The organism is Pseudoduganella violaceinigra DSM 15887 (genome assembly GCF_000425385.1).
GTDB lineage: Bacteria > Pseudomonadota > Gammaproteobacteria > Burkholderiales > Burkholderiaceae_D > Rugamonas > Rugamonas violaceinigra.
The window spans coordinates 1-55,906 of the sequence record NZ_AUDI01000015.1; the positions used below are offsets into that span (position 1 = coordinate 1).

56 protein-coding genes (1 of these 56 cut by a window edge) are annotated in these 55,906 nt (G+C 64.7%); 24 read left to right on the forward strand and 32 right to left on the reverse strand.

The features are described 5' to 3' along the window. The 6 genes from H597_RS30310 to H597_RS0109360 form a co-directional block, all read left to right on the forward strand. Window positions 1-972: M4 family metallopeptidase (locus H597_RS30310; protein WP_035373696.1), on the forward strand; the 972-nt coding region annotated here is incomplete at its 5' end. Between the two features lie 135 nt (window positions 973-1,107). After that, the gene (locus H597_RS0109340) at window positions 1,108-2,334 is read left to right on the forward strand and encodes a M24 family metallopeptidase (RefSeq protein WP_307579422.1); all 1,227 of its coding nucleotides are present in this window, start codon (window positions 1,108-1,110) and stop codon (window positions 2,332-2,334) included. A 99-nt stretch (window positions 2,335-2,433) separates the two neighbouring features. After that, entirely contained in the window at window positions 2,434-5,250 is a 2,817-nt protein-coding gene (locus H597_RS0109345; protein WP_028101910.1) for a DUF3857 domain-containing protein, read from the forward strand. 19 nt (window positions 5,251-5,269) lie between these two features. Further along, on the forward strand, window positions 5,270-6,610 hold the full coding sequence (locus H597_RS0109350) for a hypothetical protein (protein WP_028101911.1): 1,341 nt from the start codon (window positions 5,270-5,272) through the stop codon (window positions 6,608-6,610). Window positions 6,611-6,671: 61 nt separating this feature from the next. After that, on the forward strand, window positions 6,672-7,082 hold the full coding sequence (locus H597_RS0109355) for a hypothetical protein (protein ID WP_028101912.1): 411 nt from the start codon (window positions 6,672-6,674) through the stop codon (window positions 7,080-7,082). 30 nt (window positions 7,083-7,112) lie between these two features. Further along, window positions 7,113-7,403, forward strand: coding sequence for a hypothetical protein (locus H597_RS0109360; protein ID WP_028101913.1), 291 nt, complete (start codon window positions 7,113-7,115; stop codon window positions 7,401-7,403). On the opposite strand, the gene paaZ is transcribed toward H597_RS0109360, so the two are convergent. From paaZ to paaA, 12 genes are all read right to left on the reverse strand, one after another. Further along, on the reverse strand, window positions 7,378-9,423 hold the full coding sequence (gene paaZ / locus H597_RS0109365; RefSeq protein WP_028101914.1) for a phenylacetic acid degradation bifunctional protein PaaZ: 2,046 nt from the start codon (window positions 9,421-9,423) through the stop codon (window positions 7,378-7,380). The genes H597_RS0109360 and paaZ overlap by 26 nt on opposite strands. Window positions 9,424-9,447: 24 nt before the next feature. After that, window positions 9,448-10,065: a phenylacetic acid degradation protein PaaY gene (gene paaY, locus H597_RS0109370; RefSeq protein WP_028101915.1), complete on the reverse strand. Its 618-nt coding sequence runs from the start codon at window positions 10,063-10,065 to the stop codon at window positions 9,448-9,450. A gap of 1 nt (window position 10,066) precedes the next feature. Then, the gene (gene pcaF, locus H597_RS0109375; RefSeq protein ID WP_028101916.1) at window positions 10,067-11,272 is read right to left on the reverse strand and encodes a 3-oxoadipyl-CoA thiolase; all 1,206 of its coding nucleotides are present in this window, start codon (window positions 11,270-11,272) and stop codon (window positions 10,067-10,069) included. Window position 11,273: 1 nt separating this feature from the next. Next, window positions 11,274-12,584 (reverse strand): phenylacetate--CoA ligase PaaK, encoded by a 1,311-nt coding sequence (paaK, locus tag H597_RS0109380; RefSeq protein WP_028101917.1) that lies wholly within the window; start codon window positions 12,582-12,584, stop codon window positions 11,274-11,276. Between the two features lie 18 nt (window positions 12,585-12,602). Continuing rightward, on the reverse strand, window positions 12,603-13,049 hold the full coding sequence (paaI, locus tag H597_RS0109385; RefSeq protein ID WP_028101918.1) for a hydroxyphenylacetyl-CoA thioesterase PaaI: 447 nt from the start codon (window positions 13,047-13,049) through the stop codon (window positions 12,603-12,605). After that, the gene (gene paaH, locus H597_RS0109390; RefSeq protein WP_028101919.1) at window positions 13,042-14,595 is read right to left on the reverse strand and encodes a 3-hydroxyacyl-CoA dehydrogenase PaaH; all 1,554 of its coding nucleotides are present in this window, start codon (window positions 14,593-14,595) and stop codon (window positions 13,042-13,044) included. Before paaH ends, paaI begins: the two co-directional genes overlap by 8 nt. A gap of 2 nt (window positions 14,596-14,597) precedes the next feature. Beyond that, a complete protein-coding gene (gene paaG, locus H597_RS0109395) occupies window positions 14,598-15,389 on the reverse strand; it encodes a 2-(1,2-epoxy-1,2-dihydrophenyl)acetyl-CoA isomerase PaaG (protein WP_028101920.1) in 792 nt (263 codons plus the stop codon). Between the two features lie 117 nt (window positions 15,390-15,506). Further along, window positions 15,507-16,583, reverse strand: a complete 1,077-nt coding sequence (gene paaE, locus H597_RS0109400; protein ID WP_028101921.1) for a 1,2-phenylacetyl-CoA epoxidase subunit PaaE — start codon at window positions 16,581-16,583, stop codon at window positions 15,507-15,509. A gap of 4 nt (window positions 16,584-16,587) precedes the next feature. After that, window positions 16,588-17,133, reverse strand: coding sequence for a 1,2-phenylacetyl-CoA epoxidase subunit PaaD (gene paaD, locus H597_RS0109405; RefSeq protein ID WP_028101922.1), 546 nt, complete (start codon window positions 17,131-17,133; stop codon window positions 16,588-16,590). Next, window positions 17,133-17,885, reverse strand: a complete 753-nt coding sequence (gene paaC / locus H597_RS0109410; RefSeq protein ID WP_028101923.1) for a 1,2-phenylacetyl-CoA epoxidase subunit PaaC — start codon at window positions 17,883-17,885, stop codon at window positions 17,133-17,135. Before paaC ends, paaD begins: the two co-directional genes overlap by 1 nt. 10 nt (window positions 17,886-17,895) lie before the next feature. Next, window positions 17,896-18,180: a 1,2-phenylacetyl-CoA epoxidase subunit PaaB gene (paaB, locus tag H597_RS0109415; protein WP_028101924.1), complete on the reverse strand. Its 285-nt coding sequence runs from the start codon at window positions 18,178-18,180 to the stop codon at window positions 17,896-17,898. 11 nt (window positions 18,181-18,191) lie between these two features. After that, window positions 18,192-19,175 (reverse strand): 1,2-phenylacetyl-CoA epoxidase subunit PaaA, encoded by a 984-nt coding sequence (gene paaA, locus H597_RS0109420; RefSeq protein WP_028101925.1) that lies wholly within the window; start codon window positions 19,173-19,175, stop codon window positions 18,192-18,194. Window positions 19,176-19,297: 122 nt separating this feature from the next. Here paaA and paaX point away from each other — a divergent pair, with 122 nt between their 5' ends. Beyond that, a complete protein-coding gene (paaX, locus tag H597_RS0109425; RefSeq protein ID WP_035373706.1) occupies window positions 19,298-20,224 on the forward strand; it encodes a phenylacetic acid degradation operon negative regulatory protein PaaX in 927 nt (308 codons plus the stop codon). 80 nt (window positions 20,225-20,304) lie between these two features. Continuing rightward, entirely contained in the window at window positions 20,305-21,432 is a 1,128-nt protein-coding gene (locus H597_RS0109430) for a M14 family metallopeptidase (RefSeq protein ID WP_028101927.1), read from the forward strand. Between the two features lie 6 nt (window positions 21,433-21,438). On the opposite strand, the gene H597_RS0109435 is transcribed toward H597_RS0109430, so the two are convergent. Then, window positions 21,439-22,170 carry a helix-turn-helix domain-containing protein gene (locus H597_RS0109435; RefSeq protein WP_028101928.1) on the reverse strand — a complete coding sequence of 244 codons (732 nt, stop codon included), beginning with the start codon at window positions 22,168-22,170 and terminating at the stop codon, window positions 21,439-21,441. A gap of 133 nt (window positions 22,171-22,303) precedes the next feature. Here H597_RS0109435 and H597_RS0109440 point away from each other — a divergent pair, with 133 nt between their 5' ends. Beyond that, window positions 22,304-22,702, forward strand: coding sequence for a hypothetical protein (locus H597_RS0109440; RefSeq protein ID WP_028101929.1), 399 nt, complete (start codon window positions 22,304-22,306; stop codon window positions 22,700-22,702). 3 nt (window positions 22,703-22,705) lie between these two features. Continuing rightward, entirely contained in the window at window positions 22,706-23,485 is a 780-nt protein-coding gene (locus H597_RS0109445) for a DUF2145 domain-containing protein (RefSeq protein WP_028101930.1), read from the forward strand. On the opposite strand, the gene H597_RS34740 is transcribed toward H597_RS0109445, so the two are convergent. From H597_RS34740 to H597_RS0109465, 4 genes are all read right to left on the reverse strand, one after another. Beyond that, the gene (locus tag H597_RS34740; protein WP_154668029.1) at window positions 23,486-23,662 is read right to left on the reverse strand and encodes a hypothetical protein; all 177 of its coding nucleotides are present in this window, start codon (window positions 23,660-23,662) and stop codon (window positions 23,486-23,488) included. It lies immediately after the preceding gene. A gap of 147 nt (window positions 23,663-23,809) precedes the next feature. Continuing rightward, window positions 23,810-24,367, reverse strand: coding sequence for a PH domain-containing protein (locus H597_RS30315; RefSeq protein WP_154668030.1), 558 nt, complete (start codon window positions 24,365-24,367; stop codon window positions 23,810-23,812). Window positions 24,368-24,412: 45 nt separating this feature from the next. Beyond that, window positions 24,413-24,982 (reverse strand): DUF4241 domain-containing protein, encoded by a 570-nt coding sequence (locus H597_RS0109460; protein WP_028101931.1) that lies wholly within the window; start codon window positions 24,980-24,982, stop codon window positions 24,413-24,415. A gap of 12 nt (window positions 24,983-24,994) precedes the next feature. Continuing rightward, window positions 24,995-25,825 (reverse strand): type 1 glutamine amidotransferase domain-containing protein, encoded by an 831-nt coding sequence (locus tag H597_RS0109465; protein WP_035373709.1) that lies wholly within the window; start codon window positions 25,823-25,825, stop codon window positions 24,995-24,997. Between the two features lie 96 nt (window positions 25,826-25,921). Between H597_RS0109465 and H597_RS0109470 the strand changes: the two genes are divergently transcribed. Together H597_RS0109470 and H597_RS0109475 are read left to right on the forward strand one after the other, a co-directional pair. After that, window positions 25,922-26,821 carry a LysR family transcriptional regulator gene (locus H597_RS0109470; RefSeq protein ID WP_028101933.1) on the forward strand — a complete coding sequence of 300 codons (900 nt, stop codon included), beginning with the start codon at window positions 25,922-25,924 and terminating at the stop codon, window positions 26,819-26,821. A 115-nt stretch (window positions 26,822-26,936) separates the two neighbouring features. Beyond that, window positions 26,937-27,569 carry a YidX family protein gene (locus H597_RS0109475; protein ID WP_154668031.1) on the forward strand — a complete coding sequence of 211 codons (633 nt, stop codon included), beginning with the start codon at window positions 26,937-26,939 and terminating at the stop codon, window positions 27,567-27,569. A 66-nt stretch (window positions 27,570-27,635) separates the two neighbouring features. Here H597_RS0109475 and H597_RS0109480 read toward each other — a convergent pair whose 3' ends face one another. Both H597_RS0109480 and pmbA read right to left on the reverse strand, forming a co-directional pair. Next, the gene (locus tag H597_RS0109480) at window positions 27,636-28,733 is read right to left on the reverse strand and encodes a TRAP transporter substrate-binding protein (RefSeq protein WP_028101935.1); all 1,098 of its coding nucleotides are present in this window, start codon (window positions 28,731-28,733) and stop codon (window positions 27,636-27,638) included. A 50-nt stretch (window positions 28,734-28,783) separates the two neighbouring features. Beyond that, a complete protein-coding gene (gene pmbA, locus H597_RS0109485; protein ID WP_028101936.1) occupies window positions 28,784-30,136 on the reverse strand; it encodes a metalloprotease PmbA in 1,353 nt (450 codons plus the stop codon). A gap of 94 nt (window positions 30,137-30,230) precedes the next feature. Here pmbA and yjgA point away from each other — a divergent pair, with 94 nt between their 5' ends. From yjgA to H597_RS0109500, 3 genes are read left to right on the forward strand one after another with little or no spacing between them, the layout of a single operon-like run. Continuing rightward, window positions 30,231-30,839 (forward strand): ribosome biogenesis factor YjgA, encoded by a 609-nt coding sequence (gene yjgA, locus H597_RS0109490; protein WP_028101937.1) that lies wholly within the window; start codon window positions 30,231-30,233, stop codon window positions 30,837-30,839. Beyond that, on the forward strand, window positions 30,832-31,440 hold the full coding sequence (gene mog / locus H597_RS0109495) for a molybdopterin adenylyltransferase (protein WP_028101938.1): 609 nt from the start codon (window positions 30,832-30,834) through the stop codon (window positions 31,438-31,440). Before yjgA ends, mog begins: the two co-directional genes overlap by 8 nt. Then, window positions 31,437-32,105 (forward strand): alpha/beta hydrolase, encoded by a 669-nt coding sequence (locus tag H597_RS0109500; RefSeq protein WP_028101939.1) that lies wholly within the window; start codon window positions 31,437-31,439, stop codon window positions 32,103-32,105. The genes mog and H597_RS0109500 overlap by 4 nt, the downstream gene beginning before the upstream one ends. Before the next feature lie 94 nt (window positions 32,106-32,199). On the opposite strand, the gene H597_RS35660 is transcribed toward H597_RS0109500, so the two are convergent. The 5 genes from H597_RS35660 to H597_RS0109525 form a co-directional block, all read right to left on the reverse strand. Further along, on the reverse strand, window positions 32,200-32,988 hold the full coding sequence (locus H597_RS35660; RefSeq protein ID WP_028101940.1) for an APH(3')-I family aminoglycoside O-phosphotransferase: 789 nt from the start codon (window positions 32,986-32,988) through the stop codon (window positions 32,200-32,202). Beyond that, on the reverse strand, window positions 32,989-33,426 hold the full coding sequence (locus H597_RS35665) for a MarR family winged helix-turn-helix transcriptional regulator (RefSeq protein ID WP_028101941.1): 438 nt from the start codon (window positions 33,424-33,426) through the stop codon (window positions 32,989-32,991). Between the two features lie 33 nt (window positions 33,427-33,459). Next, window positions 33,460-34,215, reverse strand: a complete 756-nt coding sequence (locus tag H597_RS0109515) for an alpha/beta fold hydrolase (protein ID WP_211232027.1) — start codon at window positions 34,213-34,215, stop codon at window positions 33,460-33,462. A 327-nt stretch (window positions 34,216-34,542) separates the two neighbouring features. Continuing rightward, window positions 34,543-35,019 (reverse strand): hypothetical protein, encoded by a 477-nt coding sequence (locus tag H597_RS0109520; RefSeq protein ID WP_028101943.1) that lies wholly within the window; start codon window positions 35,017-35,019, stop codon window positions 34,543-34,545. Between the two features lie 177 nt (window positions 35,020-35,196). After that, the gene (locus H597_RS0109525; protein ID WP_154668032.1) at window positions 35,197-35,667 is read right to left on the reverse strand and encodes a hypothetical protein; all 471 of its coding nucleotides are present in this window, start codon (window positions 35,665-35,667) and stop codon (window positions 35,197-35,199) included. Between the two features lie 259 nt (window positions 35,668-35,926). Between H597_RS0109525 and H597_RS0109530 the strand changes: the two genes are divergently transcribed. Beyond that, a complete protein-coding gene (locus H597_RS0109530) occupies window positions 35,927-38,299 on the forward strand; it encodes a TonB-dependent receptor (protein ID WP_028101945.1) in 2,373 nt (790 codons plus the stop codon). Continuing rightward, the gene (locus H597_RS0109535; RefSeq protein WP_051293651.1) at window positions 38,296-39,417 is read left to right on the forward strand and encodes a glycerophosphodiester phosphodiesterase; all 1,122 of its coding nucleotides are present in this window, start codon (window positions 38,296-38,298) and stop codon (window positions 39,415-39,417) included. Before H597_RS0109530 ends, H597_RS0109535 begins: the two co-directional genes overlap by 4 nt. Here the strand turns inward: H597_RS0109535 and H597_RS0109540 are convergent. The 4 genes from H597_RS0109540 to H597_RS35675 form a co-directional block, all read right to left on the reverse strand. Next, a complete protein-coding gene (locus H597_RS0109540; protein WP_028101947.1) occupies window positions 39,410-41,620 on the reverse strand; it encodes a xanthine dehydrogenase family protein molybdopterin-binding subunit in 2,211 nt (736 codons plus the stop codon). The genes H597_RS0109535 and H597_RS0109540 overlap by 8 nt on opposite strands. Further along, window positions 41,617-42,603 (reverse strand): FAD binding domain-containing protein, encoded by a 987-nt coding sequence (locus tag H597_RS0109545; protein ID WP_028101948.1) that lies wholly within the window; start codon window positions 42,601-42,603, stop codon window positions 41,617-41,619. The genes H597_RS0109540 and H597_RS0109545 overlap by 4 nt, the downstream gene beginning before the upstream one ends. Window positions 42,604-42,612: 9 nt before the next feature. Beyond that, entirely contained in the window at window positions 42,613-43,200 is a 588-nt protein-coding gene (locus tag H597_RS35670; protein WP_083941026.1) for a (2Fe-2S)-binding protein, read from the reverse strand. Window positions 43,201-43,278: 78 nt separating this feature from the next. After that, the gene (locus H597_RS35675; RefSeq protein WP_028101949.1) at window positions 43,279-43,833 is read right to left on the reverse strand and encodes a carboxymuconolactone decarboxylase family protein; all 555 of its coding nucleotides are present in this window, start codon (window positions 43,831-43,833) and stop codon (window positions 43,279-43,281) included. A gap of 96 nt (window positions 43,834-43,929) precedes the next feature. Between H597_RS35675 and H597_RS30325 the strand changes: the two genes are divergently transcribed. Beyond that, entirely contained in the window at window positions 43,930-45,297 is a 1,368-nt protein-coding gene (locus tag H597_RS30325) for an aspartate aminotransferase family protein (RefSeq protein ID WP_051293653.1), read from the forward strand. Between the two features lie 16 nt (window positions 45,298-45,313). On the opposite strand, the gene H597_RS0109565 is transcribed toward H597_RS30325, so the two are convergent. From H597_RS0109565 to H597_RS0109575, 3 genes are read right to left on the reverse strand one after another with little or no spacing between them, the layout of a single operon-like run. Then, a complete protein-coding gene (locus H597_RS0109565; protein WP_028101950.1) occupies window positions 45,314-46,159 on the reverse strand; it encodes a fumarylacetoacetate hydrolase family protein in 846 nt (281 codons plus the stop codon). Window positions 46,160-46,189: 30 nt separating this feature from the next. Then, on the reverse strand, window positions 46,190-47,470 hold the full coding sequence (locus tag H597_RS0109570) for an MFS transporter (RefSeq protein ID WP_229632136.1): 1,281 nt from the start codon (window positions 47,468-47,470) through the stop codon (window positions 46,190-46,192). Between the two features lie 9 nt (window positions 47,471-47,479). After that, entirely contained in the window at window positions 47,480-48,856 is a 1,377-nt protein-coding gene (locus tag H597_RS0109575) for a KamA family radical SAM protein (RefSeq protein WP_028101952.1), read from the reverse strand. Between the two features lie 169 nt (window positions 48,857-49,025). Here H597_RS0109575 and H597_RS0109580 point away from each other — a divergent pair, with 169 nt between their 5' ends. Together H597_RS0109580 and H597_RS0109585 are read left to right on the forward strand one after the other, a co-directional pair. Beyond that, window positions 49,026-49,487, forward strand: coding sequence for a cache domain-containing protein (locus tag H597_RS0109580; protein ID WP_028101953.1), 462 nt, complete (start codon window positions 49,026-49,028; stop codon window positions 49,485-49,487). Between the two features lie 9 nt (window positions 49,488-49,496). Next, window positions 49,497-51,191 carry a methyl-accepting chemotaxis protein gene (locus H597_RS0109585; RefSeq protein ID WP_028101954.1) on the forward strand — a complete coding sequence of 565 codons (1,695 nt, stop codon included), beginning with the start codon at window positions 49,497-49,499 and terminating at the stop codon, window positions 51,189-51,191. On the opposite strand, the gene H597_RS0109590 is transcribed toward H597_RS0109585, so the two are convergent. Further along, window positions 51,120-51,689: a DNA-3-methyladenine glycosylase gene (locus tag H597_RS0109590; protein WP_028101955.1), complete on the reverse strand. Its 570-nt coding sequence runs from the start codon at window positions 51,687-51,689 to the stop codon at window positions 51,120-51,122. The genes H597_RS0109585 and H597_RS0109590 overlap by 72 nt on opposite strands. A gap of 121 nt (window positions 51,690-51,810) precedes the next feature. On the opposite strand from H597_RS0109590, the gene H597_RS0109595 reads away from it, so the two are divergent. The 4 genes in view from H597_RS0109595 to H597_RS0109610 are tightly spaced (at most 42 nt apart) and all read left to right on the forward strand, a layout consistent with a single transcriptional unit that may run on beyond the window. Further along, window positions 51,811-52,677, forward strand: coding sequence for an HDOD domain-containing protein (locus H597_RS0109595; RefSeq protein WP_028101956.1), 867 nt, complete (start codon window positions 51,811-51,813; stop codon window positions 52,675-52,677). Window positions 52,678-52,682: 5 nt separating this feature from the next. After that, on the forward strand, window positions 52,683-53,786 hold the full coding sequence (locus tag H597_RS30330) for a hypothetical protein (RefSeq protein ID WP_035373711.1): 1,104 nt from the start codon (window positions 52,683-52,685) through the stop codon (window positions 53,784-53,786). A 42-nt stretch (window positions 53,787-53,828) separates the two neighbouring features. Beyond that, window positions 53,829-55,007: a tetratricopeptide repeat protein gene (locus H597_RS0109605; protein WP_028101957.1), complete on the forward strand. Its 1,179-nt coding sequence runs from the start codon at window positions 53,829-53,831 to the stop codon at window positions 55,005-55,007. Between the two features lie 13 nt (window positions 55,008-55,020). Next, on the forward strand, window positions 55,021-55,906 hold the beginning of the coding sequence (locus tag H597_RS0109610; RefSeq protein ID WP_028101958.1) for a CocE/NonD family hydrolase. Its footprint extends 1,031 nt past the window's final position; the window shows 886 of its 1,917 coding nt (coding positions 1-886); it begins with the start codon at window positions 55,021-55,023; its stop codon lies beyond the right edge, outside the window.

A 55,906-nucleotide genomic window follows, 5' to 3' on the forward strand; every position in this document is an offset into this window, starting at 1 on the left:
ACCAAGCAGCCGCTGGCGATGACCGGTATCGGCAACGACAAGGCCTTCCGCATCTGGTTCAAGGCCAACACCACCAAGTTCACCGCCTCGACCAATTATGCCGACGCGCGCAACAAGGTGGTGCAGGCCGCGGAAGAACTATACGGCGTGGGCAGCGCGGAATCGATCGCGGTCAAGCGCGCCTATGCGGCGATCAACGTCGGCAGCGACGTCGACGAAGGCACGCCGGGCGGCGTCAGCATCACCACCCAGCCGAACAATGTCACCGTCTCGGCCGGCGGCACCGCCACCTTCACCGTCGGCGCAACGGGGGGCACCTCGCCTTACAGCTACCAGTGGTACCGCAACGGCGCGCAGATCTCGGGTGCTACCTCGGCCACCTACTCGCTGACCGCGCAGAACGCCGACAACGGCGCCGTGTTCAAGGCCGTCGTCTCCGATTCGTCGTCGCCGGTGAAAACCGCGACCTCGAACGACGCCACCCTGACCGTGGGCAGCATCCCGCCACAGTCCGAGCTGATCGTCAACGGCGGCTTCGAGTCCGGCACCGCGCCATGGGCCGGCACCACCGGCGTGATCGGCAACTACAGCGGCCAAAGCCCGTATGAAGGCAGCCGCTTCGCCTGGCTGGGCGGCAATGGCAACACGGCCACTGAAACCCTGTACCAGACCGTGACCATCCCTGCCAACGCCACCTCGGCAACCCTGTCGTTCGCGCTGCATATCGACACCAACGAGTCGGGCAGCACCGCCTACGACAAGCTGGTCGTGTCCGTGAAGAATTCTTCCGGCACCAACCTGGCCAACCTGGCGACCTATACCAACGTCAACGCGGCCAGCGGCTACCAGACCCGCACCTTCAACCTGCTGCCGTACAAGGGCCAGACCGTGCGCATCCACTTCAACATGACGGAAGACTACTCGCTGCAGACGTCCTTCGTGGTTGATAAGGTAAGCGTGCAAGTCCACTAAGCAAGCCGGCAGTCTCGGCATCCCGGCCGGTATGCGGCTATCGTCGTCCCCCACTACGATAGCTGCATAACCGGCTTTTTTGCGCCTGCGCGGTGCTATGATGTTTTCCTTGATTTTTAAGGAGGCGGCATGGGCATCGGTATCGGCGGAAAAACTATGGAACAGGCATTGGCATCCCTGTCGGACATGACGGCGGGCGCCGCCCCGATCGGCAAGGATGAACACCTGGCCCGCATCGAAAAGGCGCAGGCCTTCATGCGCCAGCAGGGCATCGCCGCCATCTATATCAACGCCGGCTCCAGCCTGCTGTATTTCACCGGCACCAAGTGGTACCCGAGCGAGCGCATGGTCGGCGCCATCCTGCCGGCGCGCGGCGCGGTCGAATACATCGCCCCCGCCTTCGAGGAAGACACGCTGAAGGACTTCATGCTGGTGGAAGGCGCCGTCAACTGCTGGCACGAACATGAAAGCCCGTTCGCCCTCTTCATCGCGGTGCTGAAGAAGATGGGTATTGCCCCCGACGCGGCGCAAGCCCCGCGCATCGGCATCGACGAAAGCGCCGCTTTCTTCATCTACGACGGCATCCGTCCGCTGGCCGAAGGCTATGCGCTGGAGAACGCGCGCCCGGTGACGGCGCACTGCCGCACCCGCAAATCGAAGGCCGAAATCGCCCTCATGCAGCGCGCCAAGGACATGACCATGGCCGTGCATATCGCCACCGCCAGCATCCTGCGCGAAGGCATCACCACCACCGAAGTGGCGGAATTCATCGACAAGGCGCACCGCAAGGTGGGCGCGCCGGCCGGCTCCTACTTCGTGATCGTGCTGTTCGGCGTGGCCAGCTCATTCCCGCACGGCGTGTCCTATGTGCAGACGCTGAAACAGGGCGACACGGTGCTGATCGATACCGGCTGCAAGCTGCACAACTACATTTCCGACATCACCCGCACCTATGTGTACGGCGCGCCGAGCGAACGCCAGCGCGCCGTGTGGAACGCCGAGAAGGCGGCGCAGCTGGCGGCCTTTGCAGCGGCCCAGCTGGGCGTGCCCTGCGAGGAAGTGGACCAGGCTGCGCGCCGTTCGCTGCAGGCGGCCGGCTTCGGCCCGGAATACAAGCTGCCCGGCCTGCCGCACCGCACCGGCCACGGCATCGGCCTGGACATCCACGAATGGCCTTACCTGGTGGGCGGCGACAAGACGCCGCTGGAGGTGGGCATGACCTTCTCCAACGAACCGATGATCGTGGTGCCGGGCGAATTCGGCGTGCGCCACGAAGACCACTTCTACATGGCGGAGAACGGCCCGCGCTGGTTCACGCAGCCGTCCCACTCGATCGACAATCCGTTCGGGCTGCAAGCCTGAGCGCTTGGCCCGGGGCGCGGCCCCGAATGCCGTAAGGCAATTGTGTTATTGTAGTGCGTTGCAAGCTTTGCATCCTTCATTGAATACGCGCCAATAACAATGTTCCGACTTTCCCCGGGGCTCCAGGCCGTGCGCCTGGCCCTTGCGGCCGCACTGTGCACCGCTCCTTTCGCCGTCTTTCCCCTTTCCGCCCAGGCCCAGGAACCAGCCGCGCAGCAAAGCGCGCCGCAAGCCGAACGGTCCTTCGAGCGCGGCGCGCCGCTGCCCGGCTGGGTCGAGCGCCTGGCGTCCCTGCCGGCGCCGGTCAAAGGCGAAACCGCCAGCATGCGTTTCTCCGACCTGCAGGTCTATGTGGACGATTCCACCAGCTACTACGTGCGGCGCGCAGCCATCGCGCACCAGCCGTCTGGATTGGAGGGGCTGGCGCAGATCCCGATCGATTTCCAGCCCGACTACCAGCGCCTTTACCTGCACAAGGTAGCGATCCATCGCGGCAAGGAGGTGATCGACAAGACCGCCAGCGCCGATATCCGCTTCCTGCAGCGCGAACGCAACCTGGAACAGGGCATTTACGACGGCAGCGTCACGGCGCAGATCGTGGTGAGCGACCTGCGCGTCGACGACACGCTTGAATACGAATACACCGTGGCCGGCCAGAACCCCGTGTTCGGCCGCCACCTGGTGCAGGACGGCCATTGGGACAACGCCTTCCCCTCCGCCTACCGCCGCATCACGCTGAATATGCCCGCCGATCGTTTCGTCAATTACCGCCTGGTCGGCGCCAGCGCGGCAAAGATGCCGCAGCAGTCGGCCGAGTACAAGGACGGGCGCCGCATCATGCGCTTTGAAGAGAAGGGCCTGGAGCCGGTACTGCCGGAGCAGTTCGTGCCGGACGATGTGGAGCAGGTGCGCTGGATGCAGTTCTCCGATTTCCAGGACTGGGCCGAGGTCAACGAATGGGCGCTCGACCTGTTCGGCGCCAGCACCGCGCCAGGCGTGCTGGATGGGCCGCTGCGCGTGGCGCGGGCCGCGAAAACGAAGGAAGAGCAGGTGGCCAGGGTGCTGGAGTACGTGCAGAACGAGATCCGCTACCTGTCGGTGTCGATGGGCGAGAACTCGCACCGTCCGTTCCCGCCGGCCAAGGTGCTGGAGCGCCGCTACGGCGACTGCAAGGACAAGAGCCTGCTGGCGGTTTCCATGCTGCGGGCGCTGGGCGTCGATGCCTCGCCCGTGCTGGTCGCCACCACCACGCACAAGGGTCTGTCCAAAGTGCTGCCCTCGCCTATCGTCTTCAACCACGCCATCGTTCGCGTTGCGCTGAACGGCAAGGAGTACTACCTGGATCCAACGCGGCGCGGCCAGTACGGCAAGCTCGATAGCATGGGCCAGGCGCACGCCGGCCGCCAGGTACTGGTGGTCAAGCCCGGCACCACGGACTTGAGCGTAATCCCCGAAGCCGGCGCCCCCACGCTGCGCAACCGCCGCAGCGAACAATTCAGCGCGCCCGTGATCGACAAGCCGGCCGAGCTGGTGCAGCGCAGCGAGATGTACGGCGTGGCGGCGGAGGACATGCGCGTCATGCTGGCCGCCATGAGCAAGCAGGAATTGCGCAAGGCGTATGAAGGCATCATGACGCGCCGCTATGCGGAGGCGCAGCTGGCGGGCGATCCAAAGATTGAGGATGACCGCGTCAACAACGCCCTCATGGTGGAAGTGCGCTACACCGTCCCCAACCTGTTTACCGAAATGCGGACCGGCGAAGGCTGGAGCATGTCCTACATCCCGAGCAATATGGCGGAAGTGTTTGCGCCGCCCGGCACGTCGCACCGCAATTACCCGCTGATGGTGCCGGCCCACCCGGGCAGCATGGAATACGATATGGTGGTGCGCCTGCCCGACGCGTTCAATATCACGCCAGGACAGGCGACGCGTGAGATCGACGACAACGCCTTCACATTGCAGCGCAAGATCGATGTGGCGCGCAACAATGTGCACGTCAATTTCCAGCTCAGCACCAAGGCCGACCGCGTGCAGCCGGCGGACATGGCGCAGTACGTGAAGAACGTGCAGAAGTTCAATGAAGCTGCTTCCGGCGCGATCAACGCCTTCAAAGCCGACATGCGTGGAGCCGGCGCCGCACCGGCGGCCGCATCGGCGCAGCCTGCGCTGCCTGCGCCCGCGGCCAAGACGCAAACCGAGGAAGAGCGCCTTGCCGTGATGGTGACCAATACCACCCGCGCCATTTCCAGCGCCGAAGCGAACGGCCGCGATCCCGTGCCGGCGCTGTGCGAGCGCGCCACGGCCCTGGCCTGGCTGGGCCGCAAGGAAGAAGCGCTGAAGGACGCCGCCCGCGCGGTACAGCTGCAGCCAAGTTCCAGCACCGCGCTGCGCTGCCGCGCCGATGTGAACTTCACGCTCGGCCGTTTCAAGGAAAGCGAAGCCGATTACACCAAGGTGATCGCACGCGGCGCGGAAGAGGCGGAAGTATTCCTGGCGCGCGGCCTGGCCAGCCTGTACCAGGACAAGCTGGCCCCGGCCCAGGCGGACTTCCGCTACGCGATGTCCCATTATGAAGACCGCACCGAGCAGGCGCGCGCCGCGCTCTGGCTGCGGATTGCCGGCGGCAAGCCCGCCGCTGCGGGCGAGAAGACTGAAGCCGATGCCGCCTGGCTGGGCGAGGTGGGGGCCATGTTCGACGGCAAAACCGATCCGGAACAGGTGATTACGCGCGCCATGCGCAACGTCACCGTCGGGGTCGACGCCAGACTGGTGGAAACCTACTTCTACGTCGGCCGCCACATGCTGGCCAGCGGGCAGAAGATCAAGGCCAAGACCTACTTCCAGCGCGCGGTGGGCAAGCGCTTGCTGGACAATCCGTATCATGTGGCAGCCCAGCACGAACTGTCGCGCCTGTAATCGAAGAAGGATGCAGTCAATGAAGTTGAAGTCCATTACCCGCGCAATGCTGCTGTCGATTGCCGCAGCGGGTGCCGCTGCACCGCATGCGAACGCGGGGAGCAAAGTGCCGCCGGTGGCTCAACCCGCCGCCTCTAAAGCGCAACGCGAGAATGAGCGCCTGGCGACGGCATATATGGCGGACATCAGGGCCGCACTCGATGCCGCCGCCGCTGCCGCCAAAGAGGACGAGCAAGATTTCCCGGCCACGCCGGAGTATTCCCGCAACCTGTATGACTTCCTTTACGAGGCGCCGCTCTACGAAAAGCTGGTCAAGGCCACTTTCGCGCTCGGGGACGTATCCGGCGGCGCACTGCACGCCTATTACTTGAGCCACGTGCCGAAGCAGGAATTGATAGCAAAGCTGGTCCCGCAGGCGATGAAAATCGTTTCGCCGGAACTTGCCGCAAACATGCTGAAAATTGTGCGCGAGCCGGCCTATGGCAAGCGGGCCAGGATCCAGCTCGCCGCCATGGGCGGCGCCGGCGGGGAAAGCGGGACGCTGAGCGCCGAGGAGCAGAAAACCCTGGTTCGCATCGACGCCGAGCCTGCGGCCCTCAAGTTCAGGAAGCTGGAGCCAAGGCTCGAGCAGCTGGTGCGCAGCGCCGTGATTGCCGCCCGTTCTGAGCTCGAACTCAAGCTGGCATCGGAGGCCCTGGCCGCGCTGGCGAAAATGCAGAGCGAAATTCCGGCGGCCGGCGCCAGCGGCCGCCCTGCCGCAATCCATACCATCGGATTCGAGCCGTGGGACCAGTTTATCCGGGCGTCGGGCAACTGCAACAACAGGATCGCCCTCGCGTTCCATCGCTATAACAAGGATCTGGCGGAGCTGAAATACTTCGAGCTTGTCAAATCGGTGAGCGTGGTCGGCCGCCAGAATTACCAGGAAGCCGCGGGACTGATCGACAAAGCGGAAGATGCGCTGGCCACCGCGCTAACCGCCCTGGATGCCGCGATCAGGGAACGCGAGCGGGAAGTCCGGGCCTCCGCCTTCGCGCGCTTCCCCCTATTCCGCAGCCAACAGGATGGCGTGACCGCAGGCTTGTACACATTTGCCGGCGACCTGGGCGAAAGCTATCGCAATATGTTCTCCGCGCAGCGACGCTTGCTCGCCTATCTCGAGCAGCACAAGGAACAGGCCAGGATCGAAGGCGGAAAACTCGTGTTCGAAGACGACGCGCTCGTCGCCGAGGTGAACGAATTGCTGAAACGCGTCACCGAGACGGCCAGGGAAGTGGACGCCGTGGTCGATCGCCAGGCGGAGCGCGACGAAGCGGCAATGACCAGGGCGCGCGCCAACCTGGAGAAGGCCGCAAAGTAAGCCGCGCCGAGTTCACTTTCGCTTCATACTGGGCGCATACAGGCCCGCTACAGTGCGGGCCATGGATACCTCTACTTCCCTCGAGCGCGTCACGTACGCCTACCTTCTGGCACTCACCTGCTCCGCCACCACCTTCGTCTTCGGCAATGAGCTGTGGGATTATGCCGCCAACGGCGACACGACCTTCCGCTTCCCGCTTGCCACCCTGGTTCTTGCCTGGATCATGGCGTTTGCCGCTTCCGTCCTGCCTTTTGCCGCCGGCATGACGCTGGCGGCGCGGCGCAGCATCCGCAGCCCGCTGTATTTCATCGGCGGCGCGGTTGCGACAGCGCTGGCCCTGCTCCCTTTGCTGGCTTGCGCCTACTCCCAGCGCCACCTGCTGCGCCTGGCGCCCATGCTGACCCTCGCCGGCCTTGCCGCCGGCAGCGTGTGCTGGCTCTGTCTCGGCCGGCCCCGCACGGCGGTGCAATGACTAACAGGCATGTGCTAAAGTCGGCGCACGATGAAGATCCTGTTCCTGATACTCGGCGCCCTGCTGGTCGCCTCACTGGCGGCGCACCGCCTGCGGCAATGGCGCGGCGGGCGACGCAATGAACGCGGCCAGTGCGCGATGTGCGGCGCCGGCATCCGATGGAATAACGCGGAGACGCTGCCGCTCTTCAGCGGCGGCGCGACAATGAAGGTTTGCCAGCGCTGCCATGCACGCCACTACACATTGAAGTGGACTGCCGTGCTGCTGATAGCGCTGGGCTTCGCGGGCGTGGTGTTTATGCTCGCTTGGACACCAAAGTAAGAATGTCGTAGCTGGCCACCAGCTCGTCGTTCTGGTTGGTCACCTGCACGTCCCAGGCCACCACGCCCTGGCCGCGGCCCTTGTCGTCGACGCGGTTGCGGTCGACCTTGCGCTTGCAGGTCAGGCGGGCGCGGATGGTGTCGCCGATCGCCACCGGGGTGATGAAGCGCAGGTTGTCCAGGCCGTAGTTGGCCAGCACCGGTCCCGGCGCAGGCGACACGAACAGGCCCGCCGCCGCCGACAGCACGAAGTAGCCGTGCGCAATGCGCTTGCCGAACTGGGTGTCCTTGGCGGCGATATCGTCGAAGTGCATGTAGAAGTAGTCGCCCGAGATACCGCCGAAGTTGACGATGTCCGCTTCGCTCACGGTGCGGCGATGGGTCAGCAGCGAGTCGCCGATATCCAGGTCTTCGAAGCATTTTCGGAACGGATGCACATCGCTTTCCTTGACGGCGCCGCCGCGCACGTACTCGCCGGTGATGGCGGTCAGCATGGTCGGCGAGCCTTGCACCGCAGCGCGCTGCAGGAAATGGCGCACCGCGCGGATGCCGCCCAATTCCTCGCCGCCGCCGGCGCGGCCAGGGCCGCCGTGCTTGAGCTGCGGCAGCGGCGAGCCATGGCCGGTGGAATCGACCGACGCTTCGCGGTCCAGCACGTGCACGCGGCCGTGCGAGGCGGCGGCGATCGGCACGGCGTAAGCGGCGGTTGCCGGGTCCTTGGTCACCAGCGTCGACACCAGGGAGCCTTTGCCGCGCGCAGCCAGTTCCAGCGCCTCGTCGATGGAATCGTAGGTCATCATGGTGCTGACCGGGCCGAAAGCCTCGACATCGTGCACGGCGGCGTTGTCGAGCGCATTCCGGCACAGCAGCAGGGTCGGCGAGAAGAAGGCGCCGTGCTCCACGCCCGGCCCCACCAGCTTCAGCGCGCCGGCGCCGCCGAACAGGATCTCATTACCTTGCGCCAGCTGGGCCACCCTTTCCGCCACGTCGCGCTGCTGGTCTTTCGACGCCAATGCGCCCATGCGCACGCCTTCCACCGACGGATCGCCGACCACGACTTTCGCCAGGCGCTCGCGCAGCTTTTCAGCCACCGCGTCCGCGTGCTGGCGCGGCACGATGATGCGGCGCACGGCGGTACATTTCTGGCCGGCCTTGGTGGTCATCTCGCGCTGGACTTCCTTCACGAACAGGTCGAACTCAGGATCATCCGGCGTGACGTCCGGCGCCAGGATGGCGCAATTCAAGGAATCGGCTTCCGCCGTGAACGGCACGGAGTTGGCGATCAGGTGGCGATTGGAGCGCAGCTTGGCGGCGGTATCGGCCGAACCGGTGAACGTCACCACGTCGGCGCCGCCCAGGCGGTCCAGCAGGTCGCCGGTGCTGCCGATCACCAGCTGCAGCGCGCCTTCCGGCAGCAGGCCGGAATCGTTGATCATGCGGATCAGGGCTTCGGTCAGGTAGGACGTGGCGCTGGCCGGCTTGCCGATGCAGGGCATGGCGGCCAGGAAGCTCGGCGCGAACTTTTCCAGCAGGCCCCAGATCGGGAAATTGAAGGCGTTGATGTGCACCGCGATGCCGCCGCGCGGCACCAGGATGTGGGTGCCGGAGAAGCCGCCGCGCTTGCCCAGCGCCATGGCCGGGCCTTCATGCAGCACATTGGACGAGGGCAGTTCGCGGCTGGCCATGCTGGCGTAGGCGAACAGGGTGCCGATACCGCCTTCCACGTCGACCCAGCTGTCCGGGCGGGTGGCACCGGTCAGGTGCGAGATCGCATACAGTTCCTCCTTGCGCTCCATCAGGTACATGGCCAGGGATTTCAGGCGCTGGGCGCGGGTCTGGAAGTCCAGCTTCATCAACGCTGGGATGCCGGTCTTGCGGCCGTAGTGCACGGCCTCGGCGAAATCGAGCTGCTCGGCGTGGGTGTGGTAGATGACGCGGTTGTCCAGGGCGCTGTGCAGTGCGGTCGCCGCTTCCTTGCCTTGCCAGCGGCCGCCGATGAAGCTTTGCAGGGTGTGTACCATTGATAGTCTCCGGTTACTGTCTATTCAGGATTTGTCTTCGAATGCTTGCTTGTGCAGGTGCATGGGCAGCGAGCTATCCCACGCCATGCGCTTGCGGTCGGGAGCTGGCTCGGTATCGGGCTGGCACTCAGTCATGGTCTGCATCGAGCGCTGCGCCAGTTCATGATACTGGTGCGTACCCGATCCTTTCCAGTTCAATTCAGTGTCCGTCACTTCGCGCACGATGCGCGCGGGCGCGCCCAGCACCAGGCTGCGCGGGGGAATCTGCATGCCGGCCTTGACGAAGGCGGTGGCGCCGACGATGCTCTGCGCCCCGATCACGGCGTTGTCCATGATGACCGCGTTCATGCCGACCAGAGCGTTGCGGCCGATGCGGCAGCCGTGCAGCACGGCGCCATGGCCGATATGGCCGTCCTGCTCGACGACCGTATCGCCACCCGGGAAGCCGTGCATCACGCAGGTATCCTGCACATTGGCGCCTTCCTCCAGGATCAGGCGGCCGAAGTCGCCGCGCAGCGACGCCAGCGGCGCCACATAGCAGCGCGGGCCGACGATCACGTCGCCGATCAGCACCGCGCTCGGGTGTACGTAGGCGCTGGGGTGAACGACCGGCCGTACGCCGTTGATTTCATAACACGGCATGTCAGACCCGCTCGATCACCAATGCGATGCCCTGGCCCACGCCGATGCACATGGTGCACAGCGCGTAGCGGCCGCCGCTGCGTTCGAGCTGGTTCAAGGCGGTCGTCACCAGGCGCGCACCGGATGCGCCCAGCGGATGGCCGATGGCGATGGCGCCGCCGTTCGGGTTGACGCGGGCGTCGCCGTCGGCCAGTCCCAGTTCGCGGGTCACGGCCAGCCCCTGCGCCGCGAAGGCCTCATTCAGTTCGATCACGTCCATCTGCTCGATGCTCAGGCCCAGCTGCGCCAGCAGCTTCTTGCTGGCTGGGGCCGGGCCGATGCCCATGATGCGCGGCGCGACGCCGGCGGTCGCCATGCCAAGCACCTTGGCGCGCGGCTTGAGACCGAATTTGTCGACGGCGGCGGCGGATGCCAGCAGCAGCGCACAGGCGCCGTCGTTGACGCCGGAAGCGTTGCCGGCGGTGACCGAGCCGTCCGGCTTGACCACGCCTTTCAGCTTGGCCAGCGCTTCCGGCGTGGTGTCCGGACGCGGATGCTCGTCGGTGTCGACGATCTTCGCATCGCCCTTCTTCTGGGCGATGGTGACCGGTACGATTTCGCCCTTGAAGAAGCCGGCGGCGTCGGCGGCCGCCCAGCGCTGCTGGCTGCGGATCGCGAAGGCGTCCTGGTCGGCGCGCGCCACCTTGTATTGCTCGGCCACGTTTTCCGCCGTCTCCGGCATGGAGTCGATGCCGTACTGCGCCTTCATCAGGGGATTGACGAAGCGCCAGCCGATGGTGGTGTCCTCGATCTTTGCGCTGCGTGAAAACGCGCTGTCGGCCTTGCCCATCACGAAAGGCGCGCGGGTCATGCTTTCCACGCCGCCGGCGATCACCAGCTGCGCTTCGCCGGACTTGATGGCGCGCGCCGCGATGCCCACCGCGTCCAGCGAGGAGCCGCACAGGCGGTTAATCGTGTTGCCCGGCACTTCCACCGGCAGGCCGGCCAGCAGGCCCGCCATGCGGCCCACATTGCGGTTGTCCTCGCCGGCCCCGTTGGCGCAGCCGTAGTAGACGTCGTCCACCTGCTTCCAGTCCACGGAGGGATTGCGCGCGATCAGGGCCGCGATCGGAATCGCCGCCAGGTCGTCCGCCCGCACGCCGGCCAGTGCGCCGCCGTAGCGGCCGAATGGGGTGCGAACGGCGTCGCAGATGAATGCTTCGGTCATATTATTCCTTTGGTCGTTTATCGATTACTCGTTTGGCTTTGCCGGTGGCGGTACGCTCGATGCCGCCCGCGCCGAGCAGCGTGACGGTGGTGCTGACCCCGACATTGGTCTTGATGCGCTGCTCCAGTTCGCGCGCCGCATCGCCCGCCTCGGCGCGGGCCAGGCCGGCGCGCAGCTCGACCAGCACTTCCAGCTGGTCCAGGTGGCCGTCGCGGGTCACCACCAGCTGGTATTGCGGCTCCAGCTTGGGCAGCTTGCAAATCTGCTCCTCGATCTGGGTCGGGAACACGTTCACGCCGCGGATGATCAGCATATCGTCGGAGCGCCCGGTGATCTTGCCCATGCGGCGCATGGCGCGCGAAGTCGGCGGCAGCAGGCGTGTCAGGTCGCGCGTGCGGTAGCGGATCACCGGCATGGCTTCCTTGCTCAGGGAAGTGAACACCAGCTCGCCCTCTTCGCCGTCCGGCAGCACCTCGCCCGTTTCGGGATCGATGATCTCGGGGTAGAAATGGTCTTCCCAGATCACCGGGCCGTCCTTCGACTCGATGCACTCGCTGGCCACGCCCGGGCCGATCACTTCCGACAGGCCGTAGATGTCGACGGCGTCGATGCCGGCGCGCCGCTCGATTTCGCCGCGCATGGCATTGGTCCACGGCTCGGCGCCGAAGATGCCGACTTGCAGCGAAGACTTGGCGCAGTCCAGGCCCTGGCGCTGGAACTCCTCGACGATATTCAGCATGTACGACGGCGTGACCATGATGATCGAGGGCTTGAAGTCCTGGATCAGCTGCACCTGCTTTTCGGTCTGGCCGCCCGACATGGGGATCACGGTGCAGCCCAGGCGCTCGGCACCGTAGTGCGCGCCAAGGCCGCCGGTGAACAGGCCGTAGCCGTAGGAGATGTGCACCATGTCGCCCGCGCGGCCGCCGGCGGCGCGAATGGAGCGCGCCACCATGTCGGCCCACATGTCGACGTCATTCTGCGTGTAGCCCACCACGGTAGGCTTGCCGGTGGTGCCGCTGGAGGCGTGCACGCGCACCACCTTCTCGCGCGGCACGGCGAACAGGCCGAATGGGTAGTTCTCGCGCAGGGTCTTCTTGTCCGTGAACGGGAACCTGGCCAGGTCGGACAGCGACTTCAGGTCGCTGGGATGGACACCCTTTTCGTCAAAGGCCTTGCGATAATGCGCAATGTTCTCGTAAGCGTGCATCAGCGACCATTTCAGGCGCTCCAGCTGGAGCGCCTGCAGTTCGTCGCGGCTGGCGCGCTCGATCGGCTCCAGGTCGGAAGGGGCGGGAATGCGTTGGACCATCGGTGCTACCTCCATCAACTAGCTATGGGTTGGAACCACCTCTCCGGCCACGCGATGCGATTTGCCGCGGAAAGTGGCGATCATCTTGCCCTCCTGGTTGGTGACGTTGACATCGTAGATGCCGGTCTTGCCCGCCAGCGTGCGTTCGATCGCCTCCGCCGTCAGCAAGTCGTCCAACCGCCCGGGGGCGAGGTAGTCGATCGTGCAGCCCGCGCCTACCGTCGTGTGGTTATGGCTGTTGCACGCGAATGCGAAAGCACTATCCGCCAACGCAAAGATAAAGCCACCGTGGCAGGTCTGGTGCCCGTTCAGCATATCGCTCCGCACCGGCATGCTCATGCGCGCATAGCCGGGGCGGATTTCCACCAACGTCATGCCCAGCCCCTGGCTGGCGGGATCGCGCGCGAACATCGCCGCGCCGGCCGCCTCGGCCAGGGCCTGTGGATTCGTCTTCGGGTTATGCATGGATCCTGGCCCCGCTCTGTTGGCGCCGGCGCAGCAGGGGCGACACGCGGTAGCGGTCTTCGCCGTAGCTGCCCGCCATGTTTTCCAGCACGCCCACAATGTGCTGGACACCCACCATGTCCGCCCAGGCCAGCGGGCCGCGCGGATAGTTGACACCCTTCTGCATCGCCACGTCGGCCGCCTGCGCGCTGCACACGCCCTGGTTGACGGCATCGGCGGCCTCGTTGGCCAGCATGGCGACCGTGCGCATCACGGCCAGGCCGGGCACGTCGTCCAAGCGGGTCACGGTGAAGCCGGCCGCCTGGAACATGCCGACGGCGGCCGTCATGGCGCGCGGGCTGCACTGGTCCGAACAGGCGATGGCGATGCGCGGCGAAGTACCGTAATCGAATACCAGGTCGTACACCACCATATCGTCATGCTTGTCGTCGCGCGCACGCTGCGTGGCGGTGCGGCCGTCGGTCAGGTAGATGGCGGCGCCGTTGCAATGGAAAGCCGGCGCTTCGGACGAGCGGTGGCCTTCCGCCGAATTGCGTTTGGTGACCGCCACACCGCGCGCCTTCAGGCGCTCGATGATCGCTGTCGCCACGGCAGTGTGGCCGCCCGGCTCGAAGCTATAGCCGATGTATTCAGGCACCGGCTGCGGCGCTTCAGCGAGCGGCTGCGGCGCCGTGGCGCCTTCACCGTATTCGTAGAAGCCGCGGCCGGATTTGCGGCCCAGGAAGCCGGCATTCACCATTTCCTGCTGCAGCACGGAAGGCGTGAAGCGCGGATCGTTGTAGTAGGCGCGGAACACCGATTCGGTGACGGAGTAGTTCACGTCGTGGCCGATCAGGTCCATCAATTCAAATGGCCCCATGCGGAAGCCGCCGCCTTCGCGCAGCACGGCGTCGATGGTGGCGGCATCCGCGGCCTGTTCGTTGAGCAGGCGCCAGCCTTCCGCGTAGTAGGGACGCGCCACGCGGTTGACGATGAAGCCCGGCGTGGATTTGGCGTGCACCGGGTGCTTGCCCCAGGCGATGGCGGTGTCGTACACGGTGTCAGCCACCTCGCGGCCGGTCGCCAGGCCGCTGATCACTTCCACCAGCGCCATCAAGGGAACCGGGTTAAAGAAGTGCATGCCCACCAGGCGCCGCGGCAGGCGCAGCTTGGCGGCGATGGCGGTGACGGAAATCGAGGAGGTGTTGGTGGCGAGGATGGCGTCGTCGGCGACGATGGCTTCCAGATCGGCGAACAGGCTGCGCTTGACGTCCAGGTTTTCGACGATCGCTTCGACCGCCAGCGTCGCGTCGGCCACGTCGGACAGGCTGGCGACGGCGTGCAGGCGGGCGCGCGCGGCATCGGCATCGGCGGCGGACATCTTGCCCTTTTCAACCAGCTTGCCGTACACCTTGCCGATATCGGCGATCGCCTTGTCCACCGCTTCCGCGCGGGTGTCGAACAGCTTCACGGTATAGCCGGAAGCCGCCGCGACCTGCGCGATGCCTGAGCCCATCGCTCCGCTGCCGATGACGGCAACGACACTGCCTAGCGCCAGAGCCGCCATGCTTATTCCCCTTTGAAGTTTGGAGCGCGCTTGTTGATGAAGGCATCCACGCCTTCGCGGTAGTCGTGGCTGTAACCAAGCTCGCGCATCATTTCGCCTTCCAGTTTCAGCTGCTCTGGCAAGGTGTTGTCGTAGCTGGCGCGCAGCGCGTGCTTGGTGAAGGCCAGGCCCTTGGTCGGGGCGGTGGCGAAATGCTTTGCCATGGCCATGGCTTCATTCATCAGTTCTTCGTCCGGAACCGCTTTCCAGATCAGGCCCCATTGTTCGGCGCGTTCGGCCGACAGCTTTTCGCCCAGCATGGCCAGGCCGCTGGCGCGCGCATGGCCGATCAGGCGCGGCAGGTGCCAGGTGCCGCCGGTGTCCGGGATCAGGCCCAGTTTGCAGAAGGCTTCGATGAAGCTGGCGGATTTGGCAGCCAGCACGATGTCGCAGGCCAGGGCCAGGTTGGCACCGGCGCCGGCGGCCACGCCGTTCACGGCGCAGATGACCGGCAGCGGCAGTTCGCGCAGCGCCAGCACCAGCGGGGCGTAGAATTTTTCGACGGATTCGCCGAGGTCGACGGCGTCGCCGCCCGGGGCGACGGCGCGGTCGCCCAGGTCCTGGCCGGCGCAGAAGCCGCGGCCGGCACCGGTCAATACCAGTACGCGCACGGATTTGTCGGCGCGCAGCTGGGACAAGGCTTCGCGTACTTCCAGGTGCATGGCCTGGGTGAAGCTGTTCAACTTGTCGGGACGGTTCAGGGTCAGGGTGGCGACGCCTTCCGCGATTTCAAATTTGATGCTTTCGTAGCTCAATTCTTGTCTCCTTTTAGAACCGGTACAGCGGTGTCAGACCCACAGGGTCGGACACCGATACGCGGCGGTCGCAGGCCAAGTGTCTGACCCTGCGGGTCTGACACTGACGTGCCGGTTTTATTCAGCCTGGTCGAAATCGACGATCACTTTATCCGTGACCGGGAACGCCTGGCAGCTCAATACGAAGCCGCGCGCGATCTCGTAATCTTCCAGCGCATAGTTGACATCCATGTCCACCTTGCCTTCCACCATCTTGCAGCGGCAGGTGGAGCATACGCCGCCTTTGCAGGAGTAGCGCATATCCAGCCCCGCGCGCAAACCCGCATCGAGAATCGACTCCTTGTCCTTCTCCATGGTGAACGAGGCCGCATTGCCGTCCATGATGACCGTCACTTCGGTCAGGTGAGGCGCCGCGTCGGCCTGTACGCGCGGCTTGTGCTGGTGCTTCGGAATGCTGGCCGCGAACAATTCAACCTTGATGTTCGGCTTCGGCATGCCCGCCTCCTGCAGCGCAGCCGAAACGCCCAGCATCATGTCTTCCGGGCCGCAGATGAAGGCCGTATCGTAATCCTCGATATCGATCCAGTGCTGCAGGAACTGCTCGGTCTTTTCCTTGGTGATGCGGCCGTTGAACAGTTCAATGTCCTGCTGCTCGCGCGACATCACGTAGACGATGTTCAGGCGCTCCAGGTAGGCATCCTTCAGCTCCATCAGTTCCGTCTTGAAGATCACCGACGACGAAGCGCGATTGCCGTAGAACAGCGTGAAGCGGCTGGCCGGCTCCGTCAGCAGCGTGGTCTTGATGATCGACAGGATGGGTGTGATGCCGCTGCCGGCCGCGAAAGCCAGGTAGTTCCTGCGCTGCGCAGCGTCCAGCGGCACGTTGAAGTGGCCCATCGGCGGCATCACTTCGATCGTCGCGCCGGGCTTCAGGGAATCATTGGCCCAGGTCGAGAACATGCCGCCTGGCGTGCGCTTGATCGCCACGCGCAACGCGCCGTCCTGCACGGCGGAGCAGATCGAGTAGGAGCGGCGTACGTCTTCATTGTCGATGCTGGTGCGCAGCGTCAGGTGCTGGCCTTGCTGGTATTTGAAGCTGTCCTGCAGTTCGGCAGGCACGCTGAAGGTGACAGCGATGCAGTCGCGGGTCTCCTGCTGCACCTTGGCGACGGACAGTGGAAAGAATTTGCTCATATTGTCAGTGGCACTTGAAGTAGTCAAAGGGCTCGCGGCAATCCCGGCACTTGTACAGGGCCTTGCAGGGCGTGGAGCCGAACTGGCTGGTGATTTCGGTGTGGCTGGAGCCGCAGTGCGGGCAAACAACGTTGGGCGCGGGCACTGCGCCGCGCGCCACGCCAGCGCGCAACGGATCGAGCGGCGCGGCCGCTGCGCGCGGCGTGCGCAAGCCGCTGATGTCGATCACCTTCTGCGCCGGCGGCGCGATGCCGTAGCCTTTCAGCTTGGCCTTGCCGGAATCGCTCATCCAGTCGGTCGTCCAGGCGGGCGACAGGCGGGTGATGATGTCGACCTGGCCGATGCCCGCGTCCTTCAGGGCGCCTTGCACGGCGTCGGAAATCACCTGCATGGCCGGGCAGCCGGAATAGGTCGGCGTAATGGTCACCGCGCACGACGATGGGCCGGTGACCTGCACATCGCGCACGATGCCAAGATCCACCACCGAGATCACCGGGATCTCGGGGTCCGACACCTGCTCCAGCAGGGACCATACGCGCGCCGCGTCCATTACCACTCCGAACCAGGATAAGCGCGCTGCAGGAACTGCATCTCGGCCAGCAGGTAGCCCAGGTGCTCGGAATGGCGCCCTTGCTTGCCGCCCTTCTGCATCCACGCATCGGCCGGAGGCATGGTCAGCGTCGCCTCGCCGAGAATATCCGACACATGCGACAACCACTGCTCGCGCAGCATGGCAGCCGGCGGCGCCACCCCTTCTGCTGCCATGGCCTCGTCCACCGCGTCGTAATTGAACACTTCGCCGGTGTACATCCACAGCTCGTCCACCGCGGTCTGGGTGAACTGGCGGGAGACATCGGTGCCGTCGCCCAGGCGCACGATCAGGTCGCCGCTGCGGCGCAAGTGGTAGGTCACCTCCTTCAAGGACTTCTCGGCAATCTCCGCAATGCGCGGGTCGCTGCATTGGGTCAGCGCGCCGATCAGGAAGTAATGCCAGGTGTCGAAGAAGAACTGGCGCACCAGCGTGTGCGCATAGTTCCCGTTCGGCTGCTCCACCAGCAGCACGTTTTTGTAATCATGCGCATCGCGCAGGAAAGCCAGCTTGTCCTCGTCGCGTCCCGCGCCTTCCAGTTCGGCGGCGTAGGTGTACCACATGCGGGTCTGGCCCAGCAGGTCCAGCGACACATTGGACAGCGCCATATCCTCTTCCAGCGCCGGGCCTTTGCCGCACAATTCGCACAGGCGCTGGCTCAGCACCATGGCGTTATCGCCCAGGCGCAGCAGGTAATTGACCTTGTTATCCATGGCGGCGGCCTTACAGGTTCTTCACTTCTTCCGGCATCGGGAAGAAGGTCGGGTGGCGGTACACCTTGCTGTTGGAAGGCTCGAACAGCGGGCCCTTGTCGGCCGGTGCGCTGGCGACGATGTCCGATGCGCGCACCACCCAGATGCTGACGCCTTCATTGCGGCGCGTGTAGACGTCGCGCGCATTATTGACCGCCATCTCCGCATCCGGCGCATGCAGGCTGCCCACATGCTTGTGCGCCAGCCCGTGCTGGCTGCGGATGAACACTTCCCACAAAGGCCATTCTTTGCTCATCTTGTCTCCTCTCAGGCCGCAGCCTGCTTGTGTTTGTCGGCATAGGCCACCAGCGCATCGCGGAACCAGGCCCCGTCTTCGTAGGCCTTGACGCGGGTGCGCAGGCGCTCGCGGTTGCATGGGCCGTTGCCCTTCAAAACGTTATGGAATTCGTCCCAGTCGATTTCGCCGAAGTCGTAGGAGCCGCGCTCCTCGTTCCACTTCAGGTCCGGGTCGGGAATGGTCAGGCCCAGGAATTCAGCCTGCGGCACGGTCTGGTCGACCATGCGCTGGCGCAGTTCGTCGTTCGAGAACAGCTTGATGCGCCAGGCGCTCGATTGCGCGCTGTTGACGGAAGCGGCGTCGGAAGGGCCGAACATCATCAGCGACGGCCACCACCAGCGGTTCAAGGCATCCTGCGCCATCGCCTTCTGCTCTGGCGTGCCCTTGGCCAGCGACATCATGATGTCGTAGCCCTGGCGCGCGTGGAAGGACTCCTCCTTGCAGACGCGGATCATGGCGCGCGAATACGGGCCGTAGGAGCAGCGGCACAGCGGGATCTGGTTGATGATGGCCGAACCGTCCACCAGCCAGCCGACGGCGCCCATATCGGCCCAGTTCAGGGTCGGGTAATTGAAGATCGACGAATATTTGGCTTTGCCGCTGTGCAGGGCCGCCAGCAATTCGTCGCGCGACACGCCCAGGGTTTCGGCGGCGCTGTACAGATACAGGCCGTGGCCCGCTTCATCCTGGATCTTGGCCAGCAGGATGGATTTGCGCTTCAAGGTCGGCGCCCGGGTCACCCAGTTCCCCTCAGGCAACTGCCCGACGATTTCGGAGTGGGCATGCTGGGAAATCTGGCGGATCAGGGTCTTGCGATAGGCCTCCGGCATCCAGTCCTTCGGCTCGATCTTGATGCCGGCGTCGATGCGCGCCTGGAACTCGCGCTCCTGCGCGTCCATATCTTCTGCGGTCTGGACCTTCTTCAGGCCGGTTTCCACCATTTGTGCGTACATAAAGAGGGCCTCCTTGTTCGGGATAGCTTCATAATACGATACAAAAACGCCTTTGCAAACGAATTTTGTGTGTCATTTAAAAAATCTGTATCCAGATCAATGACAGTGTATAAAATCGGTCTATGCAAAAAAACGAGAAAATCAATGCCTGGATCGAAGAATTCCTGGCCAGCGACCCGCCGCGCTCGAAATCGCTGGTCATGACCATCTTCGGCGACGCCATCGTGCCGCACGGCGGCATGGTCTGGACGGGCAGCCTGATCGAACTGCTGGCGCCCTTCGGCGTCAATGACCGCCTGCTGCGCACCTCCGTCTTCCGGCTGGCGCAGGAAGGCTGGCTGGGCGCCCAGCGCGACGGCCGCCGCAGCAGCTACGCCATCACCCCGGACGCCATGCGCCGCTTCAGCCGCGCCTTCCGCCGCATTTACGCGCCCCTGCACGTGCACTGGAATGGCCAGTGGACCCTGGTGCTGGCCGCCGACGGCCTGGAAGCGCCCGCGCGCAGCCAGCTGCGCAAGGAACTGCTGTGGGAAGGCTATAGCGTGATCGCGCCCGGCATCGCAGGCCATCCGGCCGGGGACATGGAAGCGCTGGAAGACGTGCTGGCGCGCCTCGGGCTGCTGCAAAAGGTCTATGTGGTGCATGCCAGCGAAGTGCCCGGCCTGCGCGCCCGCCCGCTGGGCGAGATGGTGGCCGAAGGCTGGGACCTCAGCGAAGTCGCGGCCGGCTATGAAAAGTTCGTGGCCCGCTTCGGCGCGCTGCCCGCCCTGCTGGACGACGCGGCCGCAATCGAACCCGAACAAGCCTTCGTACTGCGCACCTTGCTGATCCACGCCTACCGCCGGGTGCAGTTGCACGACCCGCAGCTGCCGACCGAGCTGCTGCCGGACTCCTGGCCCGGCGCCCGCGCCTACGCACTGGCCAGCCAGCTTTACCGCATCCTGACCGCCCCCGCCGAGCGGCACATCCTCAGCGCGCTGCAGCGCGAAGACCCCCGCGCCCCGCAGCCCGAACCCAGCTTCCACCACCGCTTCGGCGGCCTGCGCTAGAGGCCACGGACGCGGCTGTAGCGCCTGGTGTATCATGGCGGGCTTCGCGCGCAGGCGCTTCACTTCCGACAGGACCCACCATGTCTATCAAGATCAGCAGCCAGTTTGATGCTGGCGCCATTGATGTGGTCAGCGTTACTTCCGCTGGCGATATCGACGTCAATATCCGCAAGGATTCCCATGCGGACATCGTCCAGTGGTTCTATTTCCGCGTGCAAGGTGCGCAGGCCGTGCCGCTGTCCATCCGTTTCCTGAACGCTGGCAAGGCTGCGTATGCCGAGGGCTGGAAGGGCTATAACGCCGTTGCGTCGTACGACCGCGATACCTGGTTCCGCGTCCCGACCAGCTTCGACGGCGAAGTGATGACCATCGAGCACGCGCCGGAACACGATTCCGTCTACTACGCTTACTTCGAGCCGTATTCGTGGGAGCGCCACCTGTCCCTGCTCGATTCGGCCCAGCTGCACCCGCTGACCGAACTGGTGGACCTGGGCAGTTCCGTGGAAGGCCGCGACATGAACCTGCTGATCGTCGGCGATCAGCAGGCCGAGAAGAAGGTCTGGGTCATCGCGCGCCAGCACCCTGGCGAAACCATGGCGGAATGGTTCGTGGAAGGCATGGTCGAAGCCCTGCTCGACGCCGCCAATCCGTACGCCCGCCAGTGCCTGCAGGACGCCTGCTTCTACATCGTGCCGAACATGAACCCGGACGGCTCCGTGCGCGGCAACCTGCGCACCAACGCCGCCGGCGCCAACCTGAACCGCGAGTGGAACGAGCCGACCATGGCGCGCTCGCCGGAAGTCTTCCTGGTGAAAGAGAAGATGAAGGAAATCGGCTGCGACCTGTTCCTGGACGTGCACGGCGACGAAGGCCTGCCCTACGTCTTCGTGGCCGGCAGCGACGCCCTGCCGAACTTCAGCAAGGAGCAGAAGGCCGCGCAGGACAAGTTCATCGCCGACTTCAAGCTGGCGTCGCCCGACTTCCAGTCCGAGCACGGCTATCCCGACTCCCCATACACCCCGGAAGTGCTGACCATGGGTTCGCCGCACATCACCCATTTGTTCGGCTGCCTGTCGCTGACCCTGGAACTGCCGTTCAAGGACAACGCCAACGATCCGGACGAGCTGGTCGGCTGGAACGGCGCCCGTTCCGCCAAACTGGGCGCGGACGTCCTGCAAGCGGTCCTGCGCACCCTGCGCGGTATTTAATTCCTGCTAGCGCAGCAGCGCCTGGAATGCCTTCGGCATCCACGGGCGCGCTGCCAGCATGATGGTCACGGCGCGGCGCTGCTCCCACGGCAGCCGCGCATCATCCTGGTGCTGCAGCGAGAATTCGTCCGCCACCTGCTTCAAACGATCCAGCAAGGCGCGCGTCGATTGCTGCGACAGCATCACACTCACCAGCCGCTGTACCTCAAACTGGCCGTCGAAGCGGCTGTCGAAATAATCCTCGTAGGCCTCGTTGCGGAAGAACGTCTGGATCGGGCCGTTCGGCAGCCAGTTGAAGGTGCGCGACACCAGCAGCTTGACCTTGTTATTCGGCTTCAGCATCAGGAAACCGATCTTGTCCAGCCGTAGCAGGCAGGCCGTGGCTTCGGCGGCGCTGATCTTGTAGATGGCCAGCCCTTCCGCCACCGGCACCTGGTTCAGCGCCAGCACGGCCACCACCAGCAGCTTGGTGTCGCTGATGATTTCCTTTTCCTGGGCGTAGGTGAGCTGGGAGATCAGCTGCGGCGTGTCGGCGGCCGATTGCGCCAGTTCGGCGAAATCCATGTCCAGCACAGCCAGCACCTGCTCCAGCCGCTCCAGCGTGAAGTTACGCGAGGCGAACATGCGCTTGATACTGGGTTCGGACAGGCCGATTTTCTGCCCCAGCGCGGCGTAAGTGATGCCGCGCGCCTTGAGCTGGCGTTTCAGCGCTTCCACCAGGCGGCTTACGTTGGACATGCATGTCTCTCCGACAAAAGGTATCGGAATATGATACCACGCGCCCACATCGGCGCTACGGTTCCGGCATTGATTGCTCCGCTTGCGCTGGCGGGCAAAGATTGCGACTCCCCTAACTTGTGGAGCAACGAAAATGAAGCGCACCCTGATTGCAACCCTCCTTGCCTTTGCCTGTGCCACCGGCCAGGCGGCGGATGGTTCGCAAGCCTTGAGCAAGGGCGTGAGCGACCTGTCCGCCGTGGTGGTGGTGGGTTCCGTACTGACCGTATCGGCCGCCAGCTGGCTGGTCGTGGAATCGGTGGAAGCGGTCGGCGACGGCGTCGTGGTCGTCGTGAAAGCCGTCGGCGATGGCAGCAAGGCCACCATCCAGCTAAGCGGCAAGGCGCTGGAAGGCGTCTCGGTCGTTGCCGGCACCTCGATCAAGGTGGTGGCCATGTCGGCCGGCCATGCGCTGGTCGCTTCCGGCAAGGTGATCGCCTTCCTGCCGAATGAGTTGGGCAAAGCCCTCCTGCACCATAGCAGCGTGAACTAAGCCATGAAGCATCTTCTCCCTACCCTCCTGCTGGCCGCTGCTACTGCCGGCAGCGCCCACGCGGGCCAGAATTGCGAACACAAACCCATGTCGGTGGAAGACGTCGAGCGTTCGCTGAGCCTGGCCCAGCGCAGCATGCAGGTGCTGGACGACAGCGGCGCGCAAGTGGCGATCATCGCACGCGCCGGACAGGACCTGTCGCAGTACGGTTTGCGCTACTCCCATGTCGGCCTGGCGTGGCGCGACAACCCGGCGGGCCGCTGGGTGGTGGTGCAGCTGCTGAACGACTGCGGCACCGCCAATTCGGCGCTGTATAACGACGGCCTCGGTAACTTCTTCCTGAGCGGCGTGTTCCGCTACCAGGCGCAGTTGATCCTGCCGTCGCCGGAAGTGCAGCAGCGCCTGGTGCAAGTGCTGGCATCGCGCACCCCGGTGCGCATGCACGAGCCGCACTACAGCATGCTGTCCTATGCCTGGTCGACGCGCTACCAGAACTCCAACCAGTGGGCGCTGGAGACGCTGGCCGCCGCCAGCGCGCCGGCCGGCCGGGTGGAAACCCGCGCCGAAGCGCAGAAATGGCTGAACGGTGCCGGCTACCGGCCCGCCGGGATCGACGTCGGCCTGGGTTCGCGCGTCGGTGTCCGCCTGTTCCGCGCCAATGTGGCGTTCGACGACCACCCGACCTCGCTGCGCATCCGCGGCCATTTCGAGACCGTCACGGTGGATGGCATCGAACAATTCGTGCGCAGCTACGATAGCGGCGCGCGCGTGATCGAACTCTGATCACTTGCCGTTGAGCTTGCGCACGCGGGTCACATGCCGGCGTCGCAAGCGCTCCATTTCCCGCGCCTGCGGGTAGCCCGGCTGGCCCGGCTCACGCAGGTGCGGCGGAATGGCGGGTGCGGCCTCCGCTGCGACATACAGGGAGGGCAGGCGCTCGATTTGTCGTTTGCTGGCCATGCTTCATGTTAGGTGCGCTCAAGCGAACTTGCCAATTCCGGGCCGCCGCCAGGACCTTGCCGCCATCTGCATCGATCGTGCAGCCTTCTTTGCGTCAACCCGGCGCTAATTTTTCGCGCCCTGGCTTGCGCCATGCTCGCCGTCGCGTCAGCCCTGGCGCTGTGCCAGCGGCCTTGTTTGGCCCGCGGCACGGTGTGCGCCGCGAATGATCTCGTACACCTTGCGCGCATCGGCAATCGTGTCGAAGCGCGGAACGGTTTCATCGCCCGGCCAGGCGGCCAGGCCGCTGAACATATTGCCGGCCTGCGATACGCCGAACGAGATCGTTCCTTCACCGTTGCCACTCTCTGTCAGCGAAAATTCGCCCAGGTCGAGCAATTCCAGGCTTTTCAACTGGCGTCGGAAAATGCCGGAGCGGATGAGGATGCGTGCATTGGTCACCAGGTAATCGGTCCTGGCGCGCTGCCAGGATTCGAGGAAGAAGCGCCCGACAATCATGTGGATGCCCATCAGCATGAAGGGAATCCCCCACAGGCGGAACATCCATGGCGCATCGGCGTTGATGACGGAATACTCCCAGAATGCGGTGAAGCCGCCCCACAGCAGGCTGAATGGAATCATCAGTACATCGGCCCCGCGCAGCATCAGGCCCTGGCGCGGAGTGCCATGCCACAATACATGCTCATTAACCAATAGATTTTCCATTCCGCCATCATACCCGGTGGAAGCGGTTTTAATTCTGGCAGATTGTCACTTCCACGAGAACAGCAAGGCATGCCACCAGCTGCGGCGCCGGCGCGCCACGGAACGGATCCCCGGCACCGCGGCGAAATCGGTCAGCAGCGCCACCACGCGGCCCACGCTGTCATAGCCGAAATAGGAAGGGCAGCGCTTTGCGCCCGGGCTTGCCGGAAAACAGACGCTGCTGCCTGCGCTGGCAAAGCAGGCGCTTCCCGACACCACCTGGAAACCAAAGATTTCTTCGGTATTCAGCGTGCGCGCATCCTGGTCGGCGGTCAGGGCGGGATACCAGTGCGCGACCGCCGCCTCCTCCAGCAGCACGCGCGCATAGGCAAGGCGCTCCTCGCCATGGTCGAAGCGCGCCATGGCCAGTGTGACGGGGTAGTCGCCGTTCGGCACGTACTGCGTGAATGGCTCCGGGGCGGGATCGGCCTGCGCATCGCCGGCGGCGATGCGGCCCGAGCCGACCACCAGCCGGCCGGCTTCGGCCAGCGAGAATTGCACGGATGTCGCTTCAAACGTAAGGCGCTCCGCGGCGAAGGCGGAGCGCAATCCTTCCGGGTTGGGCGCATAACTCATACGCCCATCATATTACTTTTGCAGGCGCGCCAGCAATTCCTTGCCCACCAGGACCGCCGACGCCGGATTCTGGCCGGTGACCAGTTCGCGGTCGACCACCATATTGCCCTGACAGTTGGCGGCCTTGCTAAATTTCAGGCCGGCCTTGGCCAGTGCCGTCTCCGGATAGAACTTCATTTCACCGCCGCCCAGCTGGCCCTTGGACGCTTCCTCTTCATCGTTGCTGAAGACGGTCACCTTGTAGCCGGAGTAGATCCAGTTCGGCGGCGCCGCTGCGGCGCCCTGCGCCAGCTTCAGGGTGAAGCCCTTGGCGTCGGGCATGGCCGACAGCAGCGCGATCGGGCCATGGCACACCAGCGCCGTCGTTTTGCCGGCCTGGTGGAAGGAGCTCAGCACCTGGCCCAAGGCTGGGCTCAGCAGCAAGTCCTGCATCGGTGCGTGGCCGCCCGGAACGTAGACCGCATCGTAGCGGCCGTAGCCCTGCTGCTCCACGCGCGCCAGGCTGACGACCGGAGAGCTGACGCTGTCGGTCAGGCGCAGCTGCTCCAGCAATGCCTGATGCGCCGCCAGCGCAGCCTGGTCGCCGCCGAAGAACATCGGGTTGACCGAGCCCTGGTCCAGGGTCGGCGCCTTGCCATTCGGGGTGGCGAAAGTGACGCTGTGGCCAGCGTCCAGCAGCATCTTCACCGGCTGCATCAGCTCGTTCAGATAAAAGCCGGTCTGGAAGGTTTTGCCGGCCTTCAGGTCCAGCGTGGCGCTGTCGGACAGCACCACCAGCACATGGCCCGCGTGGGCGTTCATGGCGGCGGTGGTGAGCGCGATTGCGGCGAGTTTCTTGAACATGGTTTGCTCCTTGGATTGGGATAGCGCTACTTTATTCAAACCTTTAACGGCGATAAACTACCTCCCAACCAAACCATCTTTCCCTTAAAGGCAATAATGAGCCGGAAATACGATCACCTCAGCGATGTCGAGACCTTCGTCACCGTGGTCGAGCGCGGCTCGCTGACGGCGGCCGCAGTGGCGCTGTCCACCACGCCGTCGGTCATCAGCCGCGCGCTGGCCCGCCTTGAAGCGCGGCTGGGCACCCAGCTGCTGCGCCGGACCACGCGCAGCCTGGGCTTGACCGACGCCGGTCGGCTCTACCTTGAGCAAACGCGCGCCGCACTGGCGCTGATCGACGATGCCGAACGCGCCGTGCAGGCCGAAGGCGGCGACGTTACAGGCCGCATCCGCATCAGCGCGCCCACCACCTACGGCCATTACCGCCTGCCCGCACTGCTGCAGCGCTTTGCCGAGCGCTATCCCGCCGTGCGGGTCGACCTGAATATCAGCAACCGCAACGTCGACCTGGCGGCAGAGAACTTCGATTTCGCCATTCGCCAGGGTGTGCTGAAGGACAGCGGCATGATCGCCCGCAAGCTGGAGGACGCCAGGCTGGTCCTGGTGTGCGCGCCCGCCTATGCCCGCCGCAAGGGACTGCCGCGCAATCTGGAAGAACTGGCGCGGCACGACTGCCTGACCTTCCTGCTGCCCAGCACAGGGCGCGCCTTCCCATGGCAGCTGATGCAGGATGGCGAAGAACTGGACTGGCCGCCGGAATCGGCGCTGCAGGTGACGGATGACGCCTTGGGCACGGTATCGCTGGCGGAGGCGGGCCTGGGCATTTGCCAGACCTTCCGCTTTATCGTGCAGGACCGCATCGACCGCGGCGTACTGCTGGAAGTGCTGCCCGAACTGCAGGGCCGTGCGCGGCCTTTCTCGCTGATCTATACGCCGCAGCGCCGCATGACGGCCGCTGCGCGCGCCTTGCTGGCCTCCTTTCTCGGGCAGGCATAGCGCGGCAGGTACAATAATATAGAACTCGCTGTGCGATCGGCCGTTGCGAAAGATTTACGCCGCAGGCTTTAGGTTGCGCAAGGACGGGACCAAACTTTTTGTCGGAAGAATGTGAATGAATGCCAGATCTCCACTGCTTCGCTTGTTTATTATCATGCTGGCCTTCCTGCAATCGGGCTGCATGACCAGTGCGCTCTATAACAAGTGGACTTACACGCACGAGCAAGTCAGCGGATTTTACATTTCGGCGGACGACAAGACCCTGGCCATCATCGGTGAAAAGCACCACTACATTTTCCCTCTTTCACCTAGCTTCAAATACATACTTACATCCGGCAAGCGTCCCAGCATCAAGCCTCAGTTCAGTGAGTTCCACTTGCTTGCCGATGGTGGCGTTGCGGGTTCATATACGTTGAGCATCAACAGTACTGATCTCAACGAGGCAGAGCAAACCGCCCTGAAGAACGTTGGATTTGTCGAGGGTAAGAACGATCTGGTATTGAAAGGCAGGCTCGAAGGGCAGTACTACACGGCAAAAGGACTGGATAACGCTAGTGCATTCAGCCATCCCTATTCCATTACGCTTGTCGAAGATTCCTCCATGCCTGCACCGGTGAAAGTGGCGCTGACCCCTATTACGGTCGCTGCGGATGGAGTGCTGTGGATCGGCGGGGCGGTATTGCTTGGGCTATTCTGTGCAGGCCACACTGCAACGACAGGGGGAAAATGCTTCCCAGGTGGTCTCTAAACAGGGACTCAAGGGGCCTCGCGAACGCCGCAGCGCCGGATGACGGCTGCGGCTTGCCCCCCCTGCCTACTTGCCGCCGCGGCCAGCCTTGATCAGGTAGTTCTGGATGGTGGATTCGGCAATCGAAGCCCACTGGTTCTGGTCGCTGCGGAAGCGCTTCCACGGTTCGTAGATCTTGGCGAACTTGGCGTTCTTGGACGCCTCTTCGTTCATCTGCTCCACCGAGGCCTTGTAAGCCGCGTCCATGATGTCCTGCGAATAGTTACGCAGCTTGACGCCGTTCTTCAGCAGGCGCCCCAGCGCGGTCGGGTTCTTGAAGTCGTACTCGGCCTGCATGGTCACATGGGCTTCGAATGAAGCGCATTCCAGGGCAGCCTGATACTCCTTCGGCAGCTTTTCCCATTCCTTGATATTCACATACAGGGAGAACGACGCCCCCGCTTCCCACCAGCCAGGATAGTAGTAATACGGGGCGATCTTGTAGAAGCCCAGCTTCTCGTCGTCATAGGGACCGACCCATTCCGCCGCGTCGATGGTCCCTTTTTCCAGCGCCGGATAGATGTCGCCGCCGGCCAGCTGCTGCGGCACCGCGCCCAGGCGCTCCATCACCTTGCCGGCCAGGCCGGCGATACGCATCTTGGTGCCCTTCAGGTCGGCCACGCTCTTCACTTCCTTGCGGAACCAGCCGCCCATCTGGGTGCCCGAGTTACCGGCGATGAAGTTGATGACGCCGTAATCCTTGAAGAAGGCGCGCAGCAGTTCCTTGCCGCCGCCCTGGTCGTACCAGGCGGTCTGCTGGCGCGACGTCAGGCCGAACGGCACCGCGCAGTCGAAGGAGAACGTCGCGTCCTTGCCGTAGTAGTAGTACGAAGCGCTATGGCCGCATTCCACGGTACCCGACTGCACCGCATCCAGCACGCCCAGTCCCGGTACCACTTCGCCGGCCGCGAAGACGCGGATATTGAATTTGCCGCCGGTCAGCTGCGAGACGCGTTTGGTGAACGTGTCGGCAGCGCCGTAGATGGTGTCGAGGGATTTGGGGAAACTGGATGCCAGGCGCCAGGTAATGGCGGGGGCTTCGGCGGCGATGGCCGGTGCGGCGATAACGCCAGCGCCAGCGCCAGCACCCGCAGCCGCCTTCTTGATAAAGGAACGACGTTCCATACGTACTGTCTCCTTAAGGGGTTTTGTCTGGAAACAGTGTATGGAAATATTTAGTTTCCGGCAACTACCATCTTCTCAATCAGGATCGAGCCGGTTTGCTTGGTGCCGCGCACCAGGGTGTCGGTGCCGATGCCGACGATGTCCTGGAACATTTCCTTCATATTGCCGGCGATTGTGATCTCTTCCACCGGGTACTGGATCACGCCGTTCTCGACCCAGTAGCCGGAAGCGCCGCGGCTGTAGTCGCCGGTGACATAGTTGGTGCCCTGGCCCATCAGTTCGGTGACCAGCAGGCCGGTGCCCATCTTGCGCAGCATGCCGGCGAAGTCGTCGGCCTTTTTCGTCAGCGAGGACGAGATGGTCAGGTTGTGCGAGCCGCCCGCATTGCCGGTGGTTTTCATGCCCAGCTTGCGCGCCGAGTAGGTCGACAGGAAGTAGCCTTGCAGCACGCCGTCTTTCACCACGTCGCGCTTGTGGGTGCGCACGCCTTCCTCATCGAACGGCGCCGAACCGATGCCCCCCACCACATGCGGGTCTTCCTTGACCTGGATGTGGGACGGGAAGACGTCCTTGCCCAGCGAATCGACCAGGAAGGAGGACTTGCGGTACAGCGCGCCGCCGGAAGTGGCCTGGACGAAGGCGCCCAGCAGGCCCGCGGCCAGCGGCGCCTCGAACAGCACCGGGCAGGTGCGGGTGGCCAGCTTGCGCGCGTTCAGGCGGGCCAGCGAACGTTCGGCGGCATAGCGGCCGACCGCTTCGGCGCTGGCCATCTTTTGGGGATCGCGCACCGAGGTGTACCAGTCGTCGCGCTGCATCTTTGCGCCCTTGCCGGCGATCGGGGTCACCGACAGGGTGTGGCGCGAGTACGGGTAGCCGCCGATGAAGCCGCGCGAGTTGGCCGAGACGAAGTGCGACTGCTGCACGTGCACGCCGGCGCCTTCGCTATTGGTCACGCGTGGATCGACCGCGAAGGCGGCCGCCTCGGCGCGCTGCGCCAGGGCCACCGCTTCTTCGGTGGAAATCATCCACGGATAGAACAGTTTCAGGTCCTGCGGATCCTTTTCCAGCAGCTCTTCTTCCGCCAGGCCGGCGCAATCGTCTTCCGCCGTGAAGCGGGCGATATTGTAGGCCGCCTCCACCGTCGCCTTCAGCGAGGCGGGGGAGAAATCGGAGGTACTGGCATTGCCGCGCTTCTGGCCGATAAAGACCGTGACGCCGATGCCCTTGTCGCGGTTTTGCTCGATCGTTTCGATCTTGCTCTTGCGGACCGAGACCGAAAGTCCGCTGCCTTCGCTGATCTCGACGGCGGCATCGCTACCGCCCTGCTCGCGCGCATACTTCAAAACATCGCGTGCCAGCTGTTTCAACTGGTCCTGGGAATAGGAGAAGGCGGATTCGCTCATGGGGTCTTTTGGGGGGCTTGGCATTAAAACAGTTATCATAGCAGCCGTTTACTGTTTTTACAGGTAGGGTGTGACAGCCCCTGCCCCTCATATCATGCCTAATCCAAACCGTGGCTCCTGTGGCTTTCAGTCCAGCGAGTTCGAACAAGAATACGAACGCCCATCCAAAACCGAGATGAAACGCCATTCCGATGCCCTGCAGGCGCTGGGCAAGGAACTGGTCGAAGCGCCGCGCGACCGCGTCAAGCGCGTGCCGATGCCGGAAGATGTGCGCGATGTCATTCTGGAATGCCAAAATATCAACAACCATGAAGGCCGCCGCCGCCAGATGCAATTCATCGGCAAGAAGATGCGCACCCTGTCCGAAGAGGAAGTGGCGATCATCAAGCGCACCATCGAGGGCTGGAAAGGCGCCTCCAAGGCCGATACCGCCGCCCTGCATGCGCTGGAACGCCGCCGCGACAAGCTGCTGGTCGACGACAAGGCCCTGACCGTCCTGCTGGAAGAAGCGCCGCACCTGGATGTGCAGCACCTGCGCACCCTGATCCGCAATGCCCGCAAGGAGCAGGCCGAGAACAAGCCGCCCAAGGCCTACCGCGAAATCTTCCAGATCCTGAAGGACCTGAGCAAGGCAGCGGCCAAGGCGCCGTCGCCGGGCGAAGAAGTGGACGTCGACGCGCCGGAAGGCGAGGACGATGAGTGACGAACTGCTCGTCGTCGGCCTGGTATCGGTCTCCGACCGCGCCAGCGGCGGCGTGTACCAGGACCAGGGCATCCCGGCGCTGGAAGCATGGCTGCGCAGCGCCCTGTCGTCCCCGGTGCGTTTTGAAACGCGCCTGATCCCCGACGAGCGCACGCAGATCGAAGCCACGCTGGTCGACCTGGTCGACCAGGTGCGCTGCCACCTGGTGCTGACCACCGGCGGCACCGGTCCGGCGCGCCGCGACGTGACGCCGGAAGCCACGCTGGCCGTCGCCACCAAGGAAATGCCGGGCTTCGGCGAGCAAATGCGCCAGGTCAGCCTGGCCTTCGTGCCGACCGCCATCCTGTCGCGCCAGGTCGCCGTGATCCGCGAGAGCGCCGACCACGCCGCCCTGATCATCAACCTGCCCGGCCAGCCGAAAGCCATCAAGGAAACCCTGGAAGGCTTGAGGGATGCCGACGGCAAGCAGCTCATCGGTGGCGTGTTCGCCGCCGTCCCCTACTGCATCGACCTGATCGGCGGCCCGTACGCCGAAACCAACGACGCCGTGTGCAAGGCGTTCCGCCCCAAATCCGCCATCCGCAAGAAGGACAACGCATGACCCACCTGCTCGACTCCATCGTCATCGACACTGCTCCCAATCCTGAAGTTTCCGTGATCTGGATGCACGGTCTGGGCGACAGCGGCGAAGGCTGGGCGCCGATCGTCAATGAGCTGGACCTGGCAGGCCTGCCGGGCATCCGCTTCATCTTCCCGCATGCGAACACCATGCCGGTGACGATCAACGGCGGCTACGTCATGCGCTCGTGGTACGACATCATCCACACCGACCTGGGACGCCAGGAAGACGAGAAAGGCCTGCGCGAATCGCAGATCCTGGTCGATGCGCTGATCGAGCGGGAAATCGCGCGCGGCGTGCCGGCCCACCGCATCGTGCTGGGCGGCTTCTCGCAAGGCTGCGCCATGACGCTGCAGGCCGGCCTGCGCTATCCGCGGAAACTGGCGGGCCTGATGTGCCTGTCCGGCTATCTGCCGCTGGCCGACAAGGCCGGCGCCGAGCGCCACGCCGCCAACCAGGACACCCCGGTGTTCATGGTGCACGGCACGATGGACCCGGTGATCCCGATCGGCCGCGCCACCGCCTCGCGCGACCTGCTGGCCCAGCTGGGCTACAAGATCGAATGGCACGACTACCCGATGCAGCACTCGGCCTGCGCGGAAGAAGTACAGCATATTTCGGCTTGGTTGAAAAAGGTGCTGGCCTAAACTTGGGTCAGGCATGCGCCGCACCGCCCGCATGCCTGCGCCCGACCGCCTCGGCTTCGGCCGGGGCAGCGCGAGCTAATCGTTCGCGCGCCCATCAGAAAAGCTCATCCAGCATCAGGTGGAAGTCCAGCTTGTCCTGGTCCACTGTGCGCACGCCATACTGTTCCAGGAACGACTGTTGAAGCGAGGGGCCGAACTCGCTCAGGCAATTCCAGGCAATGGCGAGGTCCTGGTAACGATCGGCAATGCCGCCCCGCCCCACATCGATACAGCCAACCACTTCCCCCTCATGGATCAGGAGGTTGTCGAGTGAAAAATCGCCGTGCGTGACGACGGGGTCAGGCGCGAGTGGCAGAAAATCCTGCAACGCCGCCCATACCTGGGATGCAGTCCAGCCTTCGCGCACCTCGTCGAAGTCGTCCTCGTCGACTAGGCCGGCATCGATGCGAGTGCGCGCACGTGCCAAGCGGTATGCATGATTGCTGGTGAAAGGACATTCGCCAACCGGGATGGCATGGCTCCGGCGCAGGAATTGCGCAATAGCGCCCACGACGGCAGTGTGCTGGCCTGGCTCTTGTTCCAGGATCTCATATGCCGTTCTTCCGGGCAGTGCCGTCATCAGCAGCCATGCCTCGCCTCGCGTGCAGATGAAATGCAGAACAGCCGGTACCGGCAGGTAGTGGCCGAACCAGCGCAGCCTGGTCATTTCATCGGTGATGTCATCGGCAAGCGAGTCCTTGCCAAATTTCAGATACAGGTCGGGGGCATTGGGCTTGCCGTGCAGCCGGTACACCGCCCCGCCAGATGCGCCGACAGTGTCACGTGCCCAGATATATCCTTGCAATTCGGCTGCGATGCTGGCTGGTACGTGCAGGGCGCTCATTCATTCGTCCCCAAGGTTGCGGCTTAATTTGTCGAGGCCCGCCGCCAGGCGCTCCACCTCGCCGGCCGTGATAGCGCAAGCCTGCGCAACCTTCTCGCTGACTTTCAAGCCATCGGCACGCAGCTTGCGGCCCTGCTCCGTCAGCGTCAGCACGCGGTTGCGTTCATCGGCCGGATCGCGCTCACGCAGCAGGTAGCCTTCAGCCTCCAGCCGTTTCACCAGCGGCGTGATCGAACCGGGATCCTGCTGCAAACGTTCGGCCAGGCCCTTGATGCCCAGGCCCTCCTGCTCCCACAGCACCACCATCACCAGATATTGCGGATAGGTCAGGTTGAGCGGCGCCAGCAGGGGTTTGTACAGCTGCGTCATTTTCAGCGACGTCGAGTACAGCTTGAAGCAGAGATGCTGGTCCAGCGTGGGGGGCGTGCATTTTTCCATGGCGCGTACTTTAGCACAGCCCCCAATCGCCAATCAGCGCTTGACCGCAGCCAGGATCACCTTGGCCACCGCCTCCGGCTGGGAAGCCATCGGCACGTGGCTGGAGGGCAGCGTGGTGGTGGCAGCATTGATCTTGGTGGCGAAGGACTTCTGCAGGCCCGGGTCGATCATGCGGTCTTTGGATGCCACGATGTAGTAGCTGGGCTTGGTCTTCCATGCCGCCACGTCCACCTTATCGCCAAAAGCGCTGGCCTTGATCGGCCCCTGGGTCGCGGTCATCAGGCGGTGCTCGGCCGGAGTCAGGTCTTGCGCGAAATTGACGGCCATCGATTCGGCCGACAGGTAGATGAAGCCGTTATTGTCAGGCTTCAGGGAGGCAATACCCGGCGGCAGCGGGAAATCCTTGCCGATTTCACCGATCACCTCGCCCTCCGACGGCGCGAAGGCCGCCACATACACCAGTGCTTTCACCTTGTCGCTGGCGCCGGCCTGGGTGATCACCGCACCGCCCCAGGAATGGCCAACCAGCACCACCTTGCCGCTCTGGGCATCGATCACGCGCTGGGCGAAAGCCGCGTCGTCGGCCAGTGAGGTCAGCGGATTTTGTACTGATACCACTTTCACGCCCTGCTTTTGCAGGATCGGGATCACTTTGTTCCAGGCCGAGCCGTCGGCGAAGGCGCCGTGCACCAGCACGACGGTAGTGTCTTCCGCCGCATGGGCGGGAACGAGGGTGGCACCGGCGGCGAGGGAGGCGGCGATCAGGGCGGATTTGATGGTCTTGGTCATGGCTGGATTCCTTTAGTTGCACGTTAATGGTTAGCGCGCTAAGCGCATGAACTAAATATAGCGCACAATCAATTAGTGTGCAAACTATTTTTAAGGGAGAATTGAGGAGGCTGCCGGCGTAAGGGCAAGCGCAGTCTAGCCAGTCTAAAAGGCTGATTGAACGGTCTACCGCGGTCTATCCGAGACAGGCCGAATGTCCAAATCGGTCTAAAAATTTCATTACAGTGCCGATTTCGGTCGCAAATAGACCTGACATCGAAAAAGTGCCGCCCGCTCCCTCCCCTGCGTACTTCGGATGAAAGGTAACAAAATGGCTCAACGGAGGGTTTATGACACTGTTGGCGCAACAGGAGCAAGCTTGCGCCATACAGCATAGAAGACCACCGCTCCGACCAAGCCGTGGAGACCGTAGTAGATAATGTTTTCTCCGTAGCTGAGCCAAGCATAAATAGTTGGGCTGCCATCAATGTACATTTCAACGTCTTTTCCATGCCAATTTTGACTCGCCGAATCGCTGGACAATGCATGGGGCCAAAAAAGCGCAGCAAGAAAGCCGCCAAGCATGAAACCAGTAAGGCCTACAGACAACCACCCAAGGCGTGCGGACCTGCGCAGTAGAAGAAATGTGGGAATGCCAAGCACCAGAACGACGGGAGCTGAGACGAAAACGACAAGGAAGTAGATAAAGCTGATTTCGCCTATCCCCATTGGCACGGGTGACGAGAAGTAGCTCGGTGCAATGCGTAGCGCAAGGACCAGCGGTTGGACTGCAACGGCTGAGAGAAAAGCGAAGAAGATGCGCATGGAGCTTTTATAGCGAGAATTGACAGGCGGCTCGAACGCGCAGCAAGTATGCAGTAACGACACTCGAGACAAACAAAATTCGAATCAGTTCGCATGGTTCATCGTGACGCCGACCCAGAGGCAGGATCAGCGGCCCCGTCAGGTGTCCTCTGGAATGATCGGCATTGAACATTTGGACTATCCTCGCATTTCATCAGAAGATGCCCAGTGTCGCAGGTAGTAGTCATCGATGTATCGCTTCACCTCTTGAAATGGAATTCCCCACAAAAGATAAAGTCTGAAATTGCGGTAATCACGGAAAGCCATATTTCCGGTTTGACTAACCGCGCCCGTCTTCGCATTTATTCGGATTGGAGCGTCCATCGGTCGGCCTGCAAAGCCTTCCGAAGCAGGGATCACCCACTCATCGCTCACCAATTGGCCGGCGTCGGGGCCACCACAGCCGCTAACAAAACCCAAAAAATAGGCCCATGCGATTTGGTCAGCCTCACGTGCATCGATTCCGTCGCTCACATCAACATTTGCGAGCCTCTCCTCGAGGAACCGCCGATAGTCGGCGGCCTCCAATGTCATGAGGGCAAACACAGAAAAGCACCCAGCTACAAGAATTGCAGAAACTGCATAGACTGTTTTTCGGATCTTCGTCACCGCTTGACTTCCCAAAATTGTGAATTCATCGCCGTCATCAGGCGTCCACCCGAGTGCGTAGTTTGGCGATTATGCCCCCAGACAGCAGCAGTATACCAAGCAGGTATGTCGTCAATGGAACCGCCCGTGGCAGGCGATATCGCAGCGTATGAGAACCCGAAATGTAGCTGTAATGGTGGCGTCACGAAGGCGTCACAGTTACTCCCTACCCTGCCCGTCGTTGTAGTTATCTCTAACTTGATTCGACAGGCAATTCAAAATGAACAGGAATCTCTGCGCGGCTGCCGTTGCATCCGTGATCGCGTCCCTTCCCCTGCTGGCATGCGCTCAGGCCGACAACGCCGCGGCGGGCGATGCGGCAGCGGCAGCCGCAACGGCCGCCGGCCCCATCGCCACTGTGGAAATCGCCACGCACAAGACTCGCTCCGCAGTTGCCATCAACAAGGGCGACATCCAGAAAATCCTGCCGGGCATTAACCCCTTGAAGGCCCTGCAAACCCTGCCGGGCGTCAGCTTCCAGACTGCCGATCCCTGGGGGAACAACGAACAGAATCTTTCGCTGTTCGTGCATGGCTTCAACGGCCAGCAACTGGGCTACACCATGGATGGCGTACCGCTGGGCGACCAGCAATACGGCAATTACAACGGCCTGTCGCCGCAGCGCGCCGTCACCAGCGAAAACGTCAGCAGCGTGATCCTGTCCACCGGCGCGGGCGACCTGGCGACCGCGTCGACCAGCAATCTTGGCGGTACCATCGAAACTTTCAGCAGCGATCCGCTCGGCACGCGCAACATCGGTGCGCAGCAGACCCTGGGCAGCTACAAGACCTCGCGCACCTTCCTGCGTTACGACACCGGAACCTTCGGCGACGGCAACAGCGTCTACATCTCTGGCATGCACCAGGAGCAGCGCGCCTGGGACTTCCGCGGCCGTCAGGGCGGCGACCAGTTGAACGCCAAGCTGGTGCGCCACGGCGACAGCGGCAAGCTGACCCTGTTCTACAACTACAACGACAAGATCGAGCCGAACGAAGATGCGACTGTGCATACGGCCGGCGAGAACAGCGCGCCCTATACCCGGCCGTTCCTGTATCCGGACTTCCAGGCCGCGCAGTCCTACCTGTCGCCTACCGGCGCCACGCCAGCCGCGGAGGGCAATAACTACCGCAATTACTACAGCGACGCGCAGCGTACCGACCACCTGGCCTATGCCAAGTACGACTGGAACATCAACGACACCACGACCTGGTCCAACCAGGCCTACTACCACAACGACCAGGGCGTTGGCGTGGTGGCCGGTCCGATCGGCGTTGCCGGCCTGCCGGCGCTGTTCGCGGTCTACTATCCGAAGCAAAACCTGAAACAGGTGTTCGGCAATTCCGGTTATGCGACCCGCACCACTGAATACAAGATCAGGCGCGGCGGCTTGCTGTCCACCTTGCGCAAGGAGCTGGGCGACCACCAGTTGCAAGCCGGCCTGTGGTTCGAGCGCAATCGCTCTTCCGCTTACCGCCGCTGGTATGCGCTGGATGTGAACAATCCCTCCACCCCGTACGAGCGCCCCACCGCCCCGCTGATCACCCAGTACGGCAGCGAAATCGACAACAAGGTGGTGCAGCTGCACGCGCAGGATGAATGGCGTGTGCGCCCCGATCTGACGCTGCAAGCCGGCTTCAAGTCCAGCCTGCAGTTCGCCACCGGCGACTTCCCGGTGCAGCCGCTGAAGGGCGCCATTTCGGGCGGCTCGACTGCGCTGCCGGTCGGCAGCATCGACACCAAAAAGTGGTTCCTGCCGCAGTTCGGCGGACGCTGGGACATCGATGCGCAAGACCAGGCCTTCTTCAACGTGCAGAAAAACATGCGCCAGTTCGTGACCTACGGCGGGGGCGGCGTGTCGCCCTGGAGCTTGTCGAACCAGGGCGCCTTCGACCTGTTCAAGGCCAACGCCAAGCCGGAAACTTCCGTCACGTATGAAGCGGGCGTGCGCAGCAGCCATGCGCTGAACTGGGGCCCGGTGACCGCCTTCGACAGCCAGGTCAACGTCTACCACGTGGACTTCCACGACCGCCTGCTGCAAATCAGCCCGACGCCTGTGATTACCTCCATCATCGGCGGCAACCTGGCCGTACTGTCCAATGTGGGCGATGTGCGCACCAACGGTATCGACCTGTCCGGCACCATCCACTTCGGCCGCACTTTCTCCTTCTACGACGCGGTTTCCTACAACCGCTCGAAGTACGAAGACAACTATGCCAGCGGCACTTCAATCGTACCGACCAAGGGCAAGGCGGTTCCTGGCAGCCCGGAATGGATGAACAAATTCGTCGCCACCCTGAACCTGGCCGAGACCGAGTTCCAGCTGATCGGCGACTACGTGGGCAAGCGCCACGCCACTTACACCAACGACCTGTCCGTGAAAAGCTACTTCCTGATGAGCCTTGGCGTATCGGGCAAGCTGCCGTTCCTGAACACCAGCTGGCTGAAAAACGCACGCTATCGCATGAATGTGAGCAACCTGGCTGACAAAAAGGGCGACCTGCAAGTGGTGGTGGGCGCGGCTACGGCTACCTACAACACGTATCCGATCGCGCCGCGCCAGGGCTTCATCACTATCTCGGCCGACTTCCAGTGAACGCGCGCTACCTGTCGCGGCGCGGTTTCATCGGCGGACTGGCTGCCACGGCGGGCGCGCTGGCGCTCGCACCGGCAGCCATGGGGTCGGCAGCGGCAACTCCGCGCCCGACGCTGTTTGCCCACCGCGGCGCCAGCGCGCTGTGCCCGGAACATACGCTGGCGGCCTATGCCAGGGCGATTGCCGATGGGGCGGACTATATCGAGCCCGACTTGGTCTGCACCAGGGATGGCGTGCTGGTGGCGCGCCACGAAGCCAATCTGAGCGAAACGACGGACGTCGCCAGGCGTTCCGAATTCGCCGGCCGCCGCACGCGCAAGACCATCGACGGCGCAAGCCATGAAGGATGGTTCGTCGACGACTTCACGCTGGCCGAACTGAAGACACTGCGTGCCATCGAACGGATTCCTGCCGACCGTCCGGGCAGCGCACAGTACGACGGCATGTTCCAGGTGCTGACGTTCGAGGAGATCATCGATTTCACCGCCGCCACGTCGGCCACCACGGGCAAGCTGATTGGCCTGATCCCTGAACTGAAGAGCTCCACCTATTTCGCCAGCGTCGGCCTGCCGCTGGAGGACCGCTTTATCGCCACACTGGCGGCGCATGACTACACGCGCCGGGCGCCGCTCGAAATCCAGTCCTTCGAAATCGCGAACCTGAAGTATCTGCGCGAGAAACTGGGCAAGCGCGCCAATTGCCGCCTGATGCAGCTGGTGGGGCTCGGCGACATCCGTCCGCGCGATGTGGTGGCGGCGGGCGGCAGCCTGACATATGGCCAGATGTGCACGCCGGCCGGGCTGAGCGAGATCGCGCGATACGCGGATGTGGTGGCGCCGCCGACGCGCGGCGTCATCCCGCTCAACAAGGATGGCTTCCTCGCCGAGCCCCTGCCCATCGTGGCCGACGCCCACGCGGCGGGCCTGCGTCTGGAAACCTGGACCTTCCGCCCCGAGAACCGCTTCCTCGCCGCCGACTTCCGCAACGGCGACGGCGAACGCGCCCGCAACGAAGCCGGTTCCATCGCGGAAATCAGGCGCTACCTGGCCACGGGCCTGGATGGCTTCTTCACGGATGATCCGGCGCTGGGACGAGCCGCGCTGGACATGTCTAAATGAGTTTGTCCAGGGTCAGCGGCAGGTCGCGCACGCGCTTGCCGGTGGCGTGATACACGGCGTTGGCCACCGCCGCGGCCACACCCACGATGCCGATTTCGCCGATGCCGCGCGCACCCAGCTCGTTGAAACGCGTGTCGTTGCCAGGCAGCGCCACCACGTCGATGTCGCCCACATCGGCATTCACCGGTACGTGGTAATCGGCCAGGTTGGCGTTGGCGGCGCGGCCATAGCGCCAGTCCATCTCCGTTTTCTCCATCAGAGCCATGCCCAGCCCCCACACGATGCCGCCAATGAACTGGCTGCGCGCCGTCTTCGCGTTCAGGATCGTGCCCACGTCGTAGCAGGCGACAACGCGCGGGACGCGCACCGTGCCAAGGTCGGGATCCACCTGCACTTCCACGAATACCGCGCCGAAGGAATGCATGGAATACTGTTTTTTCTCTTCACCCGGCCCGGCCTCGGCGTCACCGTTCACAGCCTGGCCGCCGTTGCGCCCGATGACCGCCGCCATCGGCTCGGCGCGCGCCGGCATGGACCGCAGCCGCAGCCAGCCGTCCGCCGCCTCGATTTCCGAAGCATTGAAACCGAATAGCGGCGACGCCCGGTCGGCCACCGCCAAGGCCAACAGCTTGTCGCGCGCCGCCGTGCAGGCGCGGTGCACCGCCGGGCCGACGCTGGCGGCCGTCATCGAGCCGCCCGACACGGGGGCTTCCGGCATATCGGAATCGCCCAGCTCGAAGCGCACTTTGTCCAGCGGCAGGCCGAGCGCATCGGCCGCTATCTGGGTCATGATGGTGTAGGTGCCGGTGCCGATGTCCTGCGAACCGCAGCGCACCAGCGCCGTACCGTCCGGCGCGATGCTGGCCCAGGCCTTGGCCGGCATGCGGTTGGCCGGGTAGGTCGCGGTGGCCATGCCCCAGCCGACCAGCATGCGGCCGGCCGTCATCGAGCGCGGCGTTGAGGTGCGCTTCGCCCAGCCGAAGCGCTCGGCGGCCACTTTGTAGCACTCGCGCAGCTGCTTGGACGAGAAGGGAATGTGCTTTTCCGGATCCTCTTCGGCGTAGTTCTGCAGCCGGAGGGCCACCGGGTCCATGTCCAGCGCGTAGGCCATTTCATCGATCGCGCATTCCAGCGCGAAGCTGCCGCTCGCTTCCCCGGGCGCCCGCATATAGGTCGGCACACCGACATTCAGCGTTGCCAGCTGCTGCGTGGTCTGCAGGCTGTCGCTGGCGTACAGGATGCGCGTCGGCGCGCTGCAGGGCTCGGTGAAATCGTCCTGCACCGATGTATGCGAAATCGTGTCGTGCGCCACCGCCAGCAGATGTCCCTCGGCGCTGGCACCCACGCGGAAACGCTGCTCCGTCATCGGCCTGGCGCCGACCTGGGCAAACATCTGCGGGCGTTCCAGCGCGAGCTTGACGGGGCGGCCGGCCATGCGCGCCGCCATGGCGGCCAGCACCACGTGCGACCACATATTGCCTTTGCAGCCGAAGCCGCCGCCCACATAGGGCGACACCACCCGGACCTTCTCCGCCGGGATGCCGAGCGCGCGGGCGGCATGCTTCTTCACGCCGGACACGTATTGCGTGGCATCGTACAGCGTCAACTGGTCGCCTTCCCAAGCCGCGATGGTGGCGTGCGGCTCCATCGGGTTATGGTTTTCGACCGGCGTCGTGTACAGCACGTCGATGCGCCGCGCCGACTGCGACAGGCCCGCTTGCACATTGCCGCGCTGCGTCTGCATGGGGCGGTCGGGCTGCTCCTTCGGCTTGCGCAACTTGCGCTTGGCCGCCTGGAAGTCCAGCAACGCCGGCTGCGGCGCGTAGTGCACCTTGACGGCGCGCGCCGCATCCTGGGCTTGCTCCAGCGTTTCCGCCACCACGACGGCGATGGGCTGGCCGTTGTAGTTGACTGCATCGTCCTGCAGCAGGTTCAGTTTCGGCGGCGGCGGTTTCTGCGCTTCCCCGCCCGGCTTTTCGCGCGGCAGGCGCGGCGCGTTCCGGTGCGTCATGACCGCCAACACGCCGCGCATCTGCTGCGCGCGCGCCGTGTCGATGGCGCTGAGGCGGCCGTTGGGAATGGTGCTGAGCACCAGCACGGCGTGCGCCAGGCGCGGCAGGGCATGCTCGGCGGCGAAGGTGGCGCTACCGGTGACCTTGGCGCGGCCATCGGTGCGGGGAATCGCTTGTCCGACCTGTTTCATACGCCCTCCCCGGCGATGCGCAAGGCGCGCACGATGGCGCGCTGCGCCAGTTCGACCTTGAAGCGGTTGCCGTCCAGCGGCTGGGCGCCTTCGAGCAGGCTCCGGGCGGCAGCGCGGCATTGCTCGTCATCGAGCTGGCGGCCTTGCAGCAGCAGTTCCGCGGCGCGGCGGCGCCACGGCTTATGCGCGACGCCGCCCAAGGCGATGCGCGCCTCCCTGACCGTTGCGCCATCCATCTCCAGTGCGGCGGCCACCGACACCAGCGCAAAGGCATAGCTGGCGCGGTCGCGCAGCTTGAGGTAGTGGCTATGGCGCGCCATGCGCGACGGCGGCAGATCGATGGCGACGATCAGCTCCCCCGGCTGCAGCACCGTATCGTACTGCGGCGTGTCGCCGGGCAGTCGGTGGAAGTCGCCTATCGCGACGGTCCGCTCACCTTGCGCACCACGCAGCAGCACCAACGCATCCAATGCGGCCAGCGCCACGCTCATGTCCGATGGATTGACCGCCACGCAGGCCGGGCTGGCGCCCAGGATGGCATGCATGCGCTGGTAGCCCTGGCGGGCATCGCAGCCGGAGCCGGGCGCGCGCTTGTTGCAGTGGCTGAACGCGGTGTCGGTGAAATAGGGACAGCGGGTGCGCTGCATCAGGTTGCCGCCCATGGTCGCCATATTGCGCAATTGGGCCGATGCGCCGGACAATATGGCCTGCGACAGCAAGGGATAGCGCTCGCGCACCAGCCCGTGGCGTGCGGCATCGGCGTTGCGCACGGTGGCACCGATGCGCAGGCCGCCGCCGGGCAGTTCTTCGATATGGCCGAGGCCTGCGTCATTGATATCGACCAGCTGCAAGGGATGTTCGACATCGCCCTTCATCAGATCGAGCAGGTTGGTGCCGCCGCCGATGAAGCGTGCGCCGTCCTGCTGCGCCAGGCGCACGGCATCCGCCGCATCGCGCGCCCGTTCGTAGAAGATCGATTGCATGGCATTCCCCTAGCCGCGCCGCAGCGCCACCGCGCGGATGGCGGCCACGATATGGGGATAGGCGCCGCAGCGACAAAGATTGCCACTCATGCGCTCGCGGATTTCCGCATCGCTCAGGCCCGCGCCGTCGGCGCGCATTTCCTCCAGCAAGGCCGTTGCCGAGCAAATCTGGCCCGGCGTGCAGTAGCCGCACTGGAAGGCGTCATGCTCGAGGAAGGCCTGCTGCAGGGGCGCCAGTTCCCCGTCCTGTGCCAGGCCTTCGATGGTGGTGATGCGCTGTCCCTCGTGCATCACGGCCAGCGTCAGGCAGGCATTGATGCGGCGGCCGTCCGCCAGCACGGTGCAGGCGCCGCACTGGCCCCGGTCGCAGCCTTTCTTGGTGCCGCTCAGGCCAATATGCTCGCGCAGCGCATCGAGCAGCGTGACGCGCGGCTCCAGCGACAACTGGTAGTCGCGGCCATTGATGTGGAGATGGACCGGGCGCGGCGGCGCCGCCACAGCCTCGCGCACCGGCGCGGCTGCCGCCGTGGCGGCCGGGACTTGCGTGGCGCCGACAACGGCGAGTGCGGATTGCAGGAAACTTCGGCGGTCAGGCATCGTTCGCTCCCGAAAAGGCTGCGCCAACGATGGTGCCCTGCCCTGCGCCGGCCTTCCGTTAGCCCGCGCACACAAGCCTTAATCGGGCAGCGGCTCCGCAGTCGAAGGCGGCACTGCCGAGCGCGCGCCGTTCATGACCATGGCCAGCAGCGTGTAGTAGCCGTTGATGCCCATCAAGTCGGTCACGCCTTTTTCGCCGAATTGCAGCACGGCGGCGGCCCAGGTGGCATCGCCAACCTGCTTCGTGCCGTGCAGTTCGCGGCAGAAGTCGTAGACCGCCTGCTCGTCCGGCGCCAGCCCATCCGGCCTGCGGCGTTCGGCAATGGCGTCGATGACGGCCTGCGGCACACCTTCCTGGGCCGCGATGGGCGCATGGATGGCCCATTCCACCTGCTGGTCCCAGTGCCGCGCCGTGACCAGGATGGCCAGCTCGGTGAGCCGGGTGCCGAGGGCGCTGCGGTAGCGCAGGTACTCGCCCAGGCGCTGCGTGCAGGCCATCAGCTCGGGGCTGTGCAGCAGCGGCACAAAGGGCCCGTACAGGGCGCCGCGCGGGCCGTCGATGACAGCCTGCGCGGCGGCGCGCTGTTCGGCCGTCATGTCCGCTGGCGGGATCGGTCCTAATCGTTCGCTCATAGCGGCAGATGGTCGCACAGGACTGGAGAAAAATCAAAACGGCGCGGGCGCGGCCAGGCTAATGTCGATAAACCGACAACCCTGCGAGGAGCCGCCATGAGCCACCTGATCCATCGCGACCTGCGCCGCACGCCGCCCGTCGCCGTCTGCGCCTTCGGCATGCAAGTGCGCGACAGCGCGGGCCATACCTATCTGGATGCCAGCGGCGGCGCCGCCGTGTCGTCGCTGGGCCACGGCCACCCGGACGTGCTGGCGGCGATGCAGGCGCAGCTCAAGGTGGCGGCCTACGCGCACACCTCCTTCTTCACCACCGAAGTGGCGGAAGAGCTAGGCGAGCGGCTAGCGCAGGATGCGCCGGGCGACTTGAACTATGCCTATCTGGTGTCCGGCGGCTCGGAAGCCATCGAAGCGGCGCTCAAGCTGGCGCGCCAGTACTTCGTCGAGCACGGCGAAACCGAGCGCCGCGTGTTCATCGCCCGCCGCCAGAGCTATCACGGCAATACCCTGGGCGCGCTGGCCCTGGGCGGCAACGAATACCGCCGCCGCCATTTCGAACCGATGCTGATGGATGTGGCGCGCGTCTCGCCGTGTTTCGAATACCGCGAACGCCGCGCCGGACAGGACGTCAACGAGTACACGGCCAACCTGCTGCAGGAGCTGGAGGCGAAGATCCTCGACCTGGGACCGCAGCACGTGATCGGCTTTTGCGCCGAGACCGTGGTCGGCGCCACCAGCGGCGCCGTGCCGCCCACGCCGGGCTATTTCAAGGGAGTGCGGGCGCTGTGCGACAAGTACGGCATCCTGATGATCGCCGATGAAGTGATGTGCGGCATGGGCCGCACGGGGACGCTATATGCGATCGAGCAGGAAGGCGTGGTGCCGGACATCGTCGCCCTGGGCAAGGGCCTGGGCGCGGGCTACCAGCCGATCGGCGCGGTGATTGCCCGCGACCACATCGTACAGCGGCTGCGCTCGGGCAGCGGCGTCTTCCAGCACGGGCATACCTATGTCGGGCATCCGGTAGCCGCCGCCGCGGCGCTGGCGGTGCAAAAAGTGATACGGCGCGATTCGCTGCTGGGGGCCGTAACGGTGCGCGGCGCGGCCTTCAAGCGCATGCTGCGCGAGGCCTTTGGCATGCATCCGCATGTCGGGGATATCCGGGGGCGCGGCATGCTGCTGGCATTGGAGCTGGTGCAGGACCGGGAAGCGAAGCGGCCCTTCGATCCCGATTTGCGCCTGCACGCGGCGGTGAAGGATGCCTGCATGGCGTGCGGGCTGATGGTTTATCCGATGGGCGGAACCATCGATGGACAGCGCGGCGACCATGTGCTGCTGGCGCCGCCCTTCATCGCGTCCGAAGCCGATCTGCAACAGATCGTGGCGCGGCTCAGCGATGGGCTGGAGCGTGCCTTGCGGCAGCTGCGGCCCGCCTCAGGCAATCCAGGGCCGGGCCGCGGGGGCTGACCCGCGTTGGCGGGGATCAGAACTCCTGGTAGCCGATCACGTCCTGCTGCTGCTCGCCCAGGCCGGCGATGCCAAGGCGCACGAAATCGCCCTTCTTCAGGAAGCGCTTGCGCGCCAGGCCGACGCCCGGCGGCGTGCCGGTGGCGATGATGTCGCCCGGTTCCAGCGTCATGAAGCGCGAGATGTATGCCACCAGCTGCGGCACCTTGAAAATCATGGTCTCGGTGCAGCCGGTCTGCATGCGCTTGTCGTTCACTTCCAGGTACAGGTCCAGCTTGTCGAGATCCCACACCTCGTCGCGCGTCACCAGCCATGGGCCGACCGGGCCGAAGGTGTCGCAGCCCTTGCCCTTGTCCCAGGTGCCGCCGCTCTCGAGCTGGAATTCGCGCTCGGACACGTCATTCACCACGCAATAGCCGGCGATGTATTTTTCCGCCTCTTCCTCGCTGACGTTGCGGGCGCGGGTGCCGATCACCACGCCCAGCTCCACTTCCCAGTCGGTCTTCTTCGAGCCCTTGGGCAGCATGATCGGATCGTCCGCGCCGGACAGGCAGGTGATCGCCTTCATGAAGATGATCGGTTCGCTCGGAATCGGCAAGCCGGCCTCCTTGGCATGGTCGGCGTAGTTCAGGCCGACGCCGATGAACTTGCCCACCTTGGCCACAGGGACGCCGAAGCGCGGATTGCCGCGCACCACAGGCAGCGTTTCGGGATCGATTTTGGCCAGCTTGCGCAGCACCTTGTCGGACAGGTTGGCGCCTGCGAAATCGCTGATTTCAGCGGACAGGTCGCGCAATTTGCCGAATTCATCGATCAGGCCAGGTTTTTCTTTGCCTATACGGCCGTAACGAACCAGTTTCATAACATCTTCCTTCGTGTTGAAGGCGACATTTTACCGGAAGCGCCGGAGCAGGTAGCGGCACAGGCCCGGCAACTGGATCAGCACCAGCAAAGCGAAGGCGCATTGGTAGGCCGCGCCGGGGTAATGGCCAAGCGGCGACGGCTGCCAGCAGGCGATCACTTGCCCGAATCCGGCCTGCACGGCGAAGGCGCCGACAAAGATCAACAGGTTCAGGCAGGTGGAAGCGCGCCCCGTCAATGCTGGCGGCATGGCTTGCGCGACGATCGAATACTCCATCCCGGTGACGCAGCCGACCAGCATGAACAGCACCGGCAGCACCTGCTGCGCCGGCCGCCATCCGCAGGCGAAGGCGCATTGCAGCAGCACGAACAGCAGCACGCCCGCCGCCGCCACGTCCAAGGCGCGCCAGCCGCGCCTTGCCGCCCATTCGGTCAACATGCCAACCCCGATCGAGCCGAAGATCACGGCCGCCATGCCGAGATAAAGCAGCCAGGCGATGGCTTGATCGCCGTAGCGCGGCACATCGGCCAGCCAGCGCGCAATCCACAGCCCCTGCACGCCGAAGAACACCGTATGCGGCAGCAGGACCAGCATTGCGGTTTCGCGGAAGACAGGGTGGGCGAAGGTTTCGGCCAGCGCGCCGCGGGTGAAGGGGCGCACCGCCGCCGGCGGCGGTGTCGGGGCCAGGAACAGGATCAGCAGCGCAACGACGACGCAGGCCCCGGCCAGCCCGGCCATCAGCCACTGCCAGCTCATATGCTGCAGCGCCAGGCGCACCGGCAAGGTGGCGGTGGCGGCGCCCAGGCCGCCGGCTGCGATCAGGTAGCCCTGGACGGACGGCGCTCGGTGCACCGGCAGCCAGGTGGTCAAGGCCTTGATGGCGGACATGAAGCAGGCCGCCAGCCCAAATCCCATCAACGCGCGGGCAATGGCCAGGCCGGCGAAATCCTTGCAGCCGGCGAAGGCCAGCGTGCCGGCGGCGGCCACCAGCAGCAGCACGAATTGCACGCGGCGCGGGCCGTAGCGGTCGAGCGCCATGCCGATCGGCAGCTGGGCGACGGCGAACGCGAGGAAATAGGTGCTGGTCAGCGTGCCAAGCTGCGCCGGCGTCAGGTTCGCCTGCGCCACCAGCTGCGGCGCCAGCATGGCGTTCACGCTGCGCAGCAGCCACGAAATGTAATGCCCCAGCGAGAAGGGAATGAAGACCAGGAACAGCGTGGCGGTGCCGGACAGGCTGCCCGGCACCCGTTGCCGGCCGTACCACCAGCGCAGCGGCGCCGGCGGCACGGCAATGGCGGCGGGCGCGCGCATCGCATGGGCCTAGGCAACCAGCGGGATGACCCGGCGCGGCAGCACCGGCACCGTCGCGGCGCCCGGCATGTGGCCCGCCCCGGGCTCGCCCTCTTCGAAGAAGAACTTGTCGCGCCCGAAGGCCGGACGCAGCTGGTCGAACCAGGTCGCCGTGGGGTCGTACTTCGCATAGAACGGCTTGCGCACCCAGTCCGCGTTGCGCGCCTGCAGGAACTGCAGCGCGAATACCTTCTCGCCGCCGATCTGCACCACGCCGTCGATCACCACCTTGCCCGGAAAAGCGCTCATGGAAGGGCCCCGCACCGTGCGCGCCAGGCCCGACACCATCTGGTAGGCCTGCTGGAACACCTCGTGCGCGCGCGCCAGCGGCAGCTGGAAATACTCGCGCGGCCCGGTATCGCGCTCCACGAACATATAGTACGGAATCGCCCCCAGCCGCACGCCGGTGCGCCACAGCTCCGCCCAGCTGGCCGGGTCCTCATTGATGTGCCGGATCAGGGGGCCCTGCATGCGCAAGGTTGCGCCGGTACCGACAATGCGCTTGACCGCCTGCTGCGCCACCTCCTGCCGCAGCTCCACCGCATGGTTGTAATGCCCCATGATCGCCATATTCTTGCCCGATGCGACCACGCGCTCGAACAGGCGCAGCAAGTCGTCCGCATCGCGGTCGCCGACGAAGCGCTGCGGCCAGTAGGCCACCGATTTGGTGCCGACGCGGATATTCTGGATATGCTCCAGGCCCGGCCCCAGCAAGGGCGCGATGATCTCCTCCATCGAACGGGTATTCATGATCATCGGATCGCCGCCGGTGATCAGCACGTCCGTCACGTCCTTGTGGTTTTTCAGGTATTCCACCAGCTCGGTCGTTTCGCGGGCGTCGAACTTCATGTCGTCCATGCCGACGAACTGCGGCCAGCGGAAGCAGAACGTGCAGTAGGCGTGGCAGGTCTGGCCCGCGCTGGGAAAGAACAGCACCGTCTCCTTGTATTTGTGCTGCAGGCCGCGCAGGGGCGCATCGTTCACGCGCGGCACATTGTGCGTCATCTGCCCGGCCGGATGGGGATTCATGCGCAGGCGGATCTGCCGCACCAGCTGTTGCGCCGCCGCGTCGTCCTGCTTCACCAGCACCAGGTCGCGCAGCTGCCAGTACTCGTGCGCGGGCAGCATGTCGCGGTGCGGGAACACCAGGCGGTAGATCGGATCGTCGGGAATCTTGTCCCAGTCGATCAGCTGCTCCAGCACATACTGGTTGGTGCGGAACGGCAGCACATGCGAAATGACCTGCACCGCCTCCTGCTGCTCGGGCGTCAGCCGTTCCCACTGCGGCGCCTGGCGGATGGTTTGGCGGGTGTATGGCTTGAACTTTTGCAGGGCATCGGCGGTCATGGCGTACTCCAGGTGGGTGGGCTAGGACTTCATGATGGCCCGCTTAAGAAAGCGCCTATTGCCCTACCTCAATGCTTAGCCGGAAAGATCCTGCGAGCTTGCGTTTGCGCAACTCCCGCGCCGGTGTGCCGACGTACAGTTGGGCTTCTCACCCTCCAAGGAGCCCGGCATGAAACGCATCCTTTCCGCATCCGCATTCCTGTCCCTCCTGGTCCTGGCGGCGGCCAGCGCCAGGGCCAATGAGCCGACCGAAAAGGATGCCATCGCCATGGTGGAAAAAGGCGTCGCGTTCATCAAGCAGCACGGCAAGGATAAATTCATCGAGAAGGTCAGCGCCAAGGATCCCGAATTCATCCAGGGTGCCCTGTACGTCGATATCCGCGACCTGCAGAGCGGCGTGGTGCTGGCCCACCCGATCAACCCCACCATCGTCGGCAAGGACCTGACCGACGTGCCGGATGCCAGCGGCAAGAAATACCGGCGCGAAATCATCGAACTGGCCGCCAAAAAGGGCAAGGGCTGGGTCGACTACATGTACAAGAATCCCACCACCGGCAAGATCGAGCCGAAGACCACCTACATCCAGCGCGTCGGCGACGCGGTGCTGGAAGCCGGCATCTACAAGAAGTAGGAGGCCGCCATGCTGAGCCGACTGCGGATTGGACCGAAGCTGCTGCTGGCGCCGGGCGTGGTACTGGCGCTGCTGCTGGCGACAGCGGCATGCGCCTGGTTCGGCATGGTGCGGCAGAACGCGTCGATGGAAAACCTGGTGCAGCTGCGCGCGGCCCGGCTGCAAGCCGTGGCCGATGTGGCGGGCGAAGCGCGCATGGCGCATGCGAATATCTACCAGCTGCTGGCCTGGATCAACGGCAGCTTCGCGCAGGCCCGGCTCGACGCGCTGACGGCGCAGCTCCGCAGCCGGCATGGCGCCGTCGACGCGCAGTTGCAACAGCTGGCCGGCGCCGCCGTGGCCGACGAGCACGGCCTGCTGGCCGGTTCGCAGCAGGCCCTGGCCGCCTACCGCAAGGCCGTGCAGGAGACCCTCGAACTGGCGCAGGTGGACCAGTCGATCGCCACCAATGCCATGGCCAAGGCCGAGCACCAGTTCGCGGCGCTGGACGCCCAGCTGCAGCAGCTGGCGGCGCTGGAAAAAGCCCTGTGCGAGGCCGCGTACGGCGGCGCGCGGCAGGAATTCCGCCTGCTGGGCATGACCATGGCAGGCTTGCTGCTGCTGTCGGTGGCGCTGTCGCTGGCGGTGTCGATGCTGGTGCGGCGCGCGCTGCTGCGCGATATCCAGGCGATCGCCGACGGCGTGCGCAGCCTGGCTGCCGGACAGCTGGCGCCGCGCCCGCCGGTGCGCGGGCGCGACGAGGTCGCCGATACGGCGCGCGCGCTGCAAGGCGGCGTGGCCCAGCTGAACGGCACCATCCTGTCGATCCGTGGCGCGGTGCAGCAGATCGACCTGGCCGCGCGCGAAATCGCGAGCGGGAATATGGACCTCTCCTCGCGCACCGAGCTGCAGGCCGGCTCGCTGGAGGAAACGGCGAGCGCGGTCGACAGCCTGGCCGCCGCGGTGCGCAGCAATGCCGCCCATGCGCACGCGGCCTGCCAGCTGGCGGCCAACGCCAACGACCTGGCGGCGCGCGGCGGCGCCGCGGTGTCCGCTGCGGTGCAGACCATGGAGGCGATCCGCGCCTCCTCGCGCAAGATCGTCGAAATCATCGGCGTGATCGACGGCATCGCCTTCCAGACCAATATCCTGGCCTTGAATGCGGCGGTGGAGGCGGCGCGCGCCGGCGAGCAGGGGCGCGGCTTTGCCGTGGTGGCGGCCGAGGTGCGCACGCTGGCGCAGCGCAGCGCGACCGCGGCGCATGAGATCAAGGCGCTCATCAACGCGTCCGTGGCCACCATCGACCGCGGCGCGGCATCGGTGGGCGAGGCCGGCGGCAGCATGGGCGCTATCGTGGCCGCGGTGCGGCAGGTGGGCAGCATCATCGAGCGCATCAGCGAGGCCAGCGCCGAGCAGGCGCGCGGCATCACGGAGGTGAACCAGGCGGTGGGGCAGATCGACGATGTCACCCAGCAGAATGCGGCCCTGGTCGAGCAGGCGGCCGCGGCGGCGGCCAGTCTGCGGGAACAGGCGTCCGGGCTGGCGCAGGCGGTGGCGGTCTTCGATCTCGGCGACGACGGCGGGGCCGGATGCGCGCCGCTTGCGGCCAGCGAACGGCGTGCGCCGGACAGCCCGATGCGCGAGCCGCAGGGCCTAGCGGAATGGGCGGCTGACAAACGGCGAGCCGGCCAGGCCGAAGCGCCACGGCACATCCACCGCCTTTGAAATGCCGATGCGCGGCCCCACCGCGACCTGCACCCGCCCCTGGCGCGGCAGCAGCTCGAAGGGCGCCGCGCCGAGCGGCATGGCGTTGTACTCGCGCGTCACGCCCAGGGCCTGGGCCAGGCGCCCGGGGCCGGAACACAACCGCCGCACATCGTCCATGCCGCGCCGCGCCTGCATCTGCGCGATGCCCTTCAGCGGCTCGATGGCGCGGATCAGCACCCCGGCCCCATGCCCCTCCTCCCGGCAGACGAAGTTCATGCACCAGTGGATGCCGTGCGACAGGTAGATATAGGCATGGGCGGGCGGCCCGAACATGGCGGCATTGCGCGCGGTCTTGCCAGAAAAGCTATGCGAGGCAGGATCCTCGCGGTCGTACGCCTCGACCTCGACAATGCGGCCCCCCACGCCATTGACGAGCACCGTCACCCCGATCAGGCGGCGGGCCACCTGGGGCGCGGGGGCGCTGAAATCGATGCCGGCCAGAAGAGGGGAAACCATGCTATCGATTGTAGCAATGCTGGCATTTCGGCACGAAAAAAAACCCGGTCGCGTCCCGGGAAGGAGGCAAAAAACAGGCGATAATGGCGGGGCCCGCTCAGCAGAACAAGCCCGAAGCAAAATGACAACAGCCGCAGTCCGGCTCCCGGACCACAATTCGACCGCAGAAGATGCGCTGTTGCGCTCCATCCGCATCCCGCCGCGTCCCAGCCTGCTGGTCGACCTGCAGCGTGAACTGGCGCACACCGACCCGTCGCCGCGCGCCATCGCGCGCATCATCGGCCACGACGTGGGCATGTCGGGCGCCCTGCTGAAACTGGCCAATTCGCCGTTCTACGGCGCGGCGCGCAAGGCCAAGTCGGTCGAACAGGCCATCAATTTCCTCGGCATCAACCAGTGCGCCGCCATGCTGACCGGCATCCTGGCGCGCGAAGCGGTGGGCGGCAACCAGCCGGCCCTGAACCAGTTCTGGGAAGTGTCGTCCTGCCGCGCCCAGGCCATGGTCTTCATTGCGCGCAAGCTGCGCCTGGCGCCGCCGGACATCGCCCATACCTTCGGCCTGTTCTGCGACATCGGCATCCCGATCCTGATGGCGCGCTTCGACAACTACGGCCAGACCCTGGAACTGTGCAACGGCACCGCCGAGCGCAAATTCACCGACATCGAGGACGCCCGCCACAGCACCAACCACGCCGCCATCGGCTGCCTGCTGGCGCGCAACTGGGGCCTGTCGCCGGACGTGTCCTGGGCCATCCTGCACCACCATGACTACGAAGTGCTGTGCGACGACGCCACCGACGATGCGATCCGCTCGCTGGTGGCCGGCGCGGTACTGGCAGAACGCGCCATCCAGCGCTACCACGGCAACAGCGCCTCGCTGGAGTGGGAAAAAGGCGGCGCGGCCGCCTGCCGCCACCTCGGCCTGAACGAGGACGAAGGCGCCGACCTGCTGGACGAACTACACGAAACCTTCCATATTGAACCTTGAGCCGCATGCAAAAGACGAAGAACAAGCGCCCAGCACCACGCCCCTCCCCCACTGTCGATAAAACGGAATCCCTGAGCCAGGAACTGTGCAGCCTCGCGCTGGCGCAGGACGACGAGCTGCGCCATGCCGTGCGGCGCTGCCTGCGCCAGGGCAAGGACGCCGTGCTGGCCGGCGCCATCGAGCTGGCGCGCGGCGAAGACGTCGACGCCTACCGCCTGCTGAAGGAGGCCGTCGAGGAAGATGCCGGCACGGTGCTGCTGCGCAAAGGCGACGGCGCCGAGCTGGAAATCAATGCCTTCGCCATTCCCCTCTTCGTGCACAGCCAGGGCGGCCTGCGCGAAGCGGAAGGCTTCCAGGATGAAGCGGCATATGCCGCGCTGCTCGACAGTTTCACCGGCGCCGGCCTGGAAGGCCCGCAGGCCAAGGTGGTGCTGGTGCAGCACGCCTACGACCTGGCCGAGATGGAGGGCATCGGCTACAGCCAGCTGAACGCCATGGTGCATGAAGCGGCGGCGGCCCTGCTGGAGAAGAAAGTGGCGGACGCCCCGGCCCTGCTGCGCAGCATCGCCGGCTGGCAGCCGTCCGCCTTCGGCGCCGGCGATGAAGCGGTCGAGCTGCGCTTCCTGCTCGGCTTCGCCCTGAAGCGCGCCGACGACCCGTTCTACGCCGTGCCGCCGGCCGGCAAGAAGCAGGACGCCTGGTTCGAGGCGCGCCTGCAACGCTACCAGCAGTGGACCGTCTCGGCAGCGCCGCTGGTGCAGCGCTGCCTGGCCAGCAAGGGCACCACGCTGCAGCTGAACTTCCAGTACCAGGACCTGTTCCATGGCGCGCTGCAGCAAAGCCGGGCCGAACTCTGGATGCTGGCCATGATGGCCGAATTCGGCGCGGCGCTGGCAGCCCACGGCGCCGCCCGCGCCGTCATCACCCTGGTGGAAACCGACGAGGATGCAGCCCTCGGGGTGCAGCTGTTCGGCGCCGCCGACGAGCTGGCCCACGCCGACCGCCGGCTGGATGTCGGCGACGACGTGGAAGCGGAAATCGAGGACCTGCGCGATGCCCTGGCGACCCTCGGGATTGCGGATATCGCCATCGAATTGACAGCCCCCTGAGACGCGCACATACTAGTTTCATAAGGGGGAGGAGACGCCGCCATGAAACTACTGACAACATTGATTTTTGCGACGCTGCTGTCCGGCTGCGCCGCCGCGCCGACGGCGGTCACCGTTCCGGAACGGGTACTGTTCAACGATGCCGCGTTCGTTAAACCGGCAGCCATGGTCACGCCGGAGCAGATTTTCGCGCTGACGCCGGAAATGAAGGCGTATGCCGCCAAGATCCGGCTGATCGACCACGCCAAGCCGAAGCACCAGGCGCTGTTCGACGCGCTGTACGAACGCGACCAGCTGCGTCTTGACTATGATTCCGAAATGACGCGCACGGCCGCCCAGGCGTTCGACGCGCGCTCGGGCAACTGCCTGTCCCTGGTCATCATGACGGCAGCCTTCGCGCGCGAGCTGGGACTCGAGGTCCAGTTCCAGCGCATCACCAGCGAAGACACCTGGAGCCGCGCCGGCTCGCTGTATTTCAGCAGCGGCCATGTCAACCTGGTGCTGGGCAAGCGCAACTTCGATGCGTTCAACATCTACGACAGTTCGCAGGCGGTGACCATCGACTTCCTGCCGCCGCCTGATGCCGACAAAATGCCGACCGAAGTCATCTCGGAGCGCCGCATCATCGCCATGTACATGAATAACCGGGCGGCGGAGACCATGGTTGCGGGCAAGCTGGATGACGCCTACTGGTGGGCGCGCGCCGCGGTCGAAAATGACCCCGGCTACCTGCTGGCCTACAATACCCTGGCCACGGTCTACCAGCGCCACGGCGATATGCGGCTGGCCGACCAGACGCTGCGCTTTGCCCATGAGCACGATCCACTCAATACGGTGATCCTGTTCAACCTGTCCGAACTGGCCACCGCCATGGGCCGGACGGAGGAGGCGGCGAAATTCAAGTCCGAGCTGGGACGCCTTGAACCCAATCCGCCGTTCCATTTCTTCCACCTGGGCCAAAAGGCCATGGAGGAAGGCGATTACCGCAAGGCGCGCTCGATGTTCGTGCGCGAAGTGCAGCGGGCGCCTTACTATCACGAGTTCCACTTCTGGCTGGCCAAAGCCGCCTTTGCGCTGGGCGACCTGAAAGAGGCCGACAAGCATATGGGCCTGGCGCTGGTCAACAGCACCACGCGCAGCGACAGCGCCATCTATGCCAGCAAGCTGGCCAGTCTGCGTCTCTACGAAACGCGAGCCCGTCTTCGACCGGGACAAATCTAAATAACCAGGATCCATGCTGAAACAACTGAGCCCCCTCGCCCTCTCCCTTGCACTGGCCTTCGCCGGCGCCGCCCAGGCGGCGCCGGACGAAAAACCCGACCTGCGCGCCTCCTATACCAAGTACGAATTCCGCATCCCGATGCGCGACGGCGTACGCCTGTTCACGGCCGTCTACGTGCCGAAAGACGCCAGCAAGACCTATCCCTTCCTGATCGAACGCACGCCTTACAGCGCGGGCGTGAACGTTGACGAGCAGCTGCAGTACGGGGTGGACTTCTACCCGCGCCGCCTGGGTCCTTCGGCCGACTTCAGCGAGGCCGGCTACATCTTCGTCAAGCAGGATGTGCGCGGCCGCTATATGTCCGAAGGCAAGTGGCAGGAAATGACGCCGCATGCCAAAGCCAAACGCGAAGCGGGCGAAGGCAACGAGAGCCAGGACATGCACGACACCGTCGACTGGCTGCTCAAGCATGTGGCCAACAATAACGGCAAGGCCGGCATCTACGGCATCAGCTATCCCGGCTTCTACACCTCGGCCAGCATCATCGATTCGCATCCGGCCATCAAGGCCGCCTCGCCGCAGGCGCCGGTGACCGACCTGTTCATGGGCGACGACTCCTACCACGGCGGCGCCTTCATGCTGGCGGCCAATTTCGACTTCTACGCCGCCTTCACCGAGGAAAAGAACCCGTCCCCGCTGCCGAAGACCTGGAGCGAATTCGACTACGGCATGACCAGCGGCTACGACTACTTCCTGAAAGGCCTGACCCTGCCCAACATCCTGTCGGCCATGGAGCCCAAGCAGCTGGCCTACCTGAAACCGACCATCGAGCACGACACCTACGACGAATTCTGGAAGTCGCGCAATATCGCGCCGCACCTGAAGGGCATCAAGGCGG

Bases quoted from the DNA above. Each gene is read 5' to 3' on its own strand.
- H597_RS0109345 (WP_028101910.1), top strand. From the start codon at position 2,434: ATGTTCCGACTTTCCCCGGGGCTCCAGGCCGTGCGCCTGGCCCTTGCG.
- H597_RS0109350 (WP_028101911.1), top strand. From the start codon at position 5,270: ATGAAGTTGAAGTCCATTACCCGCGCAATGCTGCTGTCGATTGCCGCA.
- H597_RS0109355 (WP_028101912.1), top strand. From the start codon at position 6,672: ATGGATACCTCTACTTCCCTCGAGCGCGTCACGTACGCCTACCTTCTG.
- H597_RS0109360 (WP_028101913.1), top strand. From the start codon at position 7,113: ATGAAGATCCTGTTCCTGATACTCGGCGCCCTGCTGGTCGCCTCACTG.
- paaZ (WP_028101914.1), bottom strand. From the start codon at position 9,423: ATGGTACACACCCTGCAAAGCTTCATCGGCGGCCGCTGGCAAGGCAAG.
- paaY (WP_028101915.1), bottom strand. From the start codon at position 10,065: ATGCCGTGTTATGAAATCAACGGCGTACGGCCGGTCGTTCACCCCAGC.
- pcaF (WP_028101916.1), bottom strand. From the start codon at position 11,272: ATGACCGAAGCATTCATCTGCGACGCCGTTCGCACCCCATTCGGCCGC.
- paaK (WP_028101917.1), bottom strand. From the start codon at position 12,584: ATGGTCCAACGCATTCCCGCCCCTTCCGACCTGGAGCCGATCGAGCGC.
- paaI (WP_028101918.1), bottom strand. From the start codon at position 13,049: ATGCATAACCCGAAGACGAATCCACAGGCCCTGGCCGAGGCGGCCGGC.
- paaH (WP_028101919.1), bottom strand. From the start codon at position 14,595: ATGGCGGCTCTGGCGCTAGGCAGTGTCGTTGCCGTCATCGGCAGCGGA.
- paaE (WP_028101921.1), bottom strand. From the start codon at position 16,583: ATGAGCAAATTCTTTCCACTGTCCGTCGCCAAGGTGCAGCAGGAGACC.
- paaD (WP_028101922.1), bottom strand. From the start codon at position 17,133: ATGGACGCGGCGCGCGTATGGTCCCTGCTGGAGCAGGTGTCGGACCCC.
- paaC (WP_028101923.1), bottom strand. From the start codon at position 17,885: ATGGATAACAAGGTCAATTACCTGCTGCGCCTGGGCGATAACGCCATG.
- paaB (WP_028101924.1), bottom strand. From the start codon at position 18,180: ATGAGCAAAGAATGGCCTTTGTGGGAAGTGTTCATCCGCAGCCAGCAC.
- paaA (WP_028101925.1), bottom strand. From the start codon at position 19,175: ATGTACGCACAAATGGTGGAAACCGGCCTGAAGAAGGTCCAGACCGCA.
- paaX (WP_035373706.1), top strand. From the start codon at position 19,298: ATGCAAAAAAACGAGAAAATCAATGCCTGGATCGAAGAATTCCTGGCC.
- H597_RS0109430 (WP_028101927.1), top strand. From the start codon at position 20,305: ATGTCTATCAAGATCAGCAGCCAGTTTGATGCTGGCGCCATTGATGTG.
- H597_RS0109435 (WP_028101928.1), bottom strand. From the start codon at position 22,170: ATGTCCAACGTAAGCCGCCTGGTGGAAGCGCTGAAACGCCAGCTCAAG.
- H597_RS0109440 (WP_028101929.1), top strand. From the start codon at position 22,304: ATGAAGCGCACCCTGATTGCAACCCTCCTTGCCTTTGCCTGTGCCACC.
- H597_RS0109445 (WP_028101930.1), top strand. From the start codon at position 22,706: ATGAAGCATCTTCTCCCTACCCTCCTGCTGGCCGCTGCTACTGCCGGC.
- H597_RS34740 (WP_154668029.1), bottom strand. From the start codon at position 23,662: ATGGCCAGCAAACGACAAATCGAGCGCCTGCCCTCCCTGTATGTCGCA.
- H597_RS30315 (WP_154668030.1), bottom strand. From the start codon at position 24,367: ATGGAAAATCTATTGGTTAATGAGCATGTATTGTGGCATGGCACTCCG.
- H597_RS0109460 (WP_028101931.1), bottom strand. From the start codon at position 24,982: ATGAGTTATGCGCCCAACCCGGAAGGATTGCGCTCCGCCTTCGCCGCG.
- H597_RS0109465 (WP_035373709.1), bottom strand. From the start codon at position 25,825: ATGTTCAAGAAACTCGCCGCAATCGCGCTCACCACCGCCGCCATGAAC.
- H597_RS0109470 (WP_028101933.1), top strand. From the start codon at position 25,922: ATGAGCCGGAAATACGATCACCTCAGCGATGTCGAGACCTTCGTCACC.
- H597_RS0109475 (WP_154668031.1), top strand. From the start codon at position 26,937: ATGAATGCCAGATCTCCACTGCTTCGCTTGTTTATTATCATGCTGGCC.
- H597_RS0109480 (WP_028101935.1), bottom strand. From the start codon at position 28,733: ATGGAACGTCGTTCCTTTATCAAGAAGGCGGCTGCGGGTGCTGGCGCT.
- pmbA (WP_028101936.1), bottom strand. From the start codon at position 30,136: ATGAGCGAATCCGCCTTCTCCTATTCCCAGGACCAGTTGAAACAGCTG.
- yjgA (WP_028101937.1), top strand. From the start codon at position 30,231: ATGCCTAATCCAAACCGTGGCTCCTGTGGCTTTCAGTCCAGCGAGTTC.
- mog (WP_028101938.1), top strand. From the start codon at position 30,832: ATGAGTGACGAACTGCTCGTCGTCGGCCTGGTATCGGTCTCCGACCGC.
- H597_RS0109500 (WP_028101939.1), top strand. From the start codon at position 31,437: ATGACCCACCTGCTCGACTCCATCGTCATCGACACTGCTCCCAATCCT.
- H597_RS35660 (WP_028101940.1), bottom strand. From the start codon at position 32,988: ATGAGCGCCCTGCACGTACCAGCCAGCATCGCAGCCGAATTGCAAGGA.
- H597_RS35665 (WP_028101941.1), bottom strand. From the start codon at position 33,426: ATGGAAAAATGCACGCCCCCCACGCTGGACCAGCATCTCTGCTTCAAG.
- H597_RS0109515 (WP_211232027.1), bottom strand. From the start codon at position 34,215: ATGACCAAGACCATCAAATCCGCCCTGATCGCCGCCTCCCTCGCCGCC.
- H597_RS0109520 (WP_028101943.1), bottom strand. From the start codon at position 35,019: ATGCGCATCTTCTTCGCTTTTCTCTCAGCCGTTGCAGTCCAACCGCTG.
- H597_RS0109530 (WP_028101945.1), top strand. From the start codon at position 35,927: ATGAACAGGAATCTCTGCGCGGCTGCCGTTGCATCCGTGATCGCGTCC.
- H597_RS0109540 (WP_028101947.1), bottom strand. From the start codon at position 41,620: ATGAAACAGGTCGGACAAGCGATTCCCCGCACCGATGGCCGCGCCAAG.
- H597_RS0109545 (WP_028101948.1), bottom strand. From the start codon at position 42,603: ATGCAATCGATCTTCTACGAACGGGCGCGCGATGCGGCGGATGCCGTG.
- H597_RS35670 (WP_083941026.1), bottom strand. From the start codon at position 43,200: ATGCCTGACCGCCGAAGTTTCCTGCAATCCGCACTCGCCGTTGTCGGC.
- H597_RS35675 (WP_028101949.1), bottom strand. From the start codon at position 43,833: ATGAGCGAACGATTAGGACCGATCCCGCCAGCGGACATGACGGCCGAA.
- H597_RS30325 (WP_051293653.1), top strand. From the start codon at position 43,930: ATGAGCCACCTGATCCATCGCGACCTGCGCCGCACGCCGCCCGTCGCC.
- H597_RS0109565 (WP_028101950.1), bottom strand. From the start codon at position 46,159: ATGAAACTGGTTCGTTACGGCCGTATAGGCAAAGAAAAACCTGGCCTG.
- H597_RS0109570 (WP_229632136.1), bottom strand. From the start codon at position 47,470: ATGCGCGCGCCCGCCGCCATTGCCGTGCCGCCGGCGCCGCTGCGCTGG.
- H597_RS0109575 (WP_028101952.1), bottom strand. From the start codon at position 48,856: ATGACCGCCGATGCCCTGCAAAAGTTCAAGCCATACACCCGCCAAACC.
- H597_RS0109580 (WP_028101953.1), top strand. From the start codon at position 49,026: ATGAAACGCATCCTTTCCGCATCCGCATTCCTGTCCCTCCTGGTCCTG.
- H597_RS0109585 (WP_028101954.1), top strand. From the start codon at position 49,497: ATGCTGAGCCGACTGCGGATTGGACCGAAGCTGCTGCTGGCGCCGGGC.
- H597_RS0109590 (WP_028101955.1), bottom strand. From the start codon at position 51,689: ATGGTTTCCCCTCTTCTGGCCGGCATCGATTTCAGCGCCCCCGCGCCC.
- H597_RS0109595 (WP_028101956.1), top strand. From the start codon at position 51,811: ATGACAACAGCCGCAGTCCGGCTCCCGGACCACAATTCGACCGCAGAA.
- H597_RS30330 (WP_035373711.1), top strand. From the start codon at position 52,683: ATGCAAAAGACGAAGAACAAGCGCCCAGCACCACGCCCCTCCCCCACT.
- H597_RS0109605 (WP_028101957.1), top strand. From the start codon at position 53,829: ATGAAACTACTGACAACATTGATTTTTGCGACGCTGCTGTCCGGCTGC.